Annotated in this window: 46 protein-coding genes and 1 riboswitch (2 of these 47 running past the window's edge); of the genes, 17 read left to right on the forward strand and 29 right to left on the reverse strand. The window is 43.1% G+C overall.

What is annotated here, in order from left to right; translation table 11 throughout:
• The 5 genes from amt to prfB all read right to left on the reverse strand — a co-directional run.
• Positions 1-702, reverse strand: the 5' portion of a protein-coding gene (gene amt, locus sps_RS24140; protein ID WP_077754843.1) for an ammonium transporter. 1,482 nt of this gene lie to the left of the window's left edge; 702 of the gene's 2,184 nt are visible here — the first part of the coding sequence; it begins with the start codon at positions 700-702; its stop codon lies beyond the left edge, outside the window.
• Positions 703-884: 182 nt separating this feature from the next.
• Positions 885-1,514, reverse strand: coding sequence for an SGNH/GDSL hydrolase family protein (locus sps_RS24145; protein ID WP_077754844.1), 630 nt, complete (start codon positions 1,512-1,514; stop codon positions 885-887).
• A gap of 46 nt (positions 1,515-1,560) precedes the next feature.
• Positions 1,561-4,020 carry a bifunctional diguanylate cyclase/phosphodiesterase gene (locus tag sps_RS24150; RefSeq protein ID WP_077754845.1) on the reverse strand — a complete coding sequence of 820 codons (2,460 nt, stop codon included), beginning with the start codon at positions 4,018-4,020 and terminating at the stop codon, positions 1,561-1,563.
• Between the two features lie 541 nt (positions 4,021-4,561).
• On the reverse strand, positions 4,562-6,064 hold the full coding sequence (lysS, locus tag sps_RS24155) for a lysine--tRNA ligase (RefSeq protein WP_077754846.1): 1,503 nt from the start codon (positions 6,062-6,064) through the stop codon (positions 4,562-4,564).
• A 105-nt stretch (positions 6,065-6,169) separates the two neighbouring features.
• A protein-coding gene (prfB, locus tag sps_RS24160; RefSeq protein WP_169915918.1) for a peptide chain release factor 2 occupies positions 6,170-7,268 on the reverse strand; the annotation gives its coding sequence in 2 pieces (ribosomal slippage) (positions 6,170-7,192 and positions 7,194-7,268; 1,098 coding nt in all).
• A 290-nt stretch (positions 7,269-7,558) separates the two neighbouring features.
• Between prfB and sps_RS24165 the strand changes: the two genes are divergently transcribed.
• A complete protein-coding gene (locus sps_RS24165) occupies positions 7,559-8,542 on the forward strand; it encodes an ion channel (protein ID WP_077754847.1) in 984 nt (327 codons plus the stop codon).
• A 117-nt stretch (positions 8,543-8,659) separates the two neighbouring features.
• Here the strand turns inward: sps_RS24165 and chrA are convergent, their stop codons facing one another.
• The 3 genes from chrA to ohrR all read right to left on the reverse strand — a co-directional run bounded on the left by chrA (position 8,660) and on the right by ohrR (position 11,860).
• Positions 8,660-9,829, reverse strand: a complete 1,170-nt coding sequence (gene chrA / locus sps_RS24170; RefSeq protein WP_077754848.1) for a chromate efflux transporter — start codon at positions 9,827-9,829, stop codon at positions 8,660-8,662.
• A gap of 317 nt (positions 9,830-10,146) precedes the next feature.
• Entirely contained in the window at positions 10,147-11,322 is a 1,176-nt protein-coding gene (locus sps_RS24175; protein ID WP_077754849.1) for a glycerol-3-phosphate dehydrogenase/oxidase, read from the reverse strand.
• An 88-nt stretch (positions 11,323-11,410) separates the two neighbouring features.
• Entirely contained in the window at positions 11,411-11,860 is a 450-nt protein-coding gene (gene ohrR / locus sps_RS24180) for a transcriptional regulator OhrR (protein WP_077754850.1), read from the reverse strand.
• A gap of 381 nt (positions 11,861-12,241) precedes the next feature.
• Between ohrR and sps_RS24185 the strand changes: the two genes are divergently transcribed.
• The 3 genes from sps_RS24185 (at position 12,242) to sps_RS24195 (ending at position 14,838) form a co-directional block, all read left to right on the forward strand.
• Positions 12,242-12,760, forward strand: coding sequence for an OmpA family protein (locus tag sps_RS24185; protein WP_077754851.1), 519 nt, complete (start codon positions 12,242-12,244; stop codon positions 12,758-12,760).
• Positions 12,761-13,099: 339 nt separating this feature from the next.
• Positions 13,100-14,500, forward strand: coding sequence for a cytochrome C biosynthesis protein (locus tag sps_RS24190; protein ID WP_077754852.1), 1,401 nt, complete (start codon positions 13,100-13,102; stop codon positions 14,498-14,500).
• Positions 14,501-14,640: 140 nt separating this feature from the next.
• A complete protein-coding gene (locus sps_RS24195; protein ID WP_077754853.1) occupies positions 14,641-14,838 on the forward strand; it encodes a cytoplasmic protein in 198 nt (65 codons plus the stop codon).
• Here sps_RS24195 and sps_RS24200 read toward each other — a convergent pair.
• The 9 genes from sps_RS24200 to sps_RS24240 all read right to left on the reverse strand — a co-directional run bounded on the left by sps_RS24200 (position 14,828) and on the right by sps_RS24240 (position 24,749).
• Positions 14,828-16,447, reverse strand: a complete 1,620-nt coding sequence (locus tag sps_RS24200) for a methyl-accepting chemotaxis protein (RefSeq protein WP_077754854.1) — start codon at positions 16,445-16,447, stop codon at positions 14,828-14,830. The genes sps_RS24195 and sps_RS24200 overlap by 11 nt on opposite strands.
• A gap of 66 nt (positions 16,448-16,513) precedes the next feature.
• Positions 16,514-16,924, reverse strand: a complete 411-nt coding sequence (locus sps_RS24205; RefSeq protein WP_077754855.1) for a type 2 periplasmic-binding domain-containing protein — start codon at positions 16,922-16,924, stop codon at positions 16,514-16,516.
• Between the two features lie 10 nt (positions 16,925-16,934).
• Positions 16,935-18,011, reverse strand: a complete 1,077-nt coding sequence (locus tag sps_RS24210) for a porin (protein WP_077755843.1) — start codon at positions 18,009-18,011, stop codon at positions 16,935-16,937.
• Positions 18,012-18,232: 221 nt separating this feature from the next.
• Complete coding sequence (locus tag sps_RS24215) at positions 18,233-19,360, reverse strand: GGDEF domain-containing protein (protein ID WP_237157938.1); 1,128 nt, start codon at positions 19,358-19,360, stop codon at positions 18,233-18,235.
• Positions 19,361-19,513: 153 nt separating this feature from the next.
• On the reverse strand, positions 19,514-21,091 hold the full coding sequence (gene ahpF, locus sps_RS24220) for an alkyl hydroperoxide reductase subunit F (RefSeq protein WP_077754856.1): 1,578 nt from the start codon (positions 21,089-21,091) through the stop codon (positions 19,514-19,516).
• 186 nt (positions 21,092-21,277) lie between these two features.
• A complete protein-coding gene (ahpC, locus tag sps_RS24225) occupies positions 21,278-21,847 on the reverse strand; it encodes an alkyl hydroperoxide reductase subunit C (RefSeq protein WP_077754857.1) in 570 nt (189 codons plus the stop codon).
• A gap of 202 nt (positions 21,848-22,049) precedes the next feature.
• The gene (locus tag sps_RS24230) at positions 22,050-22,793 is read right to left on the reverse strand and encodes a spermidine synthase (protein ID WP_077754858.1); all 744 of its coding nucleotides are present in this window, start codon (positions 22,791-22,793) and stop codon (positions 22,050-22,052) included.
• Positions 22,794-22,945: 152 nt separating this feature from the next.
• Positions 22,946-23,683, reverse strand: coding sequence for a dienelactone hydrolase family protein (locus sps_RS24235; RefSeq protein ID WP_077754859.1), 738 nt, complete (start codon positions 23,681-23,683; stop codon positions 22,946-22,948).
• Between the two features lie 76 nt (positions 23,684-23,759).
• Positions 23,760-24,749: a 2-hydroxyacid dehydrogenase gene (locus sps_RS24240; protein ID WP_077754860.1), complete on the reverse strand. Its 990-nt coding sequence runs from the start codon at positions 24,747-24,749 to the stop codon at positions 23,760-23,762.
• Between the two features lie 312 nt (positions 24,750-25,061).
• On the opposite strand from sps_RS24240, the gene sps_RS24245 reads away from it, so the two are divergent.
• From sps_RS24245 to sps_RS29005, 3 genes are all read left to right on the forward strand, one after another.
• Positions 25,062-25,472 (forward strand): hypothetical protein, encoded by a 411-nt coding sequence (locus tag sps_RS24245; RefSeq protein WP_077755845.1) that lies wholly within the window; start codon positions 25,062-25,064, stop codon positions 25,470-25,472.
• Entirely contained in the window at positions 25,447-26,004 is a 558-nt protein-coding gene (locus tag sps_RS24250) for a class I SAM-dependent methyltransferase (RefSeq protein ID WP_237157939.1), read from the forward strand. Before sps_RS24245 ends, sps_RS24250 begins: the two co-directional genes overlap by 26 nt.
• A 94-nt stretch (positions 26,005-26,098) precedes the next feature.
• On the forward strand, positions 26,099-26,404 hold the full coding sequence (locus sps_RS29005) for a hypothetical protein (protein ID WP_077754862.1): 306 nt from the start codon (positions 26,099-26,101) through the stop codon (positions 26,402-26,404).
• A gap of 251 nt (positions 26,405-26,655) precedes the next feature.
• On the opposite strand, the gene sps_RS24260 is transcribed toward sps_RS29005, so the two are convergent.
• Complete coding sequence (locus sps_RS24260; RefSeq protein ID WP_077754863.1) at positions 26,656-26,916, reverse strand: hypothetical protein; 261 nt, start codon at positions 26,914-26,916, stop codon at positions 26,656-26,658.
• A 433-nt stretch (positions 26,917-27,349) separates the two neighbouring features.
• Complete coding sequence (locus tag sps_RS24265) at positions 27,350-29,527, reverse strand: winged helix-turn-helix domain-containing protein (RefSeq protein WP_077754864.1); 2,178 nt, start codon at positions 29,525-29,527, stop codon at positions 27,350-27,352.
• A 208-nt stretch (positions 29,528-29,735) separates the two neighbouring features.
• Here sps_RS24265 and rluA point away from each other — a divergent pair, with 208 nt between their 5' ends.
• The 3 genes from rluA (at position 29,736) to sps_RS24280 (ending at position 35,131) form a co-directional block, all read left to right on the forward strand.
• Positions 29,736-30,413: a bifunctional tRNA pseudouridine(32) synthase/23S rRNA pseudouridine(746) synthase RluA gene (gene rluA, locus sps_RS24270; RefSeq protein ID WP_077754865.1), complete on the forward strand. Its 678-nt coding sequence runs from the start codon at positions 29,736-29,738 to the stop codon at positions 30,411-30,413.
• A gap of 210 nt (positions 30,414-30,623) precedes the next feature.
• A complete protein-coding gene (gene asnC / locus sps_RS24275; RefSeq protein ID WP_077754866.1) occupies positions 30,624-31,085 on the forward strand; it encodes a transcriptional regulator AsnC in 462 nt (153 codons plus the stop codon).
• Positions 31,086-31,282: 197 nt separating this feature from the next.
• Entirely contained in the window at positions 31,283-35,131 is a 3,849-nt protein-coding gene (locus sps_RS24280; protein WP_077754867.1) for a S8 family serine peptidase, read from the forward strand.
• 114 nt (positions 35,132-35,245) lie between these two features.
• Here sps_RS24280 and sps_RS24285 read toward each other — a convergent pair whose 3' ends face one another.
• From sps_RS24285 to sps_RS24295, 3 genes are all read right to left on the reverse strand, one after another.
• Positions 35,246-36,352, reverse strand: coding sequence for a succinylglutamate desuccinylase/aspartoacylase family protein (locus sps_RS24285; protein ID WP_077754868.1), 1,107 nt, complete (start codon positions 36,350-36,352; stop codon positions 35,246-35,248).
• Positions 36,353-36,418: 66 nt separating this feature from the next.
• On the reverse strand, positions 36,419-37,768 hold the full coding sequence (lysC, locus tag sps_RS24290) for a lysine-sensitive aspartokinase 3 (protein WP_077754869.1): 1,350 nt from the start codon (positions 37,766-37,768) through the stop codon (positions 36,419-36,421).
• Positions 37,769-37,915: 147 nt separating this feature from the next.
• Positions 37,916-38,091: riboswitch (Lysine riboswitch) on the reverse strand.
• Between the two features lie 137 nt (positions 38,092-38,228).
• Positions 38,229-38,687, reverse strand: coding sequence for a DUF3293 domain-containing protein (locus sps_RS24295; protein ID WP_077754870.1), 459 nt, complete (start codon positions 38,685-38,687; stop codon positions 38,229-38,231).
• Positions 38,688-39,263: 576 nt separating this feature from the next.
• Here sps_RS24295 and arcA point away from each other — a divergent pair.
• A complete protein-coding gene (arcA, locus tag sps_RS24300; RefSeq protein ID WP_077754871.1) occupies positions 39,264-39,983 on the forward strand; it encodes a two-component system response regulator ArcA in 720 nt (239 codons plus the stop codon).
• Positions 39,984-40,271: 288 nt separating this feature from the next.
• Here arcA and sps_RS24305 read toward each other — a convergent pair whose 3' ends face one another.
• Positions 40,272-42,467 carry a S9 family peptidase gene (locus tag sps_RS24305; protein WP_418346780.1) on the reverse strand — a complete coding sequence of 732 codons (2,196 nt, stop codon included), beginning with the start codon at positions 42,465-42,467 and terminating at the stop codon, positions 40,272-40,274.
• A 311-nt stretch (positions 42,468-42,778) separates the two neighbouring features.
• Here sps_RS24305 and sps_RS24310 point away from each other — a divergent pair, with 311 nt between their 5' ends.
• Together sps_RS24310 and sps_RS28620 are read left to right on the forward strand one after the other, a co-directional pair.
• Positions 42,779-43,771: a class 1 fructose-bisphosphatase gene (locus tag sps_RS24310; protein ID WP_077754873.1), complete on the forward strand. Its 993-nt coding sequence runs from the start codon at positions 42,779-42,781 to the stop codon at positions 43,769-43,771.
• 101 nt (positions 43,772-43,872) lie between these two features.
• The gene (locus sps_RS28620; protein WP_169915920.1) at positions 43,873-44,040 is read left to right on the forward strand and encodes a hypothetical protein; all 168 of its coding nucleotides are present in this window, start codon (positions 43,873-43,875) and stop codon (positions 44,038-44,040) included.
• Between the two features lie 234 nt (positions 44,041-44,274).
• Here sps_RS28620 and sps_RS24315 read toward each other — a convergent pair whose 3' ends face one another.
• Positions 44,275-46,062: a flavocytochrome c gene (locus tag sps_RS24315; protein ID WP_077754874.1), complete on the reverse strand. Its 1,788-nt coding sequence runs from the start codon at positions 46,060-46,062 to the stop codon at positions 44,275-44,277.
• A 400-nt stretch (positions 46,063-46,462) separates the two neighbouring features.
• Between sps_RS24315 and sps_RS24320 the strand changes: the two genes are divergently transcribed.
• From sps_RS24320 to sps_RS24330, 3 genes are all read left to right on the forward strand, one after another.
• Entirely contained in the window at positions 46,463-48,517 is a 2,055-nt protein-coding gene (locus sps_RS24320) for an ATP-binding protein (RefSeq protein ID WP_077754875.1), read from the forward strand.
• Complete coding sequence (locus sps_RS24325; protein WP_077754876.1) at positions 48,514-49,896, forward strand: sigma-54-dependent transcriptional regulator; 1,383 nt, start codon at positions 48,514-48,516, stop codon at positions 49,894-49,896. The genes sps_RS24320 and sps_RS24325 overlap by 4 nt, the downstream gene beginning before the upstream one ends.
• Positions 49,897-50,015: 119 nt before the next feature.
• On the forward strand, positions 50,016-50,783 hold the full coding sequence (locus tag sps_RS24330) for a substrate-binding periplasmic protein (protein ID WP_237157940.1): 768 nt from the start codon (positions 50,016-50,018) through the stop codon (positions 50,781-50,783).
• Between the two features lie 88 nt (positions 50,784-50,871).
• Here sps_RS24330 and sps_RS24335 read toward each other — a convergent pair whose 3' ends face one another.
• The gene (locus sps_RS24335) at positions 50,872-52,155 is read right to left on the reverse strand and encodes a dicarboxylate/amino acid:cation symporter (protein ID WP_077754877.1); all 1,284 of its coding nucleotides are present in this window, start codon (positions 52,153-52,155) and stop codon (positions 50,872-50,874) included.
• Between the two features lie 171 nt (positions 52,156-52,326).
• Between sps_RS24335 and sps_RS24340 the strand changes: the two genes are divergently transcribed.
• Positions 52,327-53,469 carry an IS4 family transposase gene (locus sps_RS24340; protein WP_077751384.1) on the forward strand — a complete coding sequence of 381 codons (1,143 nt, stop codon included), beginning with the start codon at positions 52,327-52,329 and terminating at the stop codon, positions 53,467-53,469.
• A gap of 446 nt (positions 53,470-53,915) precedes the next feature.
• On the opposite strand, the gene sps_RS24345 is transcribed toward sps_RS24340, so the two are convergent.
• The 4 genes in view from sps_RS24345 to sps_RS24360 are tightly spaced (at most 1 nt apart) and all read right to left on the reverse strand, a layout consistent with a single transcriptional unit that may run on beyond the window.
• Complete coding sequence (locus sps_RS24345; protein WP_149027350.1) at positions 53,916-54,770, reverse strand: DUF7281 domain-containing protein; 855 nt, start codon at positions 54,768-54,770, stop codon at positions 53,916-53,918.
• Positions 54,758-55,978, reverse strand: coding sequence for a phosphoenolpyruvate carboxylase (locus tag sps_RS24350; protein ID WP_077754879.1), 1,221 nt, complete (start codon positions 55,976-55,978; stop codon positions 54,758-54,760). Before sps_RS24350 ends, sps_RS24345 begins: the two co-directional genes overlap by 13 nt.
• Before the next feature lies 1 nt (position 55,979).
• Positions 55,980-56,633: a hypothetical protein gene (locus sps_RS24355; RefSeq protein WP_077754880.1), complete on the reverse strand. Its 654-nt coding sequence runs from the start codon at positions 56,631-56,633 to the stop codon at positions 55,980-55,982.
• Positions 56,633-57,671: the 3' portion of an ATP-binding protein gene (locus sps_RS24360; protein ID WP_077754881.1), read on the reverse strand. It continues 2,636 nt past the right edge of the window; 1,039 of the gene's 3,675 nt are visible here — the last part of the coding sequence; the start codon falls outside the window, past its right edge; the stop codon is at positions 56,633-56,635. The genes sps_RS24355 and sps_RS24360 overlap by 1 nt, the downstream gene beginning before the upstream one ends.

Raw genomic sequence — 57,671 nt, forward strand, 5'->3', positions numbered from 1 at the left:
GGGAATCGTGTGATCAAACTTAAGACTGCTGCCGCCATTGAAGCCAAACCAACCGAACCAAAGAATGATGGTACCCACTGTTGCCATAGGGATGTTGTGTCCCTGAATAGAGGGGCTTGATTCGCAAAACCTACCGATGCGCGGACCTATTACCATCACAGCTGCCAGTGAGGCCCAACCACCGATAGAATGCACCACACTTGAACCGGCAAAGTCAACGAAGCCTAATTGATTAAGCCAACCTAAGTTGAGTCCCTCAAAGTTTCCATTCCACGCCCAGCGTCCAAAGAGCGGGTAGAGCACACCTGAAACAAAAAAGGCGATCACCAGGTAACCGGCAAATGTTGTGCGCTCGGCAACGGCACCCGACATGATCGTCGATGCGGTGCCGCAGAACACCAGCTGAAATACGAAGAATGCGAGTAGTTTTGGCGAATCGGTAATTGCTATAAGGAAATAGTCAGGATTAAAGGTATGTCCAGCACTGCTATACATAATGCCAAAACCAGCAACCCAAAACACGCCAGAGGTCAGACAGAAATCACAGAAGTTTTTGACCGCGACATTAATGCTGTTTTTAGATCTAACCGAGCCAGCTTCTAGGAAGCAAAACCCTGCTTGCATAAACAACACACTACCCGTGGCAATCAATATCCACATGATATTTTGCAGTTCTATGACTTTTGCCAGTTCAACGTCCAAGATATGCCTTAACTCTCAAGTCCTAATGCAAGTGACAGGGTCGTTGTAATTATAGCTTAATCGATAGAGTTCAAAGTCGAGGGTCATCTGCAGATGGTAACAAGGGCAAGTTGTGAGGTAATTACAGGGGCGTGGACACAAAGCTGTGCCCAAGACTGACTAAGACATACTAGGAAAGAACATCAAGCGACAAAAATGTTCAAGACCTTATCGCTTAATACATTAGCAAAATCCTGATGCTGCTGCGCCGTCCAATGCAATCCATCTGCATCGCTTGTTTCTACAATCTCACTCGCATCCATGAACAAGATACCTAGCTCATCGGCGATCTTTTTATACTCTGCAGCCAATTGCAGAGACTTATCTCTGGCGCCGGCAAAAATCCGGACATCCTCTACGGGGAGATTAGCCACATGGGGCGGTGCAATGAGCAGTAACTGGGTACTGGCATTGTCAATATATTCACAATTGAGCACCATTTCGCAGAGCCCTTTTACACTTGAGGCTATAGCCGATGACGTAAGCTTAAATTGAGACTTGAGATCATTGGTACCAAGCATAATAACAACAAGATCCAATGGTCTATGGCACTCGAGTAACATAGGAAAGTAACGGGCAGCATTTCTAAAGTCTCGCCCAGGTTCATCAGATCCAGATGTACGACCGTTTAGCCCCTCTTCGATAATTCGATACTCGCTGCCGAGCCTCTTTTGAAGCACACCTGTCCACCTAACATCATAGGGATATCGCATACTAACAACAGGTTCATAACCCCAAGTATTTGAATCACCGAAACACAATATGTTTTTCATCTAACTACTCGCTATAAATCAAAAATTAGGTCAATGTTATCTATCGCTAGCCCAAAAAGCCATTTAGGGCTTCTGACAACATAGGCTTACTATAAAGGTAGCCTTGTGCTTCATTGCATCCATTCTCCCTTAAGAATATTGCCTGCTCTTCAGTCTCCACCCCCTCGGCTATCACTTTAAGATTCAAAGCCTGCCCTAAAGCAATCACAGCTTTGGCTATCGCGGCATTATTATGATCCATAGGAAGATCTCTAACGAATGACTGATCTAATTTCAGCTTATGAATAGGCAATTTTTTCAAATAGCTTAACGATGAATAGCCAGTGCCAAAATCATCGATCGACAGTTCGATTCCCATCTCACCTAATCGTTGCAGGTCACGGATCACAACCTCTGGGTCTGACATCATAAAGCTCTCAGTTACTTCTAGCTCTAATGCACTTGCTGGTAAACCTGTTTCTTCGAGTACAAGTTTTACTTCATCAACAAAAGACATTCGCTGCAACTGTTGGCCTGCCACATTAACCGCAATACGACCAAATTTTTTACCTTGAGAAATCCATTTAACACCTTGCTGGCACGCCTCTTTCAATACCCATAATCCGATATCATTAATTAGGCCAATTTTCTCTGCTATTGGAATAAATGTAGCTGGAGAGACATCGCCAAGCCCGGGGTCACACCAACGCAATAATGCCTCAAATCCCGTTGTTTGCATGGTTACAAAATCAAGCTTAGGTTGATAAAGCAGATGAAAATTTTGCTTATCTAACGCATTATGTAGAGCGCTTTGTAACTTCAAATGCTCTATAGATTCTTTGGTTAAAGATTCGGTATAAAAAGCGTAGCTATTGCGACCATCCTGTTTAGCCCTATGCTTTGCTGAACCTGCATTTCTCAGTAAGGTATAACTGTCTTTTCCATCATGGGGATACACTGAGACTCCCATGCTTGCAGTCAGTCTTATCGGCTGATTGTCATCAGTAAAGAAGGGGTGCTCAAATGCCTTTCTGAGTTTACTCAAGGCTAATGTCAGCTCTTCATTTCCCTCTACCTGTGGTAGTAGTAAAACAAATTCATCGCCACCTATTCTAGCCAAGGTGTCTTGAGCTCCTTTCTGGCTGGTTAAACGTCCAGCAAGTTCAACTAAAACCTTATCCCCAGCCAAATGACCAAAGCTATCATTTATATGTTTAAAAAGATCTACATCGATAAATACTGTCGCCAATATTCCCTGTTGAACTTCAGCGTGACGAATATCCTGTTCAATCAGTGAGATCAGCGCCATTCTATTGGGTAATTGAGTCAAAGGATCATGATAAGCCTGATGTGCAAGCTCTGCTTCACTTCTCTTTTGCAGGGTAATATCTGCAAAAACGGCAACAAAGTAACGAACTTCACCATCCTCAGAAAGCACCGAACTGATTGTTAGCATTTGTGGAAATATTGCACCATTCTTACGCCTGTTCCATATCTCACCCTGCCACTTGCCTTTATGAATCAAGCCACTCCATAATTCGTCAAAAAAAGCGTGGTTATGACGCCCCGAACTAAACATTCGTGGATTTTTTCCCACGACTTCATCTTTTGAATAACCCGTTATTTCAGAGAAAGCCCCATAAGTCTCAAGAATTTTCCCTTTCCTATCGGTGATCATCACACCTTCTACCGCGTTTTCAAATACCCTTCCGGTTAACTCTAATTCTTCTTGCACCGCTTTATGCTGAGAGATATTTCTGGACACTCCTATGACACCTAAAAGTTCACCCACTTCCGTCACCAACGGTACTTTAGACGTTTCTAACCAATAGATATCAGCTTCTTCAGCCTGCCCCTTACACTCCCCTGTAGTGATCTGTATTCCTTTATCAACAGCATCAGAATCTGCTTGAATAAATTCATAGGCTAAATCACGAACAAAAAGCTCTTCATCGGTTTTATTAATAATTTCTTCGCGGGTTTTCCCCCATGCTCTCTCAACACTTTGGTTACACACAATGTAACGACCAGAGATATCCTTTACCCAAATATGCTCTTTTAAACTGTCTATAAAAAGCTGCAGGCCCACATTTTCTAGGGACGTTATAGCCCCCCGTTGGAGTGTGCTTTTTTGTTGATACTCACGATAAATCTCGATTAGTTCTAATTCGATATTGTTAATACACAAGGCAATTAAAGACTGAAGTTTGCTCGATTCTAAGGCTGTAATTTCAGAATCGTTGAGGAGAGTGCCCTGAATTTTTTCAGAAGGTACACATAAAGATAAACAACCAAAAATGGCCCTCGATGGCCATTTTATAATATAGGAGTTGTTGGCTAAATCAGAAATATCCCTTGCCACTAAAACCTGATAGTTTCCGAAGGCAGCAGAACTTAATTTGGGATTATATTGCTCCGAAGCGTTTACAAGCCTTAGTACCACATCACATTGAGTAAAGCTTGAAAGTAAATCGACACAATTTTGCCAGTTTTGCCAGTACTTCTGTGAAATAGGAATATCTATCATAGTGCCATAAACTCAAACATTAGCTTACTCCACCTATACATCAAACAAGGTTATCTTCATTCAACATGCTCTAATCCACCGTTTAAGCTATAAAAATCAGAGTAAAACTTCAATCAATAATTAAAATGACATAGAAAATAGTGCACAAGCCAAAATAAAGCTAGAACCAACAGGCACACTTTGGGTCATTATCAGAGTCGATACAAACACAAGGTTAATGGGTATTTGAATATTCAGTTCGTAAAAAGTTAGCTCTAATGATGCATCGCAGTGAACAAGATTACGTCATGGATTAATATGAGATGGGTGTTGGAATTTACTTAGCTTAGATCATAAAAAACCTCTGAGTATTTAACTCTGCGGCTTTCATTAAGGCGTTTCAGTTCGTAAAAAGTTAGCCCTGAGGACGCATCCCAGGGAACAAGGTTACTTCACGGATTGATATGAGATGGGTGTTGGAATTTACTTAGCTTAGATCATAAAAAAGCCGCTGAGTATTTAACTCTGCGGCTTTCATTAAGGCGTTTCAGTTCGTAAAAAGTTAGCTCTGAGGACGCATCGCAGGAAACAAGATTACGTCACGGATCGTGTGCGTGTTGGTAAACAACATCACCAAACGATCGATTCCGATACCTTGACCGGCTGTAGGTGGTAAACCGTGCTCGAGAGCCCGGATATAATCGGCATCATAGAACATGGCTTCATCATCACCGGCATCTTTCGCAGCAACTTGAGCCTTGAAACGCTGATCTTGATCTTCAGCATCGTTAAGCTCAGAGAAACCGTTAGCAACTTCACGGCCGCCAATGAAGAATTCGAAGCGGTCGGTGATGAAATGGTTTTCATCGTTACGACGTGCCAGTGGCGAGATATCTGCAGGATAACCTGTGATAAAGGTAGGCTGCATCAACTGAGGTTCGGCAGTTTCACCGAAGATCTCTTCGAGTAGCTGACCACAGGTCCAGAACTTCTCGATTGTCATGCCAATGCTCTTAGCCAGGTTACGCATAAACTCGACGTCTTTAACCTCTTCATAGGTCATAGACTGAATAGTCTCATTGTCAGGGCTGTATTTCTTAATGGCATCTAACATGCTTAGACGCGCGTAAGGACCACCAAAATCAACGGTGTGCTCGCCGTATGGAAGCTGTGGAGAGCCACAAAGCTCGGTGGCGATAGAGCTGAGCATCTCTTCGGTCAAGTCCATCAGATCTTTATAATCTGCATAGGCCATATAGAATTCCATCATAGTGAATTCAGGGTTATGACGAGGAGATAGACCTTCGTTACGGAAGTTACGGTTGATCTCGAACACGCGCTCGAAGCCACCGACAACCAAACGCTTAAGATAAAGCTCAGGTGCCACACGCAGATACATCTCGATATCCAGTGCGTTGTGGTGAGTGATAAACGGACGTGCAGTCGCACCACCTGGGATGGTGTGCATCATAGGGGTTTCAACTTCCATGAACTCTTTCTTGATCATGAAGTTACGAATCGCAGAAACCACCTTAGAGCGCATGATAAACGCTTCGCGAGACTCTTCATTGACGATGAGATCAACATAACGCTGGCGGTAACGCATCTCTTGGTCTGTAAGACCGTGAAACTTCTCAGGCAGTGGGCGCAGCGCTTTAGTCAGCAACTGATACTCTTCCATATTCACATAAAGGTCGCCTTTTCCTGAAAGATGTAGCTTACCCGTCACACCAATAATGTCACCGATATCTAGACCTTGGAATGTCGCCTTTAGATCTTTTTGAACGTCTTTACCTGCATAAGCTTGAATACGACCGCTGACGTCTTGAATAACTAAGAATGGACCACGTTTCGCCATCACACGACCAGCAATAGAACGCTGGATATCCATGCCTTCCAAGTCTTCCTTGGTATATTGACCATATTCAGCCTGAATGTCTGCCGCTTTATGTTTACGATCGAAGTTGTTTGGGTGACCATTTGCAGGGCAGTTAGCGCGTATGTGCTCAAGCTTGGCACGACGCTCTGCAATTAACTTGTTTTCGTCTTGTACTTGTTCAGTCATCTTCTTCTCTCGTAAATGTTACAGATCACACGTTAAAATAAATTAGTTCAATCAGCTCTGGTAACCAGAGCCGTTACACATAAAGCGGGTAAAAATTCGTAAGTATTACAAACCAGATTTAAGGCTGGCTTCGATAAACATGTCGAGACCGCCATCTAAGACGCTCTGGGTATTTCGACTCTCAACTCCAGTACGTAGATCTTTAATACGTGCATCATCGAGTACATATGAGCGGATCTGGCTGCCCCAACCAATATCTGACTTGGCATCTTCAGCCGCCTGCTTCTCTTGGTTTTGTTTTAGCATCTCGAGTTCAAACAGCTTAGCCTTCAGCTGCTTCATGGCAGCATCTCGGTTCTTATGCTGAGACCTGTCATTCTGACACTGCACCACTGTATTGCTCGGCAGATGCGTAATACGGATTGCTGATTCAGTCTTGTTGATATGCTGTCCACCGGCACCAGAGGCGCGATAAGTATCGATTCGCAGATCCGATGGATTGATATCGATCTCAATGGAGTCATCTATTTCAGGATAGACAAATACCGAACAAAAAGAGGTATGGCGCTTACCCGATGAATCGAAAGGTGATTTACGTACCAGACGATGAACACCGGTTTCGGTTCTCATGGAGCCAAATGCATACTCACCGTTGAACTTAATGGTGGCGCCCTTGATTCCGGCAACATCACCCGCAGTCACTTCGATGAGTTCAGGCTTATAATCGTGTGCCTCGCCCCATCGCAGGTACATACGCAGCACCATGTTGGCCCAATCCTGAGCCTCTGTTCCACCAGATCCTGACTGAATATCCAGATAACTATTGGCAATATCATGGGGACCGGAGAACATGCGGCGAAACTCAAGATCTTCGAGACGTTTCTCTAACGCATCAAGCTCTGAGCTTGCATCATTAAAGGTCTCTTCATCAGCTTCTTCGACAGCCAGTTCAACTAAGCCCACGACATCTTCGAGGCCAGTATCCATATCATCTATGGTCTTAACGACTAATTCTAATGCTGCACGCTCTTTACCTAAGGCTTGGGCATTATCCGGATCATTCCATACATCGTTACTCTCGAGTTCTAGGCTAACTTCTTCCAGACGCTCTTTCTTAGCATCGTAGTCAAAGAAACCCCCGAAGGCTAAGGGTACGTTCTGCAAGATCTTTGATTTTAAATTTTACCGGATTTACTTCAAACATATCTCTTCTACTCAAAATAGATTAGGCAGCAACTGCAAACCCGCTATTTTAACTTAATCGAGAGAATACGACTAGAGGCTCACAGAGATCAATTGCGCTTATTTCGAGCTTTATTTGATTAAACTTGAAAGTCGGTGGCACCGTCGCCTGTTCACTGAGCCGATAGCACTCAGTAATTAAGAGACTAGAATTTAAGCCACAATGAAAAACTTCACCTAAACTCATGCCGTATCAAATATTTAATACCCCAGGTTCATACAAAGCAGAAATCTCCTGTCTATACTTTCATCATGACAGATAAAACCCCAACATGTTGCTACCACGAAGATGAAGGTTACTCCTGCTCAGAACCTGCCCAGTCTTCAGGATTGTGTTACTGGCATGACCCAAAAATCATCAAAGATAAACCGGAAGACATAGCCAATTTAGAGCAATTTGCCCGCAATGGCGGCATGCTTAGAGGGATATGCCTCAAGCGTGCCAAGCTCCATGGAATCGATCTGGTTCGTCACCACCAAAAGACCGGCTTTGATATGACCAATGCCGAACTTTACCGTGCCGACCTACAAGAGGCTCACCTGTTCAATCTAAATCTGCATAATGCCAGTCTAATGAAGGCTGATTTGAGGGAATCCAACGTCCACTGCGCAAACTTAGTCGGCACAAATCTACTTGGCATCAAGTGGAATGGTGCCAAGATAGAGAACATCTCAATAGGCAAGAAAATAAAGCAAGAAAAGCTCGCATTAGAGGCGGATAAAGTTGGTGAAAAAGAGATTGCCAGAGATTATTTCGAGCAAGCCGAAGAGATTTACCGAGACCTGCGGAAAGCCGCCGAACGGGAAGGTTTATTTGCCATGTCAGGTGAGTATATCCGTAAAGAGCTCACCATGCGCCGTCATCAGATGCCCAAATACAGCTTCAAGCGCTTCGTCTCTAAGACCATCGACATTTTTTGTGGCTACGGTGAAGCACCGATGCGCGTTATCGGCTTCTCTATGGGGCTTATTTTAGTCTGCGCCATTCTTTACCTTTTCACCGGCCTGAGTTACGACAGTAATGTACACGTATTCAACACCGACAACGACTTCATCACCAATCTGTTTCTATTTTTTAACTGCATCTACTACTCAGTTGTTACCTTCACCACCTTAGGTTATGGCGACTTTACCCCTATTGGTTTCTCTAAGGCCATTGCGGCAATAGAAGCCTTCACGGGAAGTTTCACCATAGCCCTGTTCGTGGTGGTTTTTGTGAAGAAGATGACGAGATAAGCGAGGAATCTAGGAATCTAGGAATCTAGGAATCTAGGAAAAGATAATCAACAAATGATGCAAAATATAAAGGGGGAATGACTTTTCCCTCTTTATATTTAGCTAATCCTATTCTAGCTAGATAACGAGTAATTTAACCAATACCCCTGCCGATGCGAAGCTCAGTACCAAGAATAAAATATTTGGCTTAAACAGCTTCAAACAACCAAAACCTAATAGCACCAATGCCATGTCCAGAGGTACTTTTACCGCACTGGTAAATACTGGCATATAGAGCGCTGAAACCAAGAAACCAACCACACAGGCATTGATACCAGCTAGGCCTCCGACTACCTTAGGACGAGCACTCAGAGCGGCCCAACTCTTTAACGCCACCAACATTAATAGGAAGCCTGGCAGAAAGATGGCAAGGGTTGCCACTAAAGCACCGACGAAAGGCGATTGACTCCAAAGCTCGGCACCTAAGAAGGCAGCCAGGGCGAACATGGGACCAGGGACTGCTTGGGCTAAGGCGTACCCAGTAATGAACCTGTCACTGGTCATGGCCTCGCCAACTATGGTCTCCAATAACGGTAACACCACATGACCGCCACCAAACACCAGACTACCTGCCTGAAAAAACTGACCAAATACTTGCCCCAACTCAGCATCCATCTTGATTAAGCCTAGGGAAGTAATAAACAAGATGGCAAAGGCTGCTAACCAGCCATATCCCAAAGTGATAGGTCTAGTTGTTGCAAGAGGAAGCTCATCATTAACATCATCGGGAGAAAGATATTTAACACCTACTAAGGCTGCTACCAATAAGATCAGCATCTGGCTCATCAGTGACCCATGTAAAATCAACAGGACACAAGAGATTAACATCAGAATTTTGGCTACTTGTTTGCGACAAAACTGATTGAACATGATCCAAACGGCATCGGCAACCACCACCACGGCGAGTAACTTCAGACCATATATGGCTCCCAAAAACAAGCTATTGTCCAGCCACTGAGCGCTGGTCACTGCCAGCAAGAAGAGTAAACAAAATGAAGGGAGAGTGAAGCCCACAAAAGCGGCTAAGCCTCCGAGTAGACCACCTCTGTGATAGCCTATGGCAAACCCAACCTGACTCGAACCTGGTCCAGGCATAAACTGGCTCAATGCAACCAGACTCGCGTAATGTTTATCGTCTAGCCATTTCAAATCGCTGACAAAAGTCTGCCTGAAATAACCAATATGTGCTGCAGGACCACCAAAACTCACTAGCCCCAAAGAGAGAAAACGAACAAAGATCTGCCACATAGAGTCATTGACTGCATAAAGAAATAATAATTACCGAGAATTATATGACACCAATATGACAGATGCATGACAATAATTAATCACAAGGCAAATGACAGTCGTTAATAACAAGACGAATGACAGTAATAAAAAGATGCATGGCAGTAATTAATCACAAGGCAAATGACAGTCGTTAATAACAAGACGAATGACAGTAATAAAAAGATGCATGGCAGTAATTAATCACAAGGCGAGTGACAGTAATAAAAAGATGCATGGCAGTAGTTAATCACAAGACGAGTGACTGTAGTTAATAACGAGACCAATGACTGTAAAAGTTACAAAATAGGAGTGATATCTATATCTGCGATAGCGTCTCGTTTTCCTAATCTAGACTCCATCCATTGAACCACTTCCTTAGAGGTCGCCCTGAAGGTCGTTAATTTACCACCATAGAGCGTCATAAGCCTAGGGTGAGTAAAACTAGTCTTGAGTAATATCTCTCTTGAGCGATCGAATGAACTGCCATTGAGCTGAGGCAGCACTCTTACCCCGCAAAAAGTATCTGTAATTAAGGCTTCAAGCTGTTCAGCACTCCCCTGAGCCGGGAAGTAATGTTTATATATCCCAAGCAGGTAATAGATCTCTTCTCGCGTCGACTCAGGTTTACCGTTTAGCTCTTCCAGGACTGTTTCAGTAGTCCCGAGTAAGGTTTTCCCCTTCCAGGGCATCACAAACACCACTCTTTTATCGAAGCAAGACTCCAGATACAAGATCCCATCGGGAGCGGGAATGTCCAATAGAAGATGAGAGCCTTGCACTAAGTCAACACGCTCTTTTGCCATAGGAGGGACTAAGCTTTCTATCACATCATTGACCCAGGGACCGGCAGCATTGATAACACAAGACGCTCTTTGTACCACTAGATTATCCTGATAAAGATAACTCACCTCACAGTAGTCAGGCTTATGGACAATCACGCCACTTTCAGCATGGTTGAGGACTTGCGCCCCTAGATCCTGAGCACTTCTCACTACAGCTTGGGTCAGTGCTTTATCATCGGTCTGCGCGTCCCAGTATCTGAACACGGCTTTTAATCCTTGCAGCTTTAATCCGGTAATGTTTGACCACTCCACCGTAGGCAAGCTAGTGAACCGGCCCAGAGGATCGAATTCACTCAGTATTGAATATGCCGTTAATCCGGCACGTATCGCCCATTGGTTGCGTTGGCTCGTGTCGTAAACAGGTATGTAAAAAGGTACCGCTTTCACTAGGTGGGGCGCGAGACGAAGCAAGGCTCGACGCTCAGATAAGGAGTTTCTAACCAGAGATATTTGTCCAGTCTCGAGGTAACGCAGACCACCATGAATTAACTTGCTTGAGTTAGCAGAGGTTTGCCCACCAATGGCGCCTTTCTCGAGTAATAAGACACTGTAACCTGCTGCAGATGCACATTGAGCAATGCCAGCCCCATTGATCCCACCTCCTATGATCACAACATCTATTGTATCCATGGTTTTCTCTATTTACTCGAATAAAACCAAGATAGCACAATTATTTAACCAAAGTTTAGACCTGACCTTTCTATCATCGAGAGTCGCTTCACTTAGTTGAAGTTAGTAATTGATAGGCTTGATCACATAGGCGTTTTAATTCAGTAAAAACTGCTGGTTCCACCCCAAGTTTACATCGCATTTTCTCGGGGATTGTTGCCGCTAATTCCTCCAATGTCTTGCCTGATTGAGTAATATGCAGCACTCTAACTCTCTCATCTTTTTCACTGCGACCACGACTCACTAAACCTTTCGCCTCCAAGCGTTTAAGTAGAGGTGTCAAAGTGCCCGAATCCAAATGGAGTTTCTCCCCTAGTGTTTTCACGCTTATGCCTTGGTGCTGCCACAGTACCAACATGGCTAAATACTGAGGATAGGTAAGATCTAATTCATTCAATAATGGGCGGTATGCTCTCACCATGGCATTACTGGCACTGTACAGGGAAAAGCAGACTTGATTATCGAGTGAAAGGGGGTTGGTATCTTTTACGTTAGGCATAATAGCAAAACCACAGTGTTATATTGTGCACAATATACTTGCATATCGTGAATAAATCGACTTTTTCCATAAAAAGAAGCAAAATACACGAACAAGACTGTAAATTATCAAAATTAATTTACGCTGAGTATGCTTGCCGAAACATGTCAATAATCTGTCTTTAAACCAGTAAGCTAGAAGCGGTAAGGCTTTCGGCTCACCTCTATATTATGACACTTTAGCACTCTGCTTAAAAAACCTTCTTCTAGAAAAAACTTCAAGATTCAATGGATTGATTTTTATTCTGCATTGGCATAGATTTGCACCTAAAATTATCTATCTAGACCGTAAATCTAGTTGTCTTCAGAAGATCAACTGGGCATTGCTTCAAAGGAGTTATAAATGAAAGCAATCATATCTATCATCTGTTTACTGTTTGCAGGAAGCGCAATAGCGGAGTGTGAACAAAATACACACCTCACTGAAATCCCCTATGCTAAAAACAGCTCTTACTTTCCCAGTAAATACGCCAAACAGTTGGATGAATTAATAAAAAATACATCAGACAAATCAGGCTACTTACTACTCGAGTTTCAGATTTTAAAACATCAATCAAACGACGATGCCCGTAAATACAATATGTGGCTGGCAAATCGACGTATAGATAGAATAAAAGAATATCTGACTAATTCACATTACTCGGCACCTGTCATTAGCCGTATTTTAACGGCCAGTAACGAAGATCTCAGAGATGTCAGTATAAGTTGGTGTAATGGTGCCCAATCTAGTTCTGCGGCGACCCTAGCTGTAGCGAATCAGCAACTCCCTCTTAAAGAGGATAGCCTAGGCGCCATTCACTCAGAAGGTGATGCTTCAATCGATGGTGAGACGCATATAGACACGACTTCAGGCTCTCGCTAGAATTTGAGATTGACCATAATGCCAATAACTTGATAAGCGGACTTATTTAACCCGCTTATTGAACTGATTTTAAGGCTGGATAAGTGAATAAACCTTACCCCATATCCAGCCAAGGCGAATAAAAAAGGCTTAGAGAACTATCCACATAAAATTCCAATCAATGTGACCATAAGTTAAAACCTTATGCCGTTAACCAGCCTCAGTTCCCATTTTCCTATGATTCGAGATTCCTGTTGCAAGTCTTGAATGCGGATGTATCCCCCAAGACAAAGATAAGTAAGATATTTATTGTGATATCAGTTTCAACGATAAAATCTAGCGCATCCCACTGGAGGGTACATGGCTAAAGCATTATTCGTACTTATGATTTTCTGCCTCGGCTCATTTTCAACTTTAGCCAATACATCGATAACACCACAAGAGAGCAGCCAAGATTCTACCTGGCATTACATTAATCAAGATGGTGAGCTCAAAATTAAGCTCTATTTTTTCTGGTCAAAGACATGTCCTCACTGCGCAGAAGCCCACCCTTTCATAGATTCACTGCCAAAACGCTATCCTTGGGTCGAGGTTGAATCTCATCTGGTGTCAGCTCCTAACACCATGGATATTTGGCAAGAGATTGCTAAGAAGACTCAAGTTGCAGCTCGCTCAGTTCCTTATATCGCAGCTTGTGATTTGGCAACCGTTGGCTATAGCAGTGAAGCAGTCACAGGCAAGTACCTGCTCGATAACTTGAAAGCTTGCTACCGCACCTTAGGTGGCACCGTTATCGATAACGATCCGGCCCCTGCTATAGATGAGCAAGAGAACACGCCTCTCTTTGGTACATGCAGCGATACCAGCGCAGGTCCGGGAAATGGCGGAACATGCGATTTAGGTTCAGAAACAGCCCCCAAAAGTCAGGTCCAACCCATAGAGCTCCCTTTAATAGGAGTAGTTGCACCGGAAAAGCTCTCCCTACCTCTACTGACCGTAGTACTTGCGGGTGTCGATGCCTTTAATCCCTGCGCATTCTTTGTTTTACTCTTCCTGCTATCAATCATGGTTAATGCTAAAAGTAAAACACGTATGCTGATAGTTGGCGGTATATTTGTCTTCTTCTCTGGCTTTATCTACTTCCTGTTTATGATTGCCTGGCTCAATATTTTTACGCTTCTTGGCGCAGGCAGTGATGGTAGTTTAATCATCTTAGGGGCGGGGATTTTAGCCTTCATTGCAGGAGTCATTAATATCAAGGATTACTTCTTCACCAAGGGAGAAGTTACACTGTCCATGTCAGCCAAAAACCGCACTGGCTTAATAAAACGTATGGGGAAATTGACCAATGTCAGCTCTATGGCTGCCATGATTGGCGGTACTGTGATCTTATCTATTCTAGCTAACGCCTATGAGTTACTTTGTACCGCAGGCTTCCCGATGATCTATACCAGTGTACTTTCTATGCACGATCTCCCAGACATAGAGCGCTATCTGTATCTCGTTTTCTATAACCTAGTCTATGTTATTCCTCTGGCAATCATTGTCATCGTCTTTAGTGCCACAATGGGAAAACGTAAACTCACAGAGAAAGAGGGTCAGACACTTAAGTTGATGTCAGGCATTATGATGCTAGGTATGGGCATTATGTTGGCTATAGATCCCGTCTCGCTACAAAGCCCCCTTGTAGCCATTATGCTAATTGCAGGCTCTATTCTATTGAGCTTCATCATTACCTTGGTGAAAAAATTTTTAAAATAAATGAATTGGCCGTTATTTAACGGCCAAATTTAACTAAAAAGACAATTCAAAAACAGACAAAAATAATGCTCAATATTTAGCTAAGCGGGCCGATAGTTCTTTATTGGTTACAAATCCTAAAACAAAAGCGAGGCATATCGATGGCAATTTCTTTAGGCACTACGAATCTCGAGCCGCAATTAAGTAGCGGAGGCACAATAGTTAAAGTTGCTCAACTGGCTAAGGAACAGCAAAAAGCTGAAGGAGAAATTGCACTTCAATTGATTGAGGCGGCTAGCCCTGCTCCACAAAGCGCACCAGTAGGAAACAGTGGTCACAATATCAACATTACAGCTTAAACTGTGATGTTGAATGCTGCAAATCATCAGCAAAGTTTGACAGCCCTTCCGACACTTCTTTGACCTCAGATAAGATCTGCAGCGTCTGCTCAAAAGATGCATTCATATCTATGACGTTTTCAACGACTTGTGAAGCTACAGAAGACTGCTCATCCGTTGCTGTTGCTATCTGAGTGTTCATTCCATTAATACTTACTATCTGCCGCTGTATAGAATCTAGTGCTTGACCAGTATTCTGAGCATTAGCTTCGTTCTCGTTAGAACGGCTCATCGCGTTACCCATAGTCGATACCGATGATTCAGCGGCAACCTTTAAACGAGATAACACCTCTCGAATTTCTTTAGTTGCATCAGCCGTTTTTGAGGCAAGCGCTCTAACCTCATCTGCAACCACAGCAAAACCCCTTCCTTGCTCCCCAGCTCTCGCCGCTTCGATGGCAGCATTTAAAGCTAATAAATTAGTCTGTTCTGCAATCGAGGTAATCACATTCAAAATAGTATTAACACTTTCAGTATCTTTCGCTAACTCATTGATAGCCGTTGAAGCCAACTCAATTTCCTTGTTTAATTCTTGAGATATATCTATCGTTCTCTGTACTACAGCCATCCCCTCCTTTGCCTCTTTTTCGGCTACCTGTGCAGCATCTGCTGCTTGATTTGCACTATGGGAAATATCCGTAACAGAATGCTTCATCTCCTCCATTGACTGCTGAACAACCCCCGCATCCCGGCTTTGCTCCTGTGTTGCAGCTGACGCCACTTCCATTTTATTTTGTAGAGTATGTGCACTCTTAAGTAGGGGATCCGTTACGTTAACAACTTGTCTGATAGCACCGGCTAAAAGGTTCAAAAAACGATTAAAGTTATTGGAAACTTGCCCTAACTCATCATCACCCAAAACGGTGAGCTGATGGGACAGGTCTCCCTTTCCATCGGCAAGTTCGGCTAAAGAATTGGCAACACTTTTAGCTGAATGGCTGATTGACCTAGCGATTATGATTGTGACAACAGCCATGACAAACAAAAGTATGGCTCCGATAGAAACCGTCAACCATAGGCTCTTCTCTGAACGTTCTCCCGCTTCATTTATTGCATCCTTGAACTCTATAACCTTATCGGTTTGATAGGTTTTCACTTGAGCCAAAGTTGATTCGTAAGCTTGGGTTTTATCCTGAATAATCTGACCAATATTGGCCATGTCTATTGTTCCTTCCAACATCCCTTTCGCTAAAGTCAATGTCAAACCATTATAGGTATCCAATTGAAGAGCTAACGACTGCAATGAACTTCGGCTAGAAACATCTAAACTTTGTAATTGCTTCATGTTTTCAGATAAAGACTGATAAGCTTCTTCTGCATTTGCCAAGAGATCTTCATCAGCAAATGAAACAGATTGAGTATAGAGTTCGTCTAGGCGTTGGATAAACATTACATTCTCATTGGCCAGCTCAACTCGCTTATAAATTTTCTCTTCCATATAAGAAAGTGTTTCACGGTTTTTATTAATAGAAACAATGCTAATGCTCAGAGTCGTCACAAAAATGATGACTGAAAGGACAAAGATAGCCCCAATTTTTTTAAAGATAGAAATATTGTTAAACCACTTCATTCTCAACCCCTAGCTAGGCTGGAGTCCCCTCCAACCTTTAGGTTTATGTCGATAAATCACATAGCGTTAGAATTCAGCAACAACTTTAACGCTATCGTTTACATTACTACTATCAATATAGCCAATAATATTAGGGTTAGATGAAACCAATTTCATCACTTCATCATCATTTGCAAGCTCTTTCGGTGGAGTGCCTTTGCCAGTAAACACTTTCTTAGACCAATAAGACTTCAACTGACTCGATGATTTACCTAAAACATTAGAGTCAAAATCACCTCGGCTCGCTTGTCCTACCTCCAAGTTAACAGGAACTGCTTGAGCCCCCCCAGGAAACCTTTTAGTCTTACCCAGATATAGATTTGAAATACTTTTCTTATCTAAGGCATCAGCATTATCCGGATGGACTATCACAGCGATACCCGCTAAAGCTTGTAACGAGAACAAACTTAATAGGATTGAGCAACATAATTTTTTCATCTTCTCTCTCCTAGAATACGAGGTCTACACCAAAACTGAATGATTCTGAATCACCCGCAACTTTCAGACCCGGGCCACCATTATCTTTCACTTCATCATATTGAACCTTAAATGCTGCGGATGGATGGAAATCCCAGCGAACACCGACAGAAGTCGTATTGTGCACTTCACCTCCTTCCCCGTCGTCAAAGTCCGAATAGCTCGCATAAGGCAAGAAATCACCAAACCTATAGCCGAAGGTCACCATATAAGTGTCAAGATCTGTACCAGAAAGATCTAAGCGATTAATTTCAGTCAATAACATCCAACTTTCATATTCCACATTGACTGAAAGACCATAGAACTTCCCCTTACGCTCAGTACTTCCATCCCACGTTTGTTGCTCTCCACCAATATATCGCTCATTGGTATACTGCATATGAGTCAGACGTATATCTAACCAATCGTAATTAAGCTGAACCACTAACCCGCCGATATCTTTCCAGATTTCACGGGTCGCCTCGCCAAAGAAAAACTCTGACAACAGCTTATTTGGCTCATCATCTTCACTACCGTAATAGAGTTGACCTGACATAGTCCAATCACCTATTAAGTAGTTATACAAAGCACTCAAACCGGTATAATTAAAAATTTGCCACGTGTAGTTATCAGCTGGTGGACGAACCCATGGATAGGCATAACCGACATCGAAGAAATCACTATAATAATATAATGGGAGCCTCTTTTTACCGCCTTGCACAGTCCAATTATCATTGACCTCATAGGAGATGTAAGCCCATTCAAAATCGACATCGAAGTCATTAGCCCCACGAGAAACTAACTGAGCCGTTGCAGATAAACCATCCAGTAAGTCTGCTGAAAATTGCAAACCAAAAAGACTATCAGGTTCAAAACTAATTTCCTCTTCATAGGCCCCAACAAGAGGGTAATCGGCTAGAAATGTGGGAGGGAGATCAAACTCGTCAACCCCAGTACCATCAATCACTTTCCCCCCAACAATTGAAGCAAAACCAGAGATACGAACTTCTGCTAGCGCTGGAGAAGCAAGTAGCAGAACACCAAGACTGACTGCTAGTTTATGTTTCATAAAAAAACCTTTTAAGTTAGGCATATCCGCTTTAAGACTAGAACAGATGCATTAGCCTGCAACTTATTTGCAACACTTTAAGGAACCAAACTAAAAAGGTATTGTCTAATAGCACCCATATGGATTGAGCTAAAGACAGTTAATCTATTGAATTATAGACGATATAAAAAAAACACCTAAAAAGGTTAAATTTTAAGCTAAATTAACTTTCCATATTGAATTCACACTGCTTTGAAACAGTCTCTGCCACTTTTCTTTGCCAGATAAAGTTGCTTATCGGCCTCAGCGACTAACTCATCTAACAGTATCCCCTCTTGCCACTGGCACACTCCCTGGGAAACGGTTATGTATTCACTTATATCAGAATCTGGATGGGGGATCTTTACCGCTGATAGAGCTGTTCTCAGTTTTTCTGCAATACGACAGGCACCACTTTTATCTGTATCCGGAAGTAACATAACAAACTCTTCGCCGCCATAACGAGCCGCTAGATCTCTTGGGCGATTAGCAACATCAGTGAGCACTTTAGCTAAGGCAACTAAGCAATCATCACCTACTTGATGACCTAAACTATCATTTAGTTTTTTAAAATAATCGACATCAATTAAGATCATACAAAGTGGGTGATTATTCCGTTCTGATGCTCTGATCTCTTGAGATAAAATCTCATCAAAATGACGGCGATTACTGATATTTGTCAATCCATCGATTAGCGCCATTCTCCTGAAATGCTTTAACAAATATTGCTTCTCGATATCTCTGACTACCGCAGTCTTAAACCAAGTGTAAAGTATCTTCTGGCCCGTAATTACAATGGCAAAAAAACAAATAAACTTAGTTAATGGAAAAAAGTAATTATCTGGGATCTCTGTTACCCGCAGAAAAAAACTCAATAACATCAAAGGCAACACCCCCATTAACATTATTTTTCTATCGACAAATAAAGCAATGGCAAAAGTAAATACTAGTACATCTACGATCGATTCGACGCCAGCCAGAGCCGCATTGCCTGCAAAGATCTCTTCTGAGCTATCAAAAATCATCCAAATCAAAAACAACCAACTGAACTCTAAAGAACAGAGATAGGCTAATAATGCATTGTTGGATATTTCATCGGTTGAATAAACTCGTATCACTACTGCTGCCAGCAAAATAGTGAGGAAAACAGGCATCATGTATAAGACGATATTCGATGCGAGCAATACTTTAGACGTTTGCAAGGCTATATTTGCTAGCATAGCAATCAAAATAAAAATAGACATCGACGCCGCCCACTTCCCCCCATTAATGAGGTAAAGGTGACACTCTTTTTTTAGCTGCGTTTCCGATGAGGGCATCTTTAAATCCATATAGAAACCTTGCCTTGTTTAAAATTGGGCTCAGTTATAAGCTTACAACTTTTCCACTTACAAGCTTTAAAAATAAGATTATAAATGGACATAAAAAAACAGCCAACGATTAACGTTGACTGTTTTCATTTAAACTAAGTGAAAATTAAAGAGTTAAGCGGCATTCGCTTGTTCGGGTACACTATGTCGAATCAAGTAATCGAAGGCCCCTAGTGATGCTGTAGCGCCACTGCCCATGGCGATGATGATCTGCTTATAAGGAGTATTAGTCACATCCCCAGCAGCAAATATGCCAGGTATAGATGTCTGTCCACGCTCATCTACAACTATTTCCCCTCTCGGTGTTAGATCTATCACACCTTTAAGCCATTCGGTGTTAGGAATTAAACCTATCTGAACAAAGATACCAGCCAGCTCTATACTGTGCTGCTCATCCGTGGCTCTATCTGTGTAGTTAAGTCCGTTGACTCGTGACCCATCACCAAGAACCTCAGTTGTCATGGCTTGAGTAATGATGGTGATATTGTCCATAGATGCTGCCTTTCTCTGCAGCACATCATCAGCTCTAAGCTTAATATCAAATTCCAGTACAGTAACATGCTCAACAATATTAGCTAAATCAATTGCCGCTTCGATACCCGAATTACCACCACCTATGACAGCAACTCGCTTTCCTTTGAACAAGGGACCATCACAGTGTGGACAGTAAGCCACACCTTTACCACGATACGCTTGCTCGCCTGGGACATTCATTTCACGCCATCTCGCGCCAGTGGCGAGTAGCAAAGTTTGGCTTTTTAGTATCGCACCATTTTCAAGCGTTAGTTCATGATAAGGATTTAGCCCTTGGCTTGGAGTCAACTTAGTTCCACGTTGATTGTCCATCACGTCAACATCATATTCACGTACATGGGACTCAAGGTTTGCAACCAGCTTAGGCCCTTCGGTCGCCTTGACTGAAATAAAGTTTTCGATAGCCACAGTTTCAGCCACTTGACCACCAAACTTATCGGCAACAACACCAGTGCTTAAACCTTTACGTGCCGAGTAGATTGCTGCGGCCGCACCAGCAGGTCCGCCGCCAACTACTAGCATATCGAAAACATCTTTCTGTGCTAATTGTTCAGCCTGACGAGTCACAGCCCCGGTATCAATTTTATTGAGGATTTCAACTAAACTGATCCTTCCCTGTGCGAAAGGTTCGCCATTTAGATAAACAGAAGGTACCGCTAAGATGTCACGCTCAAACACTTCAGTCTGAAAAAGCGCACCGTCTATCATCACATTGGTAATATTCGGATTGACTGCAGCCATCATATTCAATGCCTGAACGACATCGGGACAATTTTGACAGCTTAAAGAAACATAGGTCTCGAAATGATATTCACCTGGTAGCGCTTTGATCTGAGCGATAACATTATCATCTAACTTCAGTGGGTGTCCGCCAGTATGCAGTAATGCCAATACTAGTGAGGTAAATTCATGACCCATAGGCAAGCCAGCGAAAGTAATGCTTGTGCCTGTGTCGACACTTGTCACCTTCATTGATGGCATACGCTCACCTTGAACTTCTGACACAGTGACTAATTCAGACAAACTATCAATATCTTGCGCCAGTGACTTAAGTTCCAGTGCCTTAGGGCTATCATCTGCAGACACGGCAAGTTCAACTGGACGCTTGAGGTTTTGCAGATAGGTTTTCAGTTGATTTTTAAGATTCGTATCCAACATGATGACTCCTAGAAAAATACAATTAGTTCTATAAATGATTGGTTTTATAAAAGTTGGGAGTTTGCTAGCCCGAACCTGAAAGGGGGTGGTTCGAACAGCAAAAGAGATAAAGGCCGACTAAAGTGAAACCTCCACTTTAGTCCCGGTAGCCAAGAGGAGAATCAAAGCTACCGGATTTAAGTCAGTTTAGATTTTACCGACTAAGTCTAGAGATGGTGCAAGAGTATCTGCACCTGGCTGCCATGCAGCTGGACATACTTCACCGTCGTGAGTTGCTACATATTGAGCAGCTTGAATCTTACGAACTAGTTCAGCAGCACTACGGCCTATTCCAAGGTCATGAACTTCGCTAACCTTGATTTGACCTTCAGGATTAATAACGAATGTGCCACGTAGTGCCAAACCATCTTCTTCAATCATCACACCGAAGTTACGTGTGATTGCGCCAGTTGGGTCACCGATCATTGGGTACTGGATCTTGTTGATAGTATCTGAAGTATCGTGCCATGCTTTATGTGTGAAGTGTGTGTCGGTAGATACTGAGTAAACTTCAACACCCATCTCTTGCAATTTAGCGTAATGGTCAGCCATGTCGCCAAGTTCAGTTGGACATACAAAAGTGAAATCTGCTGGGTAGAAGAAAACAACTGACCACTTGCCTAGTAAATCTTTGTCTGTAACCGGGACAAACTCACCCTTGTGAAAAGCGGTTGCAGAGAAAGGCTTGATTTCAGTGTTGATAATAGATTGGTTCATTGAATGCTCCGTAAATAGTAATAAAATCTTTGTCCTAACGTTCAAATGAATCGTCAGTTCGTTTTCGATATGAAGATATTAACCAAGGAGACAAATTAAATATAACGGATAAAAGCTATTATCCTAATCGATTTTTCAGAACCTGGTGGTTATGAGATCCACTATAGGAGTTAGGCCTATGAATAAGCCGCGTATAGTTAGGCTACTCCCACAGGTCAAATCGCGTCAGGGAGCGACCAAGGGAGAAGTCTAGCTGTTGTGACAAAGAGTGAGCCTTGGACTTTAATCCTGCACTACTGAGCTCACGTTTCGTTTTACCAGCAAACACCACCCAGTTACCGCCTCCGGTCAAGCAAGCCCTAACCTCGCAAAAATGTTGTTGCAAATGACTCAATAGCACACGATTGTGGCTATGTTCCTTCCAGCAGTTTAATACCAGATAACCATCGGTTTTAATCAAGGTTGCAGCATTGGCAATAAAGGCCTCAGATAGCTGATTTTCATCGACACCATCTGCACCATAGATATCGGCAAAAATAATATCGGCTTTCTTATGATCGCCTTGCTCGAGAAACTGATTGGCATCTTGATGGATAATCGACAGCTTTTTACCGATTGGCAATTGAAAGTAACGCCTAGCTAACTCAATAACTTGAGCCCTTAACTCTACCGCGGTGACCTTAATGCCAGTGTCGAATCGACGCAGTGCATGAATTAACCCGCCACCGCCTAGACCTAAGATGATGACTCGCTTTGGCTTGATAAATAGCAGGACTAACAACATGGCCTGGATATAAGTATGCTGAGGAATGTGAGGCTCGGACTTAAGTAACTTGCTCTGCTCATCATTATCGCCGAATGACAATACCCGCATATGTTTATCATCTAGAACAATAAGTGGACCGTGCTCATCTTGGCTTTCGTGGAGGATCTGTTCGTCTTGCATCAATTGGAGGCTTGGAGGGGATTGGCCGAGTATTATACGAATAGCGGGTCATGAAAGGAAATATTTAAATCCAAGCCGACACTTCATCAATAAACATAAGATGAAGTGCCCATTATCGCTTTTTTGAGATTATAAGGGAGGCGTTAAGTAGATTACCTTAATAAACGATGAAAGAAGTCGACAGCTTGAGCATACATCTGCATAGCAAGAGCTGGATCGTACCTATCTGCACCATCACGCATAAAGGCGTGCTCGGCATTAACTTCTAGCCAAGTGAAATTTCGGTCTGCCTCTTCCAGTTTAGCGTAAATCAACTTGCGCCCTTCGCCAGACACATGGGGATCTTGCTTGCCCCAAACCATCACTAATTCACCCTGAATGTCTTGAGTACGACTCAGGGAGTCATTGCCAACCTGACAAGGAAGCGTGTTGGAATGGATATCTGTAGCATAGAGGCAGAATGCGGCGGAGACATCAGGGTTAAGCGCGGCGCGGTAAGCTAAATGTCCACCGATACAGACCCCCATACTTCCAACCTGACTGGTGCAAAATTCTTGGCTTCTGGCGAAGCTGACCAAAGCTTCAACGTCTGAATCATGGGTCTCTAGCGGTTTAGCAAACTTGTCTTCATTGCCCTTATCTTTACCTGCATCATCATAAGCCAATATTGTACCGATAGGATTCAACTCATGAAATACCTCTGGCACCAGTACGACGAAGCCATGACCAGCCAAGATAGCTGCGGCCCTTGCTATGGGAGCCGTTTGCTGAAAAATTTCTGAATAAAAAATAATCGTAGCAAACACCCCATCCTCTTTTGGGCGATAAAGATAAGTTCGCATCAAACCTGTGTTAGTTGGAATATCATGAACTTCTTGTTTTACCATCATGGTGTTAGTTTCCTTTTGCTATCATTTACTAAATTGCTCAGTCAGCAATCATGCTGCCATGTGATATTTATGAAGCTTAAAATAGCGCATTGGGACATGGCTCCCCATCGAGTAACTGGCGAACATTGGTGAGACTGGTCAATGCGATAGAACCTAGAGCTTCTGCGGTTAAGAAAGCCTGATGTCCGGTAAAGATAACATTATGACATGCCGATAATCTCCTGAAGATATCATCCTGAATGATCTCATTCGATTTATCTTCAAAAAACAGTTCTTTCTCATTTTCATATACATCTAAGCCTAAAGCACCAAGTTGCCCAGTTTTTAATGCCTCCATAGCATCTAAGGCATCGAGTAAGCCACCTCGACTGGTATTAATCACCATGACACCCATTTTCATCTTATCGAAGCTAGATTTAGATAATAGGTGGTGGTTATTATCCGTAAGAGGGCAATGAAGGGTGATGATGTCACATACTGGGTACATCTCATCTAGGGACACATAGTCAACACCTAGATCTAACACTGACTGATTTGGATATGGGTCATGAGCGATAACTTTACAGCCAAATCCCAGCAAGACTTTAATTGCCGCTAAACCTATCTTGCCGGTTCCTATTACACCGACAGTGCGGCCATGCATATTGAAGCCAACCAAGCCTTCTAATGAAAAATTGGCATCTCGGGTTCGTTGATAAGCTTTATGCACCTTGCGGTTCAGTGTCAGCATTAATGCTATGGTGTGCTCCGCCACTGACTCGGGAGAATAAGCTGGCACATTAACCACTTTGAGCCCTAATCTCTCTGCAGCCACTAGGTCCACATTATTAAAGCCTGCACAACGCATGGCGATTATCTTAGTGCCATTTTTAGCCAGCTCAACGAGTACCTCCTCGCAAAGGGAATCATTTACAAAAGCGCAGATAGCCTCGAAACCATGGGCCAACTTAACCGACTTCATACACAGTCGATAATCAAAATACTCGATTGAAGCACCAAAAGCCTGGTTAGTACGATCAAAGTGTTCCATGTCATAGTGCTTGGCACTAAAAAAACCTATCTTCATTCCATTTGCCTACAAATATTTCAGTCATGAAAGTTTACCTCTTGTTTTCACATTAAGGTACATCTGGTTTCATTAAGCCCTGTAAGTTTTGTGAATTGACACTCTACTTCCCTACCTTCTATATTTGACCTCCACCTCAGGAGGAAATACCTTATTTTAAATGGAACAAAATAGACCATACAGTCGTATACCGAAAGCATCGAACTTAGCGTATTGGAAAGGAATTATTAAATTCGACCCATATCGCTTCACAGCCAGTCATTTCCTGATAAGCTAATAGCTCTTCAATATCTAGCCAGTATCCGCTCTCATATGAAAAACGCTAAGCTATCTGAAAAGAAATTTTGGATCCAAAGACTTGGGAAAACCTCTCTTAGAGCGATACATATTTTAGGGGTAACTGGGGCCGGAGGCGGCATTTTATTAGGCGTGGCTCAAGAAAAGTGGTACGTATATTGGTGCATAGCCATGACAACAGGCTCACTACTGATGTTATGGGAAATAGCCAGAGATTGGCGCTGGTTAATCCAATTGAAAGGCGTACTAACCTTAGTCAAGTTAGGACTATTGACCCTTTTCATCCCTTTGGGCAGCTACAAGCCCGAACTGTTGATCACAGTGTTACTCCTCTCTGTTATTGTCTCACATGGTCCAGCAGGTTTAAGGCATTTCTCAGTTATACATGGACGAAGAATCGATGCAAGAAAAGAAGTTAAAGGTTAAAGCAGCCTCTAGGCTAGTTACCGAAAGCCAAGAGCTCAGCCAGCTTAATAAGAGCGAAGTATTAGATCTTGCTTGTGGCAGTGGCCGCAATGGGCTCTGGTTTGCAGAAAAAGGCCATAGAGTCACCTTTCTTGACAAGTCATTAGCGAATCTAAGTGTAGCTTCAGAAAGCCGCATCGGTTCTATGTCCTCGCAACACACCTATCTTGCATGGGATCTAGAAGATGGTTCAGCCCCAGAACTAGAGCAAAACAAGTACGATCTAGTCTTAGTGTTTAACTATTTACATAGGCCACTTTTCCCACAGATTGCCGCAGCAGTAAAGCCTGGAGGAGTGATCGTTTATGAAACCTTTATCGATAAACAAGCTGAAATCGGGCGGCCAAGAAATCCAAATTTCCTATTGAAAGCCAATGAACTCAAAAACGAATTTGAAAAATGGACTCTTCTGCATTATTTTGAGGGAGAAGTGCTAAACGATGCAAACCTCAGCTACAAGGCACAATTGATAGCCCGTAAGCCTGATTGCTAAACTAAAATGGAAATTAAGACCTTAAATAGTCTAGAAAGAATAAGAAGAATATATTCCAGCATAAAGTAGGCTCAATTTACAAGGAAGATAGAATATGGTGATAAACTCCGAACAGTCTCGGCATATTGCTCCCCCAATGCTGACCGGGCTCATGGTCTTATGGGCTCTCTTGAGTCGCCTCCTTTTCAGCGACACGCATTTTGCGCTCAGTCATGCCGTCAGCTTCTACCCCGTCTTATTATTGTTTCCAATGGTTGTGATACTTCACGGACAGTTAATATGGCAGGCTCGAGGAATGGACCGCCTAGATCAAGCCGTCTACGCCTTGATTCACTCGTTGCTATCATTTGTAGTTTGGACTTTTTCATTAATGCACATTAACGGTAATAGCTTCTCTTAAATAATCATAGTAAAAACAATTTAGCCAGTCGCTAATTCACACTGTAATACCAACCCAGATTATTAAATAACTAAAAAAAAGGTGTGATCAATATGACTACACCTATGTCTAAAGGGGAGATGACTATATTTTCATTACTTCTTGTCCAGGCTTGCAAACATACGTAGTTAGGTTAGTAGCATGCAAAAGGATAGACGCTAATAAAAATATATTTTCATTACATCTAATTCGACAAATTTCACTTCAAAACATTACTGTATTGCATTACCTACACATCCAGGGGTTGGAGTGCACCCACCCATTGGAGTAATAACCACTTCATCATCTTTACTTTCACTTTTATATGCATTTATTCGCATCTGTTCTTTTTGTAGTTGTTTTTGAGCATCAGTCAACCCATCACCCTTTATATATATTGGAGTAGCGAAAACAGAAGTGCACACAACAAACAATAGGCATGTTTTTACTAAATTTAAAACACTTTTAGTTTTTCTTATATCGTTCATGTTCATATCAATTCCTTATAAACTAGACATTAGTTCGGTAAAATCTGACTACATAATATATTTAGACAGGCTAGCTCTACCATAAGAGCATAAGTTCTGATAAATATCATTTATAACAAAACATATATTATAGGAAAAATAACAAGGCGATCTTAAATTAACACCCATAACACTAAGTATGGACCAGATACTTAATGGTTTAGATGCAGGACCACAGTCACCAGAACCTAATAACATTTTATTCAAGTCAATGATAAAAACCCAGGGTAAAGTTCGATTTAAAAGACTCACTCAAAACTGAATGTAGAACTAACCTGCCTGTGAACAAAATTACATGGAAAGAGGCTTGCAAGTCATAATATTAACATGATGAAAAAGTGATAAACAACAATAACAACAACTTATAGCGGAGTTCGCCTATTGTATGTATTTGCAGGAGTTAATAATTCACTCTGATGATATCCACATTGGAAGGTTTTGAGATAACAAGAAAAACATTTCCATCATTATCTACTGAAATTGAATCTCCTCTGATGTCATCAAAAGGAAGTAGCCGTTGTTCATTCTTACCCGTGACTATGTTTGTTCTTTCAAGATAGAAGTGTCCATCCGTATAAACCAAGTTATACACATAATCGTTAATTAATACCCATGATGCGTTGCTCATTCCAACAAAATCATCGACAATGAGTTTTTCCTTCCCATGTTCCAGAGTCCAAAGCCCTTCTTGTAGTCGCTTAGTAAAATATACCCCCCTTGGTTTAAGATACTTCCCAAATTCCCCGCCATCTACAAGAGTACTAATTACTTTTCCACTAGTTACATCAACGTGTTTTAATTTAGAAAGTCCAGAAACATCAACAGATACTATAATTGTACTACTATCCGCTCCCCAAGCCAGTCCATATATGCTATTGAAATTTTCAATGTTGATGTAATTAATATCTCTAGATTCAAGGCTATAAATAAATGGCTTGTTATTGATCAAGCCTAAAACCTCATGGCCATCATCAGAAAGACTTATATCTCTTATAAAGCTTAACCGACTGAAGAAAGTTAACTGTACCTCATCACCACTACTATTTTTTAACCAAAGTTGAGGTACACCTGTTCTTTCAGAGACGAAAACCATTTCTCTTCCATCTTTAGTTATAATGCCATTTCTATCTTTCCTATTAGAATAAATAAATCGAACAGTACTGCTCCCCCCCCCTTTTAATGTACTTGCATCTTGTTTAAAAGGATCTTCAACACGCCAAATTTCAGAGTTATAAAAGTCCCCTATAACAGCAACAATGTCTCCAATTTTATTTGACACGGGTGAGATTATTGGTTGCATAATTTGAGTTAATTGCTCATGTGTTTTAGTATCAATGATATAACGAGTAAGATTCCCAGACTCTCCCCTATATATAAGTGAATCACTATTTCGGCTCCATGCAACTGTATGCGGTAAGAAGTCGACACTAAATAAATTTTTCCAGTCACCAGTCTCAAGCGACAGCAGCATAACCTGGGCGTTATACCAACCAATATTTCTAATAACAGCAAGAAAACGTCCATTTGGGGATAAGCTAAGCGCATAGTCTCCCCTACCTATAGAAAAAGGCTGGCTAATCTGCAGCTTATTACTTCCATTTAAGCTGACTGAAAAGACTTTTTTCTCACTTAAATAGTCAAGATTGTGATCTTCGTCGATATAAAACAAACTTTTCCCAGAAGGTTTCCATGCAATACTCGTCGCCTGCATTTTACTTTTACAGGTGGTAATTGTTTTAATACTTCCGAATTCCCCATTTTCCAAGTTCACTACATTAATCTTACACCCACCAACTTGATTGAAAGATAAATATGCCAATCTAGAACCATCTGGACTAAAGGCTGGGTACCCTTGACTATCCGCTAATCCTTTTAAATAGTTAATAGTTCCAGTTTCAAGAGATTTAATTCCTACTTTCCAATTTTTATCACCAAGTATCCGATGGGAAAAGGCTAGATACCTCCCATCGGTAGAAAGAGCAGGAGTAAACTCCTGACCATCCAGATATGTAAGCCTCTTCAGCTCTGTAGCCTTAAGGGGGATTACGCCTGAATTATTTCCGCTCAGATATTGAAAAGCTAACCAAGAAAATAATATGACTAAGCCTAAAGAAACAAAAACAAACTTTCCGGAATGTTCGTAAAGGAAGGTAAATAGTTTTCTTTTAAGAATTTTTTTACTGGCAACATTTATGTCATCAATTTTACTGCCAACTATCACTTCCTCTGTAAACTTTTCCTCTCTTGTTATTTTTTCTACCAATGATATTTCGGCAATGAGCACATAACCCACTTTTGGCAATGTCTTAATAAAGCTAGGTGATTTTGCGTTATCACCAAGCTGATTTCTCAGTAGACCAATGATCCGGTTGATAGCATTATCTGAAACCTCTCCTCCTGACCACACCTCTTCTAATAACATATCCCTACTAACAGGCTCATCAGCATGCTTAATGAGGCACAGCAAGACCTGCATAGCTCTAAGCTCTACTTTGAGTAAAATTCCATCTTTTAAAATCGTACATTGGCTAGGGTCTATTAACCTGTCAGCCAAGCGATATCTAGGTTGAGTTATCATTAAGTACCAGTTAATTAATCAATGATTTGGAAGAGGTTTATATTAGAAAACATTGAAATTAAAGCAATATACACTGATGAAATCAATACTGCTCAAATATAATTACGGTTGTTAAATTGAAAGAAAGTTTGACTAGGATAACATTTACCTTGCTTCTGCTGTCATGTAGAAGGTATCTTTGCCTCGAATTCATGTTTTGGCTGCTTAAATGTCCGATTTTATTTACTGCCCACCTACTGAGCCCTGGCTCGACATCATCTATCAAGATAAAGATATTTTGGTTGTAAATAAACCTTCAGGACTCCTTTCTGTGCCAGGAAGAGCCCCAGAACATAATGATAGTGTTTACAGTCGAGTGTTATCTGAATACCCCAATGCCCAAATAGTACATAGACTTGATATGGCAACTTCTGGTGTAATTGTTGTAGCTCTAAGAAGAAATGCTGAAAAAGAGTTAAAAAGGCAGTTCAGAGATAGAGAAACCAAGAAGACATATTACGCACGAGTTGCGGGACATATAAAAGAAAAAAAAGGTAGTGTAAACCTTCCCCTTATCTGTGATTGGCCCAATCGACCTAAACAGAAAGTAGATCATGACGTTGGCAAGGCATCCTTAACTCACTTTGAAGTGATAAGCCACGCTAAGTACTCTACTTTAGTCAAACTAACTCCAATAACGGGTCGTTCTCATCAATTGAGAGTACATATGATGGCTATAGGCCACCCAATACTCGGTGATAACTTCTATGCAGACCCTTTAGCTAAGCGCTTAGCAAGTCGATTACTACTGCACGCGCAAGAGCTCACAATCAAACAGCCATATTCAGGTAAAGAGCTTACTTTTAGCTGCGAAGTCCCTTTTATGACTCCTGAAAATAACCAGTAGGGCTTAAGTTTTAAGCAAATATATAGGGACCACCAGCTTATGACTCCCCTATCACAGACTAATTTAGGTATCTGCTTAATTTTCAAAAATTGTCACTTATGGCGAACATCTATATTTACTGATTTAATATCAATCACACCTTATCGATAGAATTTCATCATAAATAAAGGTAAGTTAATTATCATTATTTATGACTTTAAGAATTTCTTTATGGAAACATCATTTCAACGAGATCAACTCGATAATCAAATCTTATCTGCATTAATGAAAGAGGCTAGGACGCCATTTGCAGAACTGGCTAAACGTTTCAATGTCAGCGCTGGGACCATACACGTTCGCGTAGAGAAGATGAAACAAGCCGGGATCATCACAGGCGCCCAGATAACAGTAAACCCTAAGGCACTTGGCTATGATGTGTGCTGTTTTATTGGCATAAACTTAAAAAGTGCTGGTGATTATCCAGCTGCCATCTCTAAGTTAAACGAGCTAGAAGAAGTTGTAGAAGCCTATTACACCACCGGAAATTACAGTGTTTTTGTAAAGGTTATGTGCCAATCCATCGACGGATTACAGCATGTGCTCATCAACCGAATCCAATCCATAGATGAAATTCAATCTACCGAAACTTTAATAAGTTTACAAAACCCCATTACAAGGGCTGTTAAACCATAGATTAAATAGAAATAAGTTATTAAGACTATTTTCTAGCCAAAAAAATATAAATTACAACTTTTTTCCCTGTTATCGTTAAAAGTGTAGAACTTTTGTGTTACAAACTACACAACCCCAACATAGGGGTAACAAAAATAACAATTATACAATTTGCACAATATCTAAATATTGTGCTTTAAGTTGACAAGGAAGCAGTTGTGAAAACAAAACTATCTATAGCAATAACAGCAGCACTCGTATCGAGTGCTACCATGGCAAGCGGTGAATATACAGCAAAGAGTTATGGACCAGAGATTCTGTCTGCAACTAATTATGAAAAAGTTCAAACTGTATCTAACACCATAGCACCACAGCGATTTATAATAGAATTAGAGTCTCCCTCAATTTCTAAATATAAAGGCGGAATTGTAAACCTTTCAGCCACAGCCTCTGAAAAGGGCAAAAAAGTCCAAATACAGTCAAGTGCAGCTAAATCTTATGCTAGCTACCTTGCTCAAGAGCAAACTAAGTTTGCATCTGAACTATCTAAAGTTTCTGCTAATACAAAAGTCGAACGTCACTTCAAAACTCTTTTCAACGGTGTAACTGTCGTAGGTCAAGGCCTGAGTATTAAGCAGTTAATGGCCATTCCAGGCGTCAAGTCTGTTTATCCTAATAAGACATACGAAATTAGCATGGATGCTTCTCACGCAGTCATTAACAGCAAAGCGATGTGGAGTGCAGTTTCAGGTATAGAAAATGCGGGTAAAGGGGTCCGCGTAGCAGTTATCGATGGGGGGATACGCCCAGAAAACCCAATGTTTGCTGATGATGGATTTACGGCTCCAGAAGGTGCACTTCCATCTGATGATTACTGTTCGACGGTTGACACCACTTTCTGTAATAACAAATTAATTGTCGCTCGATGGTCTCAGCCTACTTCAGAAGTCTGTAAAGATGAGTATATGAGCCCACTAGGTTTTGGTGGACACGGCACCCATGTTGCAGGGACTGCTGTCGGTAACAAGGTCACAACCACATTTAAAGGTGTAGAGGTTGAACTTTCAGGTGTCGCCCCAGCGGCATATTTAATGGCATATAAAGCCCTATATTCTAAAGCTGATTGTTCGGGTGGAAGTGGCTCAGACATCATGCTAATGGAGGCCTTGGAGCATGCAGTAAATGATGGGGCCGACGTCATCAACAACTCTTGGGGGGGAGGTGCCGGTGGCGATCCAGCTAATAGCCCATATAAGACAATGTTTGAAGCAGCAGAAGCCGCAGGTATCGTTGTAGTTTCAGCTGCAGGTAACGACGGTAACAGTGCGAAAACAATTGGCTGCCCAGCTTGTATAGAGTCTGGTATTACTGTTGCTAACAGTACAACGGGTCGATTTTTTGCTAACTCATTCAATGCTGGTTCTGATGACCTACTGGCCGTAGAAGCAGATAACGGTGCTATAATAGTAGACATTAATACCCCTATTATTGCCGCAGTCAATCTTGATGCAGAAAACTATGAAGGTTGTTCAGCTTTCGCCGCAGACTCTTTTAAAGATGGTATAGCACTAATTTCTCGCGGCGAATGTAACTTCTCACTGAAGGCCGACAATGCTTTAGCCGCTGGTGCTATCGCTATGGTTGTTTACAACAACAAAGCTGGCGCTCCCATTAGTATGTATATGCCTGATACCAGCTTACCTTCTTTGATGGTCGCTGAAGCCGACGGTACAGCAATCATAGAATCATTAGGCGAAAATACAATCGTTGGTAAGATTTCAGCAGAAGTGCAACGTATCGTATCGAAGTCACTTGCAGACGCAATTAGTGCGACTAGTTCTAGAGGCCCGAATGGCAATGAGAATATTCTTAAACCTGATCTAGCGGCGCCAGGAACAGATATTCTGTCAGCTTTCTCCCCTGATGATGGCGGAGAAGATTTCAATATGATTTCTGGAACTAGCATGGCTAGCCCTCATGTTGCGGGTGCAGCAGCCTTGATGCGTCAACTTCATCCAGAGTGGTCAGCTAATGACATCAAGACAGCACTTACATCTACAGCCCATATGGATGGTATTTTAGATGATGATGCTAAAACACCTGCATCACCCTTCGCTATGGGTGCTGGCCGTATGGATCTTGATGCTGCAGCTAAAGCGGTATTAACATTTGATAAGCCATCTGTTGCTTCTGATTCTTGCATAGGCCCATGTACTTTCACACGTATCGTCTACAACAAAAGTGATAAAACCACTTCTTGGTCCCTATCTGCATCTGCTGACAGTGCAGGAATCAGCGTTTCCCCTTCAACTCTTGAATTAGAGGCTGGCGCATCTGCAGAATTCACAGTAACAGTCGACTCTACTTTTACCGAATATGGATCTTGGATCTTCGGTAATATCATGATTAAAAGTGATGAAGGGAAGCAAGATGCTCATCTTCCACTAGCCATCATGGCTAAGGAATCTAGTGATTCTTCACTCATATCCGCAATTACGACCAAAACAGACATTAAATCAAGCGATGAATTCCCAATCAAAGCGATTGTGAATAACACCTTATTTGAAAATACGGTAACAGTATCCGCACTTACACCAGAAGGCACAGAGTTAACCTCTAAGGATGATGTTGTCGTTTCAATGAATGGGGCTACACAAAATGGCTTCGAGGTTGACGAAAAGAATGGACGTATCACATGGGTAGGTAAACTTGACCTTCCACAAATTAGTTCGGCAAAAGGAACTGGTTCAAGCCAAAGCATTTTCGACTTAGGTATTGAACACGTTCCAGTATGTGATGAAGGATGTGATGAAAAAGCTTTCACCTTTAATACACCTGAATATAAGTACAACAGTGCAACTTATGACAGCATCACCATTTCTGACAATGGTATTGCCATTGTTGGCGGCGGAATAACTTCAGGTAGCTGGAACAATAAAGAGCTCCCAGATTCGGCTAGTCCGAATAATATTCTAGCACCACTTTGGACTGATTATGATCTAACAGATGGTACACCCGGCGATACTGGTGGCGGACAGCTAGGTATTCAGTTTGTAGAATCTGGTGACGATACTTGGATTGTAGTGGAGTGGAATAAAGTTCAGGTTTATGGCGATACATCGGGTGATGCATACACTTTCAGCGTGTGGATAAAAGCAGGAGAAGAAGAAGACATCTGGTTCAACTACCACGATATTCCAAACATGCCTGAAAAAGTAACCATTGGTGCCGAAAACATAGGCGGTTCAGTGGGCACGACTTATCATTATAATGGTGAGGGTGGAACAGTCGTAACTAATGACTTTGTTCAATTACAAAGTACAGCCTCCGGAAGTGTAGAAATTGACTATATGGCCAAAGCAACAAGCTTTAACCATGGGCAAGTGGACCTAGCTGAAACAGAAGAGGAGAGCAGTGTTGAGCTAAATGTTCTCGATAACGACACGATGCCAGATCAAAAAGTAGCAAGAGTATCAATCACTGGAGATGGTATGACAGCTAACGCTCAACGCCTTATTGATATTTCAGCTAGCGGGGCTTTAGGAAAAGTAATGCTAGTTACTGAACCAGAGAACGGTAAAGTTACACTCGCAGAAAGCGGAGACGCAGTATATTCACCAAACAAGGACTTCTTCGGAAAAGATAGCTTTACTTACTCTTCTGAAGATGAAGATGGGAATGTTTCCGCCCCCACATCTGTAACTGTAACCGTGAATAATATCAATGATGCGCCAACAGTATCACCAAGCGCAGGTAATACGATTACAGGTCGACCAACAACGGTTGCATCTAATGCCTTAGATGCTGATGGAGATGAGCTGACCTTTAAGTGGACTCAAACATCAGGAGAAGCGTTAGATTTTAACGATACTGATGAGAACATTAAAGTCACCCCAACCAAAACAGGTACCTACTCTTTCAGCGTAGTTGCCAGTGATGGTAATTTAGAAAGTAAAACAGGCCCAGCGAGCTTCACAGTAAGAGAAAGAGACGAAGATGGTGGTTCTCTAGGTTGGTTAACTTTGCTTCTTCTTCCATTTGCAGGCCTACGTCGTCGTAAGCGCTAATATAATGGTTTAACAAGCTATAAATGATAAGGGAGCCAAATAGGCTCCCTTCTTTTATCCGTAATTCCAGGTTTAATACCAATCGGTATAACAAGGAGCGACTGTCTCAACCAGCTATATCTCAAATACCTTGGTCATCACCTTATAAAGCTCTGTGCCTTGATAAACAGAAGCTGAGGCAAAGTGCAGTATGGGTACACAATCTTGACTCAAACTCAGTGGGGTTAATGCCTTATCCGTGTCATATAGATCCAATCGAAGAATATTCGCTAATGGCGCTCCAAGTTTCAGAGGTTCCCCGACTTCAGCCAGATACTCGACCATACCACCAAGAGGCGAATGGAACTTCTTATAATCTTTCAGATAACAGGCATACCTCTTCATCGTAGCTGGTTCAAGACTCTGCTCGATCACCCCACGTTCACTCAGATAAGCCAAGATACCTTTAGCATCGACTAGAGCATCCTCGAGATTGATATTCTCTTGAGAACCTAACTCTAAGGTAAAGGCAGACACAGGAACCTTTAAATCCCTTCCCGTTGATTTCATATGCTCAGAGAGCTGCCACCATGGACAGAAGATTGATTCATCCATGGCTCCACCAAAATCATTGGGGATAAGCAAGGTATAGGGTATGGAGAAGAAGGATGCAGCCCTAACATCGTATTCAGGACAATAGAGATGTTTACAAGACTTAGGGCCAGTGTGTAGATCTAACACGATATCAGCTTGATGGGCCATCACTTGTAAGTTAACCGCCTGCTGGTGCCCGGTAGTGATCCCCCACTCGCTGTTTAAGCGTGTATAGCAGGCTTCAAGCAACATAGCTTTAAATTGAGTAATCAAGTCTGCGTCACTCAGCAAATTATGAGCCTTATACCAAACTTCTACGTCCACTTGATGATCTAGATACTCCCTATTCCAATTCACGCCAGTGATAGGATCGAAGCGCCCTAAAGTGAACTCGCCACTTTTTTGATTAATCCCAAGCGGATTAGCCAGAGGCACGAGTGTAATATCACCACATACGGTGTATTGTTCCAGCAATTTCATTAGCTGATAGATGACCGCATTCCCCTGCACTTCGGCGCCATGTACATTCGCCTGAATATAGACACTGGGCGCCTTAGAGCGTGTGCACTCATAGCTAAATATGGGTATGCTGAGATCTTGGCCTGTGGCTAATTCACCTATCTTCAATGATGATTGGGTAAAACTCATATTCCTTCCTTCAAAGCGTTTAAACCCTAGGACTTAGAATCTGAATATTAAGTCCCCAGACTCTTATCACTCAAACAAGCTTTCATGCAGTGCGCTGACGACCTGAGCGGCTTCCGACTCGGCAACTAAAACACACAAGTTATGCGGACTAGCTCCCTGACAGATCATACGCACGTTATGAGGTTCCAGCACTTCAAAAACGCGACGACAAACACCCGGAGTGGATGCAATTTTATTACCTACTATGGCCACCAATGCCAGACCTTCTTCGACTCGTACCCGGCAATGTTGCGATAGTTCCTGCAACAGAGATTCGCTGAGTAGGCCGTTTCCGGCTGAATCTGATCCCGTCTTATCTAAGGTAAGCGACACATTGACCTCAGAGGTTGTTATCAAGTCGACACTGATCTTATGTCTGGCTAAAGTTGCGAAGGTTTCGGCCAGAAACCCTTGAGCATGAAGCATCTGCAGGCTATGCAAATTGAGTAATGTTTGATCCCGGCGCACAGTTACTGCTCGATAAACCGGAGCATCTTCGACTTCATGACGGATCCAAGTACCACCTCGTTCAGGCTCACGGCTAGAACCAACAAAAACTTGAATTCTTTGTCTGACAGCTGGAAGAATAGTGGCGGGGTGAAGTACCTTAGCGCCAAATGTCGCCATCTCGGCGGCTTCATTGAAACTAATCTCCGCAATAGGACTGGCTTTAGGTGCGATGCGAGGATCTGTAGTATAAATTCCGGCAACATCTGTCCATATCTCAACGGCTGTCGCCTTCAAGGCCTCGGCTAATAAGGCGGCAGAGTAATCGCTACCTCCACGCCCCAGAGTCGTCGTTGCACCGGTTTCATCAGCGCCAATAAACCCCTGAGTCACAATGCGCTGCGATGATAATAATGGCGCTAAATACTCTGCAGCTAATAAAGATATTTTCTCAATTTGTGGTTCTGCACGTCCAAAATGACTATCGGTTCGCATCACCTGACGTACGTCGAATGCGCTAGCAGCCTCCCCTTTTTCCCTCAACACAGCAGCAAACAAGGCCGATGAACATTGTTCACCTTGGGCAAGCAACTCATCCATGGTCGCCTTATTTCTGTTTTTACTCAGCTCTTCACTCAATACAGAAATACGACTCAACACGGTATCTAGTCTTGCAGCAACTTCTTGCGGGCTACCCAAGGAATCCAAGATTTGATATTGAATATGAGCTATCTGTTTAATTAGCTGCATTCTTCGCTCTTCAGCGATGTGCTCTTGGGTCAGTTCAACTAACAGATTAGTGACACCACTAGAGGCACTAACCACCACGACACGGGTACTAGGATTAGCGAGAATGATATCGGCACAACGACTCATAGCGGCATAATCGGCCACTGAGGTACCGCCAAACTTAGCGACAATAAGGGACATTACACAGCCTCCACAGAATGCAGACACTGATAAGATTCATTTGAAAATAAATATGGATACAACACAAACATCATTACACTCCGAACTGACTTCGTTCGAAGAGCCTGGTGCAAAGATTACGCACCCCAAAGACGGGAAACAGCGATCACCACCAGAAGCTCTCCACCAATAAACAGGTGACAATCTAAGGGATTCAACCCTTTCGACCGACATAGAGTTATTCCAAAAACCCTGATGTCTCGGCGCTAATCTCCCTCATAAGTCATCATCAGAATTTGGACTCTTCAGACTTACTACCTAGCTAACGCTCCTCTTCTGTACCTAAGCTCTCTGTAGCAAACAAGCAAAAGAGAACTAGGAAGGAGAAAATTATCAAATTTTGACTAACCAAGCAATGGGGAATCTTAACTATTATCGAAAGATTTAGGCTAAAATCTCAACTATGGCTTAAAAATTTAGGCTAATAGTCGAAGTCCGGCAGCTCGCTAACTAAGTTAACTCGCTGAGAGAAATCACCTATGATGAGCTCTTCTTGCTGCTCAGCTTGAGAGAACAAGCAAGGAACCAAGGCTAACTGGTTGTTATCAATGAAATAGATAGCATTTTGCTTAAATTTCAATCCCAGGTGTGCCGCACTCAGCTTGTCGATGGCGACTGCCCAGCTTTTTTCCATATGAGAGCGATCGCGGGATGCGCCCACTACGGCACGATAGGGCCTGTTAAATTGCTCTATTGAGCGTAGAAGCTGTCGATCTAAGAGACGGTTTTGGCAAGAGGTGAGGATCTGCCCTCTGGGATTGTGAGCCGTAATGATTGCAAAGGATAACTGAGAAGATAAGGTTTGGGTAAACAGAAATTCAGTATCTTGGTAGTGCTGCCACAATTTCTTGTTCAAGAGTCGCTTGTTTGAGTCGATCATCTGGACCAATTCCCTCAATTAGATTCAGATAATTATAGCAAACTCAGCATATCTTCCTAGTCCCGTGATGTAGATCACTAAAAATAATTTTTCAACATCGTTTAAAATCAACAAGTTAAAGAATTTAGTGTGACACAGATCAAATCCACAAGGAATTTTGTTAACATTTCATTTGTTAACAATTGCCTAAAACGAGTACAATAGACCCAGTCGGTTGGTTCTGCATCATTTATTAGTATGATGCATTTGGTTATAAGTGGAACTGACATTGAACGTAAAGCCAACCAGATCCCTGTATAAAATGCGACCAGTTTTTTGTTTCGCATTTTAACTTCATGAATGTTTATTAATATAGGGAACTAACCCTATTATTATTCATCGAAGTGAATACAGTTCGCGTTTCCATTTATTGAGATACGCATACTTTACTAATCATGGAAGTGTGTTGCTGTTTCAGCCAGTTTGAAAGCACCTATCGTAGATCAGTAAGAGTCAGCATGACAAGATCGAGCGTATTTAGCACTGATAAAACGCGCTCATGGTTAGAACAGATTTGAACAAATTAGGTAAATTAATATGCAAAACCCGCACATTCTGATTGTTGAAGATGAAGCCGTTACCCGTAACACGCTAAGAAGTATTTTTGAAGCTGAAGGATATGTGGTAACTGAAGCCAATGATGGCGCAGAAATGCATAAAGCCATGCAGGAAAATAAGATCAACTTGGTTGTTATGGATATCAACCTTCCTGGCAAAAACGGTCTTCTGTTAGCACGTGAACTTCGTGAAATAAACAATATCGGTCTAATCTTCCTAACGGGCCGAGATAACGAAGTTGACAAAATTTTGGGTCTTGAAATTGGTGCAGATGATTATATCACTAAACCATTCAACCCACGTGAACTGACTATTCGTGCTCGCAACCTATTGACTCGCGTCAATAGCACTGGTGCAGAAGCCGAAGATAAGAACAGTGTTGAGTTCTACCGTTTCAACGGTTGGAGCCTTGAAATCAACAGCCGTTCTTTGGTTAGCCCACAAGGTGAATCGTACAAGCTGCCACGTAGTGAATTCCGCGCTATGCTGCATTTTGTTGAAAACCCAGGCAAGATCCTTAGCCGTGCTGACCTTCTAATGAAGATGACAGGCCGCGAGCTTAAGCCACATGACCGTACAGTTGACGTAACGATTCGTCGTATCCGTAAGCACTTCGAAAGCTTGCCTGATACGCCAGAAATCATCGCCACTATTCACGGTGAAGGTTATCGTTTCTGCGGTAACTTAGAAGAGGCATAAAGCTAACGCTTTATTCCGATTCATAAAAAAACCAGCCTATCGGCTGGTTTTTTGTATATGGACATATTTATGCCCGGTGACCATGGATGGTATAGGACGGACGTTGTATATGGAATATAGCTGTAAGTTCCAAGACAGGGCTAAGAAAGCTTCGAGTTTTAAGCTGTAAGGCCCAAGACAGAGCTAAGAAAGCTATAAGGCTCAAGCCCTAAGCTTTACTTAAAACTTAGGGCTTACAACTCTTAGGTTCTAGTTCGCAACTCGCAACTCTAACCTTATTTTAACTCTTTACTTCAACTCTCTCTCAAGAAAATCAGCCAATGAGCGATACAAATGGGTTCTGACTTTTTCGCCGCGCATCGAATGCTTAGAACCCGGGTAATCTATCATCTGGAATAGTTTACCTTCATCCTGCAACGCTTTATAAACCTTAGTACTGTTCTCAAACAATACATTATCATCGGCCATGCCATGATACATCAGCAAGCCAGATTGATAGCCTTTCACATATGGCAATACGCTACTGGCCTCATAGCCTTCGGTATTCTTTTGTGGATGACCCAGATAACGCTCGGTGTAATGGGTATCATATAAAGCCCAGTCAGTCACAGGTGCCCCCGAGATGGCAGCCTTAAAATAATCTGGCGCCTTAAACAAGCCCATTAAAGCCATATAGCCGCCGTAACTGTGACCGTACAAGGCTATATTATCGCCATCAACAAATAGAAGCGTACGTAGGTAATCGACGCCGGCTTTTTGATCGTTAACTTCCGCTTCTCCCAAGTGCTGGTAGATCACATGCTCAAATTGAGTCCCACGATGTGCCGAACCGCGGTTATCTAACTGGAATACGATAAAGCCCTGCTGCAATAAGTACTGAGTAAAGTAATCATGCTCACTCCAGCTATTAACCACCAGCTGAGCATGAGGGCCGCCGTAGACACGAACAACTACAGGATACTGCTTGTCAGCGCTAAAGTTAGTCGGCTTAAACAAACGATATTGTAATGCTTGTCCATCTTCGGCATTGACCTGACCAAATTCAGGCAGCTGCCATTGACCAAAGAAAGGATAGAGTGGGTGTGACTTATCAACCTTATTCTCTTCTACCCAAGCGAGTCGCTGACCCTGATCACCATGCAGGCTAATCTGCGGCGGTTGAGACAAACTGCTAAAATAGTCCAGATAAACGGCTTCATTCTCAGCAAATACAGGTGAGTGCATCCCCGCTCGATGACTAATGCTTTCTATCTCACCGCCCGCCAATGGCACACGATACAAGTGCTTCTCAGTGACGAGAGTTTTGCGGCCGGTAAAGTAAATCCATCCTGTTTTTTCATCCACCAGCTCGACTTCATCTACGACCCAATTACCTGAAGTCAGCTGTTTTTTCACCTTGCCATCCAACCCAATCAGATACAGATGATTGAAACCATCACGCTCAGATGCCCAAATAAAACTCTCTTGCTGCTTTAAGAAGTACAGATCGCTGTTGAGGTTTATCCAGGCATCGCTTCGCTCTTCTACTAAGGTTTTAGATTTATCAGTCTGAGTAAGGGACACAAGTCTGAGATCTAAGGTTTGCTGATCTCTACTCTGCCACTGATAAGATAATCGCTTGCTATCTGGCAACCAGTTAACTCTGGGTATGTAAATATCTTGTTCTTTACCAAGCTCGATCCAGCTTTTCTTCTGGTCAAGGATTGTCACCACAGCTAATTTAATCGTGACATTATTCTTACCTGCATAGGGATATCTTTGCTCAGTGAGCTTAATGCCATCGGCATAGATCTCATTGCGGGTCACCAACTCAACACCAGATTCATCTATACGAGTATAGGCAATAGCAGATTCATCCGGTGACCACCAGTAGCCAGTCATGCGATCCATCTCTTCCTGAGCGACGAACTCGGCCATGGCATTTTTTATCGCCCCGCCACCATCTGTCGTCATAGGGGTGAGATTTTCAGTTTTAAGATCTAATACAAACAGGTTTTGATCGCGCACAAAGGAAACATAGTTGCCTTTAGGTGAGAGACGAGCATCGGTGACAAAGCCTTCACCTGTGGGTAGCAACTTTACAGTGCCATCATTAACCGAAAAATAGTACAAAACGCCAGAGGCAGGAATCAGCAAGGCCTGGCTATCATCAGACCAAAAGTACTCCATGATCCCCTGACCATAAATTCGCTGGCGCTCTCGTCTTGCCTTCTCTTCATCTGAAAGCTCACCTATGGTGAGTTTATCCGCATCGAGTAGTATCGATTGCTTGCCGCTGGCCACATCCATTTGCCACAAATCATAGAAATACTGATCATCTTTACGGCCAGCAAGATACGTCACTCGCTTACCATCAGGCGAAAGCTTAAGACCACGTGGGCTGGTTCCTGCTAGTGCAGGTGATGCGTATAACCTTTCGATACTAAGAGGTGTTACCCCTCCTTTTAGAGAGCTTTCTTTTACTGCATTTGTCGTACTTTTCATTGTCGAACAAGCCGTATTTGATAAAAGCATAGGCACCACCATTAGCGCTGTTGTCATCCATTTTGTTGTCATTATTATGTCCAGGATTTAAATATAGTTACTGCATATCGGCAACCTAAGTCCCGACATATATATCACTGATATTGTGCACTAAACTGAGCAAAAACCAAAACAGGTCTTCAATGTGACAGATTGCCGCCATCGGACGCTGAAAAAAAGTTCAATCTCAGGTATGATCCCGCCCAATAAGAAAACAAACTTTTGACCCGACCTCAAACTCGAGCACAGCTCGACTTGTCATAGGAAATATCATGCAAACCTTGGCCCAAAATCTGATATCACAAGGGGTAAACGCCTCTCTGACTCAGCTTATTCACACGTTAGCGAATACTTCAAAAGAGATAAGCCTCGCGGTTCGCCACGGTGCACTAGCAGGCGTACTTGGCGCGACTGAGCATGAAAATGTTCAAGGTGAGACCCAGAAGAAGCTAGATGTTATTACTAACGATATGCTCAAAGATGCGCTGGATAAAGATGATACCGTTCGCGGTCTAGCCTCTGAAGAGGAAGATTTTATCGTCGAAGTAGGTGCTAAGGGTGACTATCTGGTCTGTTTCGATCCATTAGACGGCTCATCGAATATCGACATAAACTCGTTAGTGGGTACTATCTTCTCAATCCTTCCAGCCCCCGAAGGAGAACTCAGTGAACAAAGCTTCTTGCAAGCGGGTCGCAAGCAAGTCGCTGCCGGTTATGTCTTGTATGGTCCTTCGACTATGTTGGCGCTCACTACAGGTCAAGGTGTTCAGTTATTTACCTTAAACCCAGAAACTAACGAATACTTATTGACCACAGAAGCCATGTCTATCAGTAAAGATACAGCTGAGTTTGCCATCAACATGTCTAACCAGCGTTTCTGGGAAGCCCCGATGCAGACTTATATTGCCGATCTCTTGCTTGGCACCATAGGTCCAAGAGAGAAAGCCTTCAACATGCGCTGGATAGCTGCCATGGTCGGCGATGTGCATCGTGTACTGTCTCGCGGTGGTATTTTCACTTATCCTACTGACAACAAGAATCCAGAAAAACCATACAAGCTTAGATTGATGTATGAGGCAAACCCTATGGCATTCTTAGTCGAACAAGCTGGCGGTAAAGCCTCTACCGGTTATGAAACCATCATGGATATCGAACCAAGTGAAATTCATCAGCGCGTCGCCGTTATCTTAGGATCGGCTAACGAAGTTGATGCTTGCCTTGAGTACTATGAAATCGATTACAGTGAAGAACCAAAGATCGACTAACTCTAGCGAGAGTTAGCTGCTCGGTATGAATGATTAGCCACTCTTTAATAGGGTGGCTTTTTTGTGTCAGCTGTCTTGTTACGTTTTACTTAGCTGGATATTTGAGATCGAACCTTCATGGCGATCTATCACCTGCGGTGAGCATTGTGCAGATACTTCCTCGGGACGCCATGCACCATCCCTGGTCGCTTAACGAAAACATCCATGTTTTCGATACCCTCAGCCGCATCTACACTTGTGATAAACAAGCAGAGCCCTTCTTCGATTGAGCTTTTCATAGGACATAGAGTCTAGGCAATAGCCAACCGCTTTTACTTGCCACTTTTAACTTAAAACTCACAGTTTATAGCTTATAGCTAGTGGCTAATTGCCAGACAAAAAAATACCGTCACCTTGCTAGATAACGGTACTTTCGTAGATGACACTGACCACGGGGATTAAAGCAGTCAGCTATTTTGACGATTCTACTTCTTAAAATCAGCGCTTATAAAAAAGCCTTAGCGCTATTTCTTAGAGTAGCTAGCCGCCTCTTCACCGGCGAGTCTGCCGAAAGTGATGATATCTGAGATAGCATTCCCTCCTAATCGGTTTGCGCCATGTACACCACCAGTCACTTCACCGGCGCCATATAGCCCAGGAATAACTTGCTTCTTGGCATCTAAGATCTCGGCCTTAGTATCTATCTTCACGCCGCCCATGGTGTGGTGCACACCAGGAGTCACTTCGATGGCATAGTAGTTACCTTCATTTAACGCACGGGGTAAATTTGGACGCTCAAAATCAGTGTCCTTACCACTTGTCACTAAGCTGTTGTAGCGCGCGACAGTTTCAGTCAATGCTTTACCATCGATATTCTCAAGCTTACCTAATTTAACCAAAGAGTCAGCCGACGGGGCAACACCTAGGCCAATATACTTGTCGATTTTCTTCAGAGACTTACGCACTGAATCATCAAAAATAAGGAATGCTGTCTTACCACTCTGCTCTAAGATAGCTGCAGCCGCTTTATCACGAGTAGTGATCTCATTGACGAAACGCTTACCTTCACGGTTAACTAAGATAGCGCCGTTACCACGTACCGCTTCGGTGACCATCACACCACCTTTAACGGACAAGGTTGGGTGAGCCTGAATGTATTGTAGGTCTTGCATTGCGGCGCCTGCGTTGCCAGCGACATCGATACCATCACCAGTAGCACCAGGTTGGTTAGTCGATACGAAGCCTTTTAGCTTAGGGTCTAGCTTAGACACCCGCTCGTTATTCTTAGCGAAGCCACCGGTTGCTAAGATAACAGCATCGGCTTTAATCCAGTAGTATCCCTTATACATACCTTTAACCAGCAGACCTTTCACCCTACCTGAACCATCTTTAAGAATTTCGATACCTCGGGTGTTCATGCGCATGTCGATATCACGCTTCACCGCGTTATCGTATAGCACTTGGATCACATGGGCTCCCACGCCCGCGCCACCAGTAGGTCGGTGAGTACGGTTAACCGATGCGCCGCCCATACGGCCAACATCACTCAAGTCAGCCCCCATGGCTGTCATCCAATCTACAGAGCCTTTAGAGTGGCTCACTAATACATCGACCAGAGCGGGATCGTTAAGGTCACGACCCCCTTTCATAGTGTCTTTAGTCATTAACTCAAGACTGTCTACTATGCCTTTAGCTTTCTGTTGATCCGTCCAAGCGGCATTCATGCCACCGGCGGCCAACTTTGCATTACCACCAATCACAGGCTCTTTCTCAATGAGGATCACCGACGCCCCCTTATCATGGGCTGCTACAGAGGCAGAGAAGCCTGCGCCGCCAGAGCCTACAACGACCACATTGACTGTATCATGTGGCGCCATGGCTAATGCAGCTTCACGCTCAGACTTATCCTTAGCAAGCTCGGCAATACTTGGCTCATGACGTTCCCACTTGCCCGCGTATGGCATATCAAAATCAAAGCTGTGGCAAGAGTCACAATAGACCATAGATTTTTCATGAGCGCTGTGACAGGTCGTACAGGCTATTTCGCCAGGAAAGTGGGAATCATGGGCATTATAGTGCTCATGCTTGGTCTCTTGAGCGACCTCGTCCATAGTGCCATGGCAAGATACACACTGGGCGTTCTCGTAGCTCAGACTATCGTTTGATAACTCACCATCTGAGGTATGGCAGCTTTCACACTCTTGGTTTTCACCATGAAAATCGGCTAGCGTATCCGCTGCCATTGTATTAGCGGCGAAACCCGCAGTGCCCAGTAACGTGGCCAGGCAAATAGCACTTTTCAGCTTTTTCATCACATCTCCTCACTATTAAACCTAGCAATCTTCGTTGCCCTGTTTAACAGCTCATGTCTATAGTTTCTGAAACCAATAGGTATTGAATTCAGATATCATTAACTCACTTATTCATGTCAATTTTCAGCCTTAGATGACTGGCCCTCAAGGGAAATCTCTGCCAAGTAAACAGAAGTATAATCCGCTTCACAGGGCAACTGGGGCACCATGCAAGGATGCATAAATTCACAGCCTGTTATGCAATTTTGCATGGGAGCTAGATACAGAGATCACATATTCGTAATGGAGGCGGTAAGAAGCTAAATCGGCCGCTGAAAAAGTAACAAAAATCACTGAGAAATGTCAGGAATCTAGGCTGGTAGCACAGTTACAACAAAGCTTTCCATGCTAATCTCGCCCCATGAAATACCCTTGCATTATCACTTGCCTACTCTGCTTTCTCTGCTCTGTATTTAGCACTGAAGTTGAGGCTTGGCAGACAGATGAAAATATCATTTTTGGTGTCCATTCTAAGACTGCACCATTGGAGTGGCGCAACAACGGCGTCGATCAGGGGTTTCATTTAGAATTAATGAGCCGCATCGGCCAGATGACAGGTAAACGTATCATTGTCAGGCGAAAGACATTTCAACAGCTGTTAGCAGATGTTAATGACGACACCAGTTCCATCGACGTGATTGCAGTCGTCAGCCCAGTAACCATAGACAGGCAACTCAGCCAATCCGATCCCATCTATGCCACACATGCCAAAGCCTATACCTTGCAGGGAAAAGAATTCATCCATGGATGGCATGACCTTGCGGGTAAGCGTGTGGCAATTAAAAAAGGCGCCTTCGTCGATGTGTATATAACGGGCCAACCTCAGGGATTTGTACGAGTCGATGTCGATCTCTACGAAACAGGCTTTATGCAGTTAATCGCAGGAGAAGTCGATATTGTGCTGGCAGAAAACTTTGTCGCCAGACGTTTAATGCCCCATTATCCGTCTATAAGGAGCTCCAGTGACCCTTTGATATATGGTGCATTTAATTTCGTCAGCAATAGTAAGAATGCCCGACTCATGGCCGAGATAAACGATGCACTCAGGCAGCTTAAGCTATCCGGGGAATACGATCGTCTAGTGAATAAGTGGTTCGGAACAGGTCGGGAAAAAGTCGATCTTTCTAATACTCAGCAAAGACTGCTCTGGGCGGCCACCTTAGTGAGTATCATCTCAGCTTTAGGCATGTTGTTGACAGGGTATATCAGTCACAGTCTAAAGAAACGAACTCACGCACTTAATCTGGAGCTAGCCCAGAGAAAACGTGCCGAACACCAGATTTCCAGACTATCTCAACAATTTCAATCTGTGCTGGATGGGATCCCCCACGGCGTCACCTTATTTAACCGTGATTGTGTGAGCCTCTGGAGTAACGATAATAACAATGAACTGCTGAGCAGTTCCGATTTCCACTTTATTAATGGCGACATTTTCCAGCTCAATAAAACCTTAATTCAAGTCTTGGATAGCCAAACCTCTTTGATAGCCGACATGGCCTATCGCACTCAATTTTGGCAGTTACAGATCCACCCCATAGGAAATGATCAAGCCGTAATCCTCTTGGAGGAAGCGACCGAACAGCATAACCTCAGACAAGCCAATGATGAGGCCAGCCGGCTCGCCTCATTGGGAGAGCTATCTGCAGGGATAGCACACGAGATCAACAATCCAACGGGGATCATCATCCATGCCATTGCCTTTTTTAATCATGCCCTCAAAGACCTGCAACAAGCCACGGATGCTTATGGGAAACAAAATCCATTTTGGTTAATTGCTGGCCTAGAGCCACAACTCGCCATGACAGAATTGAATCAGAGCAGCTTGACCGTAGAGGAGGGGGCTAAACGGATAAGCCATATCGTTAAAGATCTCAAGCGTTACGCCTTACCAAAAGTTACCACAGAACATCAGCTACTAGACCTAAACGAAGTGGTTAAGGTCTCCCAGAGGTTAACGGCCAATCAGACCAAGATATTCAGACTCAATATTCAGTTAAATGAGCCTGCACCTATGATCATGGGGGATGCCCAACAGCTACATCAGGTATTGATCAATTTGATCCAAAATGCCTGTCATGCAAGTAAACCAGCCACAGGAGATGACTCAGACTGTGACACCATCACAATTGAAACTAACATCTCGGGTAATAGGGGCTGTTTAACCATAAGGGATACGGGAGCGGGTATGGATAGCACCACGTTGCAGCGTATAACTGAACCATTCTTTACCACTCGGCGCTCCTGTGGCGGAAGCGGCTTAGGTCTGTCTGTTTGCAGTCGAATAATCAAGGAACATATGGCGGAAATGCAGTTCAGTTCTCGTCTTGGCCAGGGAACCAAGATCAAAATTCAATTTTTATCCGTCCCGGACTCAATCAAGGCACTCAAATTATCCTCATTGGAGCAAGACACGTGAAATTAGCAAGAAATATCCTCTTGGTTGATGATGAGCCTTCCTGGCTCAGAAGCTTAGCCATCACACTCAATCGTCTGGTCCCCGAAGCCAAAATCGACACCTGCGTCGACAGTCGACAAGTGGATAACAGGCTGGCACTCAATGATTATGCCCTGGTGCTCCTCGATTTGACCATGCCCTTTCACTCGGGCGAAACCCTATTGGAGATGATCCGCAGTAAGTCCCCAAAGACTCGGGTCATCATAGTCACCGGCGTCAATGAGGTAGATACAGCCGTTCGTTGTATTAAAAATGGAGCCTATGACTACTTTATCAAAACGGATAATGTCGACGACCTTGCCCGCACTGTACGTAGAGCGTTAGAAGTCGTCGGGCTCGAACGTAACTATTTGATGATTAAGGAGCGTTTTCTTAGCCGTATCTTACATCAACCCCAAGCCTTCAATAATATTCTCACCTGTGAACCTGCACTGCTGGATCAATTCCGTTATCTCGAGGCCGTTGCCATGAGCCCTGAACCCATACTTATTTCAGGTGAGAGTGGTACAGGTAAAGATGAATTTGCCAAGTCCTGTCATCAGCTATCTTGTGCAGATAGTCCTTTTATCAATATTAATCTCGCTGGAATTAATACTCACGCCTTCGAGCTACAAGTATTTGGTCAGATGACAACTCATGATGATGGCGAGGTCTGCGCCAAAGCAGGTGCTTTACACCATGTCAAAGATGGGCTGCTTTATCTTAATGAAATAGGCAGTTTACCTTTAGCGGCTCAGGCAAAGCTGATTGATGTCATCGAACATAAACAATATTACCCAGTAGGAAGCGATCGCCCCTACCCGGTCAATTGTAAGATCATCGCTTCAACACAAGATGATCTCCTCAGCCTCAATCGAAAGGGAAAATTTCGCAGCGATCTTCTGTATCGATTAAAATCTCACAAGATAAACTTGCCCCCATTAAGGGAGAGAAAGTTAGACCTATCCATGTTAATCAACCACTTTATCAACTTAGCAGCAAATGAAATGGGATTAGCGGCACCACAGCAGCCAATAAACTTGACCAGCCAATTAGCAGATTATGATTTTCCCGGAAATCTGCATGAATTGAAAGGCATGGTGTTTGACGGAGTCAGTCGCAGTGATGGTATACAGCTTAATATTACTCCTTTTATGGAGGCAATTAACGAGGGAAATATTGGTGCCATTAAACCGCAAGATTTAATCAGTTTCCCAAGAGAGTTACCTACATTGGCAGAAGTGAGCCAAGCCTTGATCGACGAAGCCATGAGTCGCACTGCAAATAACCAGACTGCTGCTGCAAGAATGCTGGGCATTAGCCAGAGTGCATTGAGCAGACGTATAACCAAAGAGAAATGATTTTTAATATATTAATTGCGATTCAAAAATAGAATATTTACAGATCTATAAACAAGCTATAAATCTAACAGCTATAGACTTGCTACACTTAACGAAGAACTTTATTAACTGACGCAGTTATGAAATTTTGGATGTCAGCCTGCCTCTATTGTTTTTTCTCTCAAATGGCTTTTGCCGAGCATACCCTAGATCTAACAAAACTTGAGTATCTCACCGAGTCATACCCTCCCTATAACTATATAGAAGAGGGTAAATTCAAGGGCATTGCAATCGACCTTCTCAATGCAGCTCTACAACAGGCAAGTCATAAGCCTCAAGAGCTCAACATCCGCCTTTTTCCTTGGCCAAGAGCCTATAAGATGATGCTCAAAGGCTCGAACCGTGTACTTTTTTCAACCACAAGAACACAAGAACGGGAGCCACTTTTTCAGTGGGCAGGCCCTATAACAAGCACAAAAGTAGTCTTACTCGCGTTAACTGAAGAGCACATCAATATTCAATCCATAGAGCAGCTTGCCCAATATTCCATTGGCACGATAAAAGATGATATTGGTGAGCAATTACTCCTTTCTAGTGGCTTTCCATTCAGTCAGATAAGACAAGCTCATAGTGCTGAGTCTTTAGTTAGAATGCTAAGTAAGGGCCGAATACAGCTTTGGGCCTACGAAGAAAATGTCGCTCGCTGGTATATCGCAAATTCAAGCTTACCCAATAATCGCTTTACCTCTGTTTTTACCCTTAAGGAAAGCGAGCTCTTCTATGCCTTCAGTAAAGACACTGATCCTAAACTTGTCGCAAGCTTGCAAGATGCTATCGACAAACTTAAGCGCCCTCCGGCTGAAGGAAATCAGAGCCGTTATGACAAGATCTTGTCTCAATACCAATGAGACACAAAAATCGGCCCAATAAAAAGCCCATAGACCTTTTTACTAGCAAGTCTATGAGCTTTTTCTTAAATTATTTAAGTTATATCGACTAAACCTGCTTGCTCTCTTGTACCAGAGGCTCAGCAGCTGAGGCCGCTTGCTCGGCTACTTCATAACCCTGCTCAGTCGCATCGACTATGGTCAATACCGCGGCATCACCTACTACGTTACATGAGGTCAGTACCATATCGATTAAACGGTCTAACGCAGCTACTATGGCGAAGGCTTCAACAGGCAAACCCATCTGATGAATTAGCACTCCTATCATCACCATACCGCCACCAGGAACACCGCCGGCACCAACAGAAAGAAGAAAGATACTGAATAACAGTGCAGGCAATTGCTCCATCGCAATAGGCGCGCCGAAAGCATTCGCCACGAAGAAGATTGCTATCGTGATATAGATGGAAACCCCACCCATGTTCATGGTGGCTCCGAGCGGCACACCAAAACCAGCAATAGAGCGCTTAACACCTAACTTCTCGGTCAAGGTGCGCATGGTCACAGGTATCGTTGCATTTGAACTCGCCGTAGAAAGTGAGAACAAGATCTGTTCACGCGTCTTAGTGCGAAACTCTTTCGCCGAAACCGACGTGAAGGCACCAACAGCCATAGGATAAACCACGAATATCCAAAGCAATAACAGGCCTAAGATGACAACCAGATACTCGACGACACTGAGAAAAATCTCCGCCTCTAAAGTTGCACCAAGTTTTAGCATCAAGGCGAAAACACCGATTGGAGCTAGCTGCATCACCACAGTGATCAGCTTCATCATCAGCTTGTTACCTTCCTGGAATCCTTGAACTAATAAGGGAGCTGCATTACCTAAGGACTTAAGCACACCGCCCACCAGCAAGGCCATAAAGATCACTTGTAACATGTTACCCGAGCTAAATGCAGCAACCGGGTTACTAGGTACGATATTAACGATCAATTGAACCAAATTTGGCAATTCGGTGGCTGTGATTGTCGCGCCAGTACCGCCTGACATGTCGACACCTAAACCAGGCTGAAGTATGAGTGCTACGGCTAAAGCTGCAAAAATCGCCACCAAGGTGTTAATAATATAGAAACCAAATGTCTTGCCACCCAAACGGCCGAAACTTTTCAGGTCGTTTAGCTCAAGAACGCCGCATACTATGCTGACAAATACCAGTGGGACGACAAGCATCATGATCATGCTGACGAACATGCTTCCCACGCCAGAAGATATCTCGACCACAGTGCCGGAGAAGAAACTAATATCCCCAAGAAGATATTGAATTATTGAACCGAAAATTAATCCGGAAAACAGACCAATAAAGATCCGTGATGAAAGTGATTTAGTCATATACCTGCCTTCGATTCAGCATATCTTTTATGTATGCTTTTATTAATTTGCACCTATGTCGATGCTTATATTTTGGGGTTCAAACCTTAAGCATCCCCTCATAATAACCAGAGGCAGCAAGGCTTCCAGAGTATAATAAGCCAAATCACTCTATGTTCTAAAATTTATAACATGATAAATAAAGCCCTTATTCATAATCACATCGATGAACTCTTTGGCCATGACATGCATGCTAAAAGGGTCACCTCACTTGCTAATGCCGCTCACGGAGTGATTGAAAAGGGGTCACTCGCTATTCATGCCATTGGCGCTGGCTTAGCCCAAGCCAATAAACTTAAGCGTAAGTCTGCTATTAAACAAGTAGACCGATTACTCAGTAATACAAAGTTAAACGTCTGGCAATTACTGGACTCCTGGGGGCCTTATATTATCGGTGCACGCAAAGAGATAGTGGTCTCTCTCGATTGGACTGAATTTGATTCAGACGACCATTCAACCATCGTACTGAGTATGCAAACAACCCATGGACGTAACACGCCACTGCTATGGAAAACCCATCGTAAACATGCTTTAAAAGGTAATAGAAACAACCATGAAGATGAGTTGTTGGTTAAGTTAAGGTCGATCGTTGCAGAGGATGTTAAAGTGACAATTGTTGCTGATAGAGGCTTTAGTGATACGGCACTATTTAACTTCATTGAACATGAGCTGGGTTTTGACTTCATCATTAGAATTAAGGCTAATATCAAAGTCACCGATGCGGTAGGAGAGCTGTTTCCAGTAAAGGACTGGCTATTACCCAGCGGCATAACAAGAACCCTTAAGGACGTTCAAATAACGGGTAATAAGCAAGCAGTCGCTCGGGTCATTTGCACCAAGAAAAAAGGCATGAAAGAAGCTTGGTATTTAGCATCAAGTCGACGTGACCTAGTGAGTAGCAAGATGTTGACTTTATATGGGAAACGTTGGGGGATAGAGACGACTTTTCGTGACATTAAAGACTATCGTTTTGGCATGGGGATGAGTGCCACCTACACGCGTTCCCCGGTACGTAGAGACCGGTTGTTTTTGCTAAGCGCCTTGGCGATAGGCTTGCTGACGCTACTAGGAAAAGCGGGCGAGGATGCTGACTTGGAAAAGACAATAAAGGCAAATACCAGTAAAACTCGCTCATACTCTCTGTTTCGCCAAGGTTGTATTTACTATGAACTGTTACCCACGATGCGAGAAGAGTGGGCAGAACCTCTAATGGATAATTTTTATCGTTACCTTAAAAACCAGCCTATTTACCGTTCAATTTTCGGGATTATTTAAAATTGAAAAATGAGGGGATCTCTAAGGGTTCAATCCCATTTGTGGGGACTGATAGTGAATCATGCTGGATACAATTTCAACCATATTTGAGCAGGGAAATAAAGTTACAAAAAAGCAACTATAGATATAGTTACCATGATGACTTACACATAAAGAAAAACAAACCAGATATGTGAATCTAAAAACTTACATTCCCGCCAAACAGTTAACACAAAACAAAACGCCACAGCGACAAGGGCAGTTCATTGGACTGCACACAAGTGTAAAGATAGAATAATTGACCTAGAAACGAGCGCAAAACAACCAGTTAAACTAAACAGGTGTAAAGTTAAAGATGATTATTATAAGTATCGGTCAAAATAAAAGCCGTTAAAGCTACTTCAGTGACGGCTAAAATTCGGTAGTTATATTTTTGAATTAGCTGTCAGCTAGTAGATGGCTTGTACTTAAGAATTCCTGTTGTGCATTATCAAAGGAAGTTTAAAAGCAAGTAGATGTTGCTGTTTAATGCTGATTTTTTGTTCGATGATAAACTGCTGAATCACTTGCCAATCATCCTGATGCTGTTGCATATATTTGACTTGCTGATGCTGCATATCAAAATCTTCGCTTGAGCTAGATGACTTTATGATCAATGAAAGTTCTTGAATATCAGAAGCTAAAATCTGGGTGACTTTAGGTGTTGTTAGCGCAATTTGGATGCCTGCGGGATCGACATCGACAAACGCAACCACCTCAATCCTATTGGGTAATCGCTGCAGCAAGGCTTTAACGCCTTTAGCTAAGGAGTTATGACCACGGTACACCACTAGAGCGTGTCTTAAGTCAGCTGTAGCCGAAAACCGTTGCCAGCAGTCAAATGCATCAAGGTTCTCCACTATGACGATATGAGTCATAGTTTGAGCTTGTGACTCTAGTAACTTGGTTATTTCATCCAACGGGACTCTAAGCGAACACTCAGCACCTATTCCAGTGTAAAAAGGTTGAGGCTTGATCAGTACATATTGTTCATCTGGAGTGATATTCGCCAACTTTTCAAAGCGACTGTATTGCGCGACTTCTGCGCGAGTCCCCTCAAAAGAGGTCTTCAGCAGTTCCTCACCAAAGTAAGCAGCTGACATCTCATTAAGCTGATGCAGTTGCTCTGTGCTAAACAGTAAACTCCGTGCTGACTCATCGACGCTGCCCACCTCAAGCTCAGCAAAAATCTTTTGCCAATTTGGGTTAAAAGGCACCTTAGCACTGCACTTTCTCAGCGCCATGCTAATTGAATTCGCATGGATTTTAGTTAAGCGAGCCACAGCTCAACATCTCGAATAACAAAGTTACCTGTGTATACAGGATCAGGCTCACCTATCGCTTCAAGTTCGAAATATTGTCTATGCTCTTCTGGTAGTCCTTCATAACCGCAAATGACCTGATACAGCCAACTTTCTCTATCCCATTCCAGTGCTTGCTCATCTAAATACTCGAGTGCTGATTGGCTCTTGCCAGAATCAATCACAGCACAAAAATACTCATCAACGGCGAGCTTGAGTGGGTTATCGGGAATATCGAAGTCATCAGCTTGGCTTAGCGACACTGTTATATCTTGTTCAGCGTGGGTTAGCCCAGCATGAAGCCTGTCGATGCGCTTAATGCTCGATACTATGTCAAACAGCTCTGGTTCATATAAGGTGCTATGTACGTCGACAGATGCGGGAGCAAGCAACGCCTCAGCACAGTTAAACAGCACGGGCAGTTGCTTATGGCTAACATGATCGGCTGGGCTATAGTCAGGATGAAGGTCGGTATAGAGCAACCAGCCTTTAAGCAGGCGTGTGCGGCCACGAATTTGACGGAACCTGCCTAACAGCTCAAGTAAGCGCCCCTGCACCACGCTTAATTCCTGAGTACAGTCGCTCAGCGCCTCTTGCAAGGTCGTGACAAGCAGCTTTCTCAGCTCACGAATATCACCGGCAATCTCACCCAGCTCACTAAATTGGAACATTTCCAATCCATTGAGTAACTCAGTCACCTGACTCTGTGCTAATTCATTCTCGCGAATTTTGGCATTAATCGTTCCGACATAACCAAATTCGTTGTTAATACGACTCCAGAGCACACGAATCGAGTATCGTAGTCCGTCTGCAAAACTATAAACATGCTCGCTTAAATCAGCGAGATAAGCCTCAGAGGCTGCATAATCAATATTATGACGAGCCTCTTTATAATGTGCGGCTAAGGTTTTAATACTGGCCAGTGAGGAGCCCACATTCGAGTCGATTTGGCGATTACGCTCATCGCTCAATGCCTCTTCAAGTAGTGCACGTACAGAACGCTTTAGCCTTAACTCTTGCTCCGCTTCCGGACGCCATAAAATATCACTTTTACGCAGTTTCTCTATGGCAGCAGCATTAGTCTCATCTTCCGACACTGAGCCTGACAAATAAACATCCATCACCAGCTCTGCATGCCTGCCAAGCTGTTTGAGTAATTTAACCCCTGCCTGATGTAAGTTATTACTCATATTAAACCAGATCCCTCTGGGTTGCGGTTTCGGCTTGTGCCTCTAAGCTCAAACCTTCGGTTTCATCGATAAAACGAATAACTTCGTAGAGATAATCGAGCTTACCGGTGGCGATAAAGATCTGCTTTTCAGCATTAGGTTTAATTAAGTAACCCAGCTCCACTAAGCGTTTAAAGACCAGTTTAATCTGGGCATCAACATTACTACTACTTGAGCCAAAGAGCCGGTAATGACTTATTTTGGCCAGTTGCTCACGAAAAGCGGGAGTGTCTTCAATACGAGTCTGCAACTCAGTGAGTCGAACTGCCACACCTTCAGATAAAGGGGCATCTTGGCCGCTGCCCTCTTGTACCAAAACCAGCCACTCCACCAGCGGAATAAGCGCATTACAAATATCTCTAAACTGCGACGAGATCACCTTACGTTCGTTGTCACCCAACTGCTGATAACCACAGAAGAAGACTTCGCCCTCACCCGCCGATCCAATAGTGCGATTAATCTGATTCAAATAAGTCTCGACTCGCTCACGGGTATCAGGATTTTTCAAAGCTCGCCAACCATCTTCATCTGTGGTGTGGCAGATAAACTGACCTTTTAATAAACGCTCAATTAGCGCACTCGTACCCACTAACATGGTTTCGGTTACTTGGCTCATTACACCACCTCCTGAGTCAGTCGCTTGCTAAGTTTTTCGGCGATAGGATTAATTTGTGGTTTAACAACCTGCAATTTTTTAGTCTGCTTATTAATGATATAGCGATTGGCAAACAAGCTAAGAACCTCAGACTCGGGGTTAGGGAAGGCACCCAAAACAGAAATATTGTTGTTTTCGCAGGCATCGAATATCTTTTTGACATTAGCGTGGTGCAATGTACCCAGTTCATCAATAGGCCAATGAATGGTCACTTCGGCGCGGCCACGTAAAAGGCGAGTAAACGCCAGTAAAAACTTACATAAAATAAGATAAGCCATACCGTGGCTTGATGATTCATTTAACTGTCTATCGGTACGGATAATAAGGTCACTGTTACCCTCTTTTAAGCGCAGTTCGATTTCAAGTAGTTTGGATATGCCGCCAGATAATGCGGCGCGGCCTATGATGTCTATCGCACGGCGCATACTATTGGTGTATTCCTCACCCGGTAGTTCATTAAAACCATCAGCCTTCCACTGACGAAACGCTTTAACAAACGCTTCTAGCTCAGGCCAAAACTCAAGTTCACTAATTCGGGAGCGGATCTTAACCGCCGACTCAGAAACACCATCGAGGAACAACTCCTCGCCAACCTCTCGGGTGATACGCGCACTTTGAGTAGCAATACGGCGATCTATGTCGGCAAGCACATCATAGTAAGCTGTCAGATCAACGCCGAAAATACGGCCTTGCTCTCTCAGTGCCATCATAGATTGCGGCACCAACTCGTTGAGTAGGCGTTCCAGTTGTGGTACTAGTTTGCGGTAGTCGAGGATCCGAATACCTTTGTCATTAACAAAGCTCGACTCTTCCCGTGCACGCTCCCAGGTCTCTGACAGACTCGATCCAGACTTACTGGCAATAACAGAATCAAAGTGCTCCACATATTGCTTCACAGATCCTAGTAATGAGTCACGCTTTAACAGCTGATCTTCGCCTTGACGTAAGCGCTCACTCAGTCCACCTTGGGCATCTTCATTATTGGCGGGAAGTTTTAGC

This window comes from Shewanella psychrophila, from assembly GCF_002005305.1.
In the GTDB taxonomy this organism is placed as follows: Bacteria; Pseudomonadota; Gammaproteobacteria; order Enterobacterales; family Shewanellaceae; genus Shewanella; species Shewanella psychrophila.

Excerpts from the sequence above, each read along its gene's own strand:
- sps_RS24145 (WP_077754844.1), bottom strand. The coding sequence starts at position 1,514 with ATGAAAAACATATTGTGTTTCGGTGATTCAAATACTTGGGGTTATGAA.
- sps_RS24150 (WP_077754845.1), bottom strand. The coding sequence starts at position 4,020 with ATGATAGATATTCCTATTTCACAGAAGTACTGGCAAAACTGGCAAAAT.
- lysS (WP_077754846.1), bottom strand. The coding sequence starts at position 6,064 with ATGACTGAACAAGTACAAGACGAAAACAAGTTAATTGCAGAGCGTCGT.
- sps_RS24165 (WP_077754847.1), top strand. The coding sequence starts at position 7,559 with ATGACAGATAAAACCCCAACATGTTGCTACCACGAAGATGAAGGTTAC.
- chrA (WP_077754848.1), bottom strand. The coding sequence starts at position 9,829 with ATGTGGCAGATCTTTGTTCGTTTTCTCTCTTTGGGGCTAGTGAGTTTT.
- sps_RS24175 (WP_077754849.1), bottom strand. The coding sequence starts at position 11,322 with ATGGATACAATAGATGTTGTGATCATAGGAGGTGGGATCAATGGGGCT.
- ohrR (WP_077754850.1), bottom strand. The coding sequence starts at position 11,860 with ATGCCTAACGTAAAAGATACCAACCCCCTTTCACTCGATAATCAAGTC.
- sps_RS24185 (WP_077754851.1), top strand. The coding sequence starts at position 12,242 with ATGAAAGCAATCATATCTATCATCTGTTTACTGTTTGCAGGAAGCGCA.
- sps_RS24190 (WP_077754852.1), top strand. The coding sequence starts at position 13,100 with ATGGCTAAAGCATTATTCGTACTTATGATTTTCTGCCTCGGCTCATTT.
- sps_RS24195 (WP_077754853.1), top strand. The coding sequence starts at position 14,641 with ATGGCAATTTCTTTAGGCACTACGAATCTCGAGCCGCAATTAAGTAGC.
- sps_RS24200 (WP_077754854.1), bottom strand. The coding sequence starts at position 16,447 with ATGAAGTGGTTTAACAATATTTCTATCTTTAAAAAAATTGGGGCTATC.
- sps_RS24205 (WP_077754855.1), bottom strand. The coding sequence starts at position 16,924 with ATGAAAAAATTATGTTGCTCAATCCTATTAAGTTTGTTCTCGTTACAA.
- sps_RS24210 (WP_077755843.1), bottom strand. The coding sequence starts at position 18,011 with ATGAAACATAAACTAGCAGTCAGTCTTGGTGTTCTGCTACTTGCTTCT.
- sps_RS24215 (WP_237157938.1), bottom strand. The coding sequence starts at position 19,360 with ATGGATTTAAAGATGCCCTCATCGGAAACGCAGCTAAAAAAAGAGTGT.
- ahpF (WP_077754856.1), bottom strand. The coding sequence starts at position 21,091 with ATGTTGGATACGAATCTTAAAAATCAACTGAAAACCTATCTGCAAAAC.
- ahpC (WP_077754857.1), bottom strand. The coding sequence starts at position 21,847 with ATGAACCAATCTATTATCAACACTGAAATCAAGCCTTTCTCTGCAACC.
- sps_RS24230 (WP_077754858.1), bottom strand. The coding sequence starts at position 22,793 with ATGCAAGACGAACAGATCCTCCACGAAAGCCAAGATGAGCACGGTCCA.
- sps_RS24235 (WP_077754859.1), bottom strand. The coding sequence starts at position 23,683 with ATGATGGTAAAACAAGAAGTTCATGATATTCCAACTAACACAGGTTTG.
- sps_RS24240 (WP_077754860.1), bottom strand. The coding sequence starts at position 24,749 with ATGAAGATAGGTTTTTTTAGTGCCAAGCACTATGACATGGAACACTTT.
- sps_RS24245 (WP_077755845.1), top strand. The coding sequence starts at position 25,062 with ATGAAAAACGCTAAGCTATCTGAAAAGAAATTTTGGATCCAAAGACTT.
- sps_RS24250 (WP_237157939.1), top strand. The coding sequence starts at position 25,447 with ATGCAAGAAAAGAAGTTAAAGGTTAAAGCAGCCTCTAGGCTAGTTACC.
- sps_RS29005 (WP_077754862.1), top strand. The coding sequence starts at position 26,099 with ATGGTGATAAACTCCGAACAGTCTCGGCATATTGCTCCCCCAATGCTG.
- sps_RS24260 (WP_077754863.1), bottom strand. The coding sequence starts at position 26,916 with ATGAACATGAACGATATAAGAAAAACTAAAAGTGTTTTAAATTTAGTA.
- sps_RS24265 (WP_077754864.1), bottom strand. The coding sequence starts at position 29,527 with ATGATAACTCAACCTAGATATCGCTTGGCTGACAGGTTAATAGACCCT.
- rluA (WP_077754865.1), top strand. The coding sequence starts at position 29,736 with ATGTCCGATTTTATTTACTGCCCACCTACTGAGCCCTGGCTCGACATC.
- asnC (WP_077754866.1), top strand. The coding sequence starts at position 30,624 with ATGGAAACATCATTTCAACGAGATCAACTCGATAATCAAATCTTATCT.
- sps_RS24285 (WP_077754868.1), bottom strand. The coding sequence starts at position 36,352 with ATGAGTTTTACCCAATCATCATTGAAGATAGGTGAATTAGCCACAGGC.
- lysC (WP_077754869.1), bottom strand. The coding sequence starts at position 37,768 with ATGTCCCTTATTGTCGCTAAGTTTGGCGGTACCTCAGTGGCCGATTAT.
- sps_RS24295 (WP_077754870.1), bottom strand. The coding sequence starts at position 38,687 with ATGATCGACTCAAACAAGCGACTCTTGAACAAGAAATTGTGGCAGCAC.
- arcA (WP_077754871.1), top strand. The coding sequence starts at position 39,264 with ATGCAAAACCCGCACATTCTGATTGTTGAAGATGAAGCCGTTACCCGT.
- sps_RS24305 (WP_418346780.1), bottom strand. The coding sequence starts at position 42,467 with ATGAAAAGTACGACAAATGCAGTAAAAGAAAGCTCTCTAAAAGGAGGG.
- sps_RS24310 (WP_077754873.1), top strand. The coding sequence starts at position 42,779 with ATGCAAACCTTGGCCCAAAATCTGATATCACAAGGGGTAAACGCCTCT.
- sps_RS24315 (WP_077754874.1), bottom strand. The coding sequence starts at position 46,062 with ATGAAAAAGCTGAAAAGTGCTATTTGCCTGGCCACGTTACTGGGCACT.
- sps_RS24320 (WP_077754875.1), top strand. The coding sequence starts at position 46,463 with ATGAAATACCCTTGCATTATCACTTGCCTACTCTGCTTTCTCTGCTCT.
- sps_RS24330 (WP_237157940.1), top strand. The coding sequence starts at position 50,016 with ATGAAATTTTGGATGTCAGCCTGCCTCTATTGTTTTTTCTCTCAAATG.
- sps_RS24335 (WP_077754877.1), bottom strand. The coding sequence starts at position 52,155 with ATGACTAAATCACTTTCATCACGGATCTTTATTGGTCTGTTTTCCGGA.
- sps_RS24340 (WP_077751384.1), top strand. The coding sequence starts at position 52,327 with ATGATAAATAAAGCCCTTATTCATAATCACATCGATGAACTCTTTGGC.
- sps_RS24350 (WP_077754879.1), bottom strand. The coding sequence starts at position 55,978 with ATGAGTAATAACTTACATCAGGCAGGGGTTAAATTACTCAAACAGCTT.
- sps_RS24355 (WP_077754880.1), bottom strand. The coding sequence starts at position 56,633 with ATGAGCCAAGTAACCGAAACCATGTTAGTGGGTACGAGTGCGCTAATT.